The following is a 57,671-nucleotide window of genomic DNA, read 5'->3' on the forward strand; positions in this document are numbered from 1 at the left end:
TAATATCTTTCGGTTCACCAACAGATAAACCACCTACAGCGTAACCAGGGAAGTCCATTGAAACAAGATCTTTCGCACTTTGACGACGAAGCTCTTCGTACTCCCCGCCCTGTACAATACCGAATAAACCTTGATCTTGCGGACGTTCATGCGCTTTTAAGCAACGTTCTGCCCAGCGGCTCGTACGCTCTACAGATTTCTTCATATATTCAAAAGTAGCTGGGAATGGTGGACACTCATCAAATGCCATCATAATATCTGAACCTAATGCATTTTGGATTTCCATCGCTTTTTCTGGTGATAAGAATAATTTATCTCCATTTAAGTGATTACGGAAGTGAACGCCTTCCTCTTCAATACGACGGAAGTCACTTAAACTGAATACTTGGAAACCACCAGAGTCTGTTAAGATTGCACGATCCCAGTTCATAAATTTATGCAAGCCGCCTGCTTCACGAATAATTTCATGACCTGGACGTAGCCATAAATGATACGTATTACTTAAAATAATGCCAGAATCCATTGCTTTTAATTCTTCTGGTGACATTGTCTTAACTGTTGCAAGTGTACCAACTGGCATAAATGTTGGTGTATCAAATGAACCGTGCGGCGTATGCACACGACCTAAACGGGCACCCGTTTGTTTACATGTCTTAATAAATTCATAACGAATTGCTGTCATAACTTACTCCTTTTATTTGTTTCTCATTTTAGCGTGAGATGCAACGAACATTGCATCACCGAAGCTAAAGAAACGATATTTTTCTTTTACTGCTTCATTATAAGCATGAAGTACATTATCTCTATTTGCAAATGCACTTACAAGCATAATTAATGTTGATTTCGGTAAATGGAAGTTTGTAATTAAACCATCAATTGCTTTAAATTCATATCCCGGATACATGAAAATATCTGTCCATCCAGAAGCGGCGCAGAGCTTACCGTCATGATCTGTTGCAATTGTTTCTAACGTACGAGTTGATGTCGTACCTACAGTAATAATACGTCCACCATTCTCTTTCACACGATTTAATAATGCCGCTGTCTCTTCAGACATATGATAATATTCTGCGTGCATATGGTGTTCTTCAATCGTGTCTGCAGAAACTGGTCTAAATGTTCCAAGTCCTACGTGAAGTGTAATGAATGCTAACTGAACGCCTTTTTGCTTTAACTTCTCAAGTAACTCTTCTGTAAAGTGAAGTCCCGCAGTCGGCGCTGCTGCTGAACCGATTTCTTTCGCATATACTGTTTGATAGCGATCGCGATCTTCCAGCGTCTCTTTAATATATGGAGGAAGCGGCATTTCCCCAAGTTCATCTAAAATTTCATAGAAGATGCCATCATATGAAAATTCAAGCTGGCGTCCACCTTGATCTGCAGTTCCTGTGCAAGTTGCTTTTAATTTCCCTTCGCCAAAAGAAATAACAGTTCCTTCTTTTACACGTTTCGCTGGCTTTACAAGCGTTTCCCACTTATCACCTTCTTCTTGTTTTAAAAGAAGTACTTCAATGTGCGCGCCTGTATCTTCTTTCACACCGTGCAAACGAGCAGGCATAACTTTCGTTTCATTTAAAACTAAGCAATCCCCCTCATGTAAGTAAGAAAGAATATCCGTAAAATGTTTATGCTCAATATCACCTGTTTCACGGTCTAACACCATTAATCTTGATGTTTCACGATCTTCTAACGGGACTTGTGCAATAAGTTCTTCTGGTAAATGAAAATCAAACAGATTTATATCCATAGCTATATCCACCTATTTCTTATTTAAATCGATTTATTATATACATAATAAAAGATAATACAATACTTAACACAATACATGTAATGATAGGAAAATAAAAGGTAACGTTTCCTTTTTTCACAAAAATATCGCCTGGAAGCCTTCCAATGAACTTCCAAGCTAATCCAACAACGATGAGTAAGATCCCGGCTGTAATAAGCAGCTTTGGCATCTCCGTCATACTTTTGGTATCTCCATTCCGAAATGTTCATACGCAAGCGGCGTTACAATTCGGCCCCTTGGCGTTCGTTGTAAAAAGCCAATTTGTAATAAATACGGCTCATACACATCTTCAATCGTATGAGATTCTTCTCCAATTGTTGCTGAAACCGTTTCTAATCCAACTGGACCGCCACGGAATTTCTCAATAATACCAAGCAGTAATTTATGATCAATATGATCTAGACCTAATTTATCTACTTGCAGTAGCTCTAATGCCATTTGTGTAATTTCCATCGTAACCGTTCCGTTACCACGAACTTGCGCGAAATCACGTACACGTCTTAAAAGACGATTCGCAATACGAGGTGTACCACGAGCACGTCTTGCAATTTCTAATGCAGCTAACGAATCGATTTCAACTTCAAATACTTCTGCTGTACGTTCAACAATCGCAGAAAGCTGATCTACTGTGTAGTACTCTAACCTTGAAAGTACACCGAAGCGGTCACGAAGCGGTGCCGATAATGCTCCAGCACGTGTTGTTGCTCCAACTAATGTAAATGGCGGTAAATCTAGGCGTACAGAACGTGCTGAAGGCCCTTTTCCAATTACAATATCAAGGCAAAAGTCTTCCATCGCAGGATACAATACTTCTTCAATTGATCTATGCAAACGATGAATTTCATCAATAAATAATACATCCCCTGGCTGAAGCGCTGTTAATACAGCAGCTAAATCTCCTGGTCTTTCAATTGCGGGACCTGAAGTTGTTCTAACATTAACGCCCATCTCATTGGCAATAATATTCGCAAGCGTCGTTTTACCAAGACCTGGTGGTCCATATAAAAGCACGTGATCTAACGTTTCTTCACGCATTTTCGCCGCTTCAATAAATACTTCTAAATTATGTTTTGCTTTATCTTGGCCAATATACTGACGGAGCGTCTGTGGCCGTAATGAATATTCTAAATCCGCATCTTCATATGCAGATTCCCCTGAAAGGAGACGTTCGTCCATTATACTCACCTCTTACCATTTAGTAAAAGACTAAGTGCCTTTTTAATATACTGATCCGTCGTTAATGATTCTTTTAATAACTCTGGTACAACACGAGAAACTTCGCGTTCTGCGTATCCAAGTGCGCGGAGAGCTTCCAGTGCCTCATCAAGCTCAGCTGATGAACCTTTCTTCTCATCAAAACGTTCTGTGTCTGAGAATAAATCAACAAATGCATCTGGTACGACATCTGCTAGTTTTCCTTTTAAATCTAAAATCATTTGGCGTGCTGTTTTCTTTCCGACGCCTGGGAATTTCACTAAAAACTTCTCATCTTCATGCTCAATCGCTTGAACGACCTGTCCTGTTTGACCAGAAGCTAAAATTGCAAGAGCTCCTTTTGGCCCAATGCCAGACACGCCTAACAACTTTGTAAATAATAAACGCTCTTCACGTGTTTTAAACCCGTAAAGTGCCATAATATCTTCTCTCACATAATGATATGTATAGACACGGATTTCTTGCTTACTTCTTTGAAATACATACGGATTTGGTGTGAAAATTTGATAACCAATTCCATTATGATCAATTACGACATATTCCGGCCCTACATACTCCACGTAACCTGTAACATATTCAAACAAAATACGATCTCTCCCTCTTAAATCATGTATTCCATTTTAACATATTTAATGATAGAAAAGCGAGACTGCCCCAACAAATGTTCTCCACTTGAAACTTCTGTTATTTTCCATTGACAGAAAGGTTAAAGCACCTTAATATACAGAAGTCGATAATGATTATCAATACTAATTAAAGGGGTTACATCAGGATGAAACGTAAGCTATTTATTTTATTTACTATTATGCTCGTTGTTCTTTCTATCGTTGGCTGTTCTTCTCAAAAAGAAGAATCGAAGGCAAAAGAACAACCGAAAACAAAAGTTGTAAAACATGCTAAAGGTGAAGCTACAATTCCAGTAAATCCAAAGAGAATTGTTGACTTATCTGGATCAACAGAAGAACTATTACTTCTTGGACACAAACCTGTTGGTACAGCAAATACATATAAAGATAAAATCCAAAATCACTTAACAGACAAGTTAGATGGAGTAAAAGCAGTAGGTTGGTACTGGGCACCTAAAGTTGATTTAGAAGCTGTTACTGCTTTAAAACCAGACTTAATTATTTTAAACAACCGTCAATTAAAAATTTATGATCAACTAGAAAAGGTTGCACCTACAGTTGTTCTAGAAACAAACTTAGAAGACTGGCGTGGTAAGTTTAAAGAAGTAGGTAAGCTATTTGACGAAGAGAAGAAAGCAGACAAATGGATTGCAGACTACGATAAGAAAGCAGACTCTTTATCTAAAAAAATTAAAGAGAAAACAAAAGATGAGAACTTTATGTTCGTTGCAGTTACACCACAAAACTTCCGTGTATACGGTAGCTTCGGATACGGTGACATCATCTTTAATGACTTAAAACTTCCAGCAACAAAAGGTACGGATTTAAAACAAACGATGGCGCAAGTATCACTAGAAGGTCTAGTTGCATTCCAGCCTGACCAAATGTTTATTGTAAACTTCGGCGGCGAAGCTGATAAAGTTTACGAAGACTACAAAAACAGTGCCGTTTGGAAAGACAATAAAGCAGTTAAAAATAATCACGTATATGAAGTATCAAATGAAGTCTTCAATACGAAAGCATTCAATCCAATCGGAAAAGATATGCTAATTGATGAAATCGCAAAAGAAATTTTAGCTAAAAACAAATAAGAAAAAAAGCAGCTCACCATGAGCTGCTTTTTTCTTACTTTGAACTGCGTATTGCTTCATTTTTTCAATCGTCTTCACAAAACCTTCTTTTGATTTAATACGAATGCCACGTTTCAATTTCGCACGTTCATAGCTCTCAAGCTTTTTCATATCAATTTGAAAGAAAGAATGGATCGCATTATCACTTTTCGGTACACCTTTGAAAATTTGTAATATCCCTTCCTCTGAAACACCAAAATACCCGCTCGTTTTCAATAACGGAGAAATATCATCAACTTTCTTTTGCAATACAATTTGTACATCATCACGATCAACGAGCTGCCATTCTTTATACTGCTGTAAAAACTTTTCTAAATCCGTCACTTTTTCTGTAAGTATTTCTTCGCTTACTTCGCCATCAACATACATACGCTCTAATAAAATTGTAACCTCAGGTTCTTTTTTCGTTACTTCTGGTACTGGCCCTTCCGCCTTCACATTCGTTCCATAAACGAAACAAAACATCATAACGAAAGCTTGCATCGCAATCAGTATCCATTTCATTTCCGTTCACCTCTTTTAGGCAAGATCATACTTTCATTAGTAGTTTTTCCGGAAATGGGGGTTTTATCCATATTACATTTCTTTCGAAAAATAAAAAATGCAGATAAGGGTTTACCTCATCTGCATGTATCATTTACTTTTATATAAAATGAAAGACGCCTGCAAAGCAGGCGTCTTGATGCGTTTACGGCGAGAGACCAGGCGACCACATTCGCGTGTTTAGCACTTAAGCATATCTCTCGTCTTACGTAAATTAGCTCATCGCTTTGCTAATATAACATTAATAAAGTATAAGTGCAACATGTTTATAAAAATATTTTATTTCCTCTTTCATCCAAATTATTTTATGTAAATTATAAATTGATAATTGCAATATATATGTTACAATTAATGTGACAGCGAAATCATAATAAGCAGGGGATGAATATTATGAAAAAAATAAAGGATGAACGCCTCATTCTTCAAATGTTAAAAAACATACGTATTGTCTTTCTTTTTCAATACATTGGCGTAGTTGGAATTTTAGGCTATATCGGTTTCACTGAAGGCATTGATCAAATTACGAAATCTCCATTGTGGCTATTATTTATGTTTACAAGTATTTTACTTGCTTATTTACAGTTAAGTGTTTCAATCGATGTAGAAGAAGGCGAAAAGGAAATACAGTTAACTCCTTATTACAAACTTGTCTTCCACTCCCTTATTGTAGGAATCGTTACGGCTATTATTTATATTATTTTCAGTCCAGAAAGACCTCTATTTGAAGCTATTTCAACAGGTAGTATTCTTTTCATATGCTTTTTAGTTTCTTATTCCGTTAGTTATTTTATTAAAAAACGTCGCTTACAAGACAACGATGAATAAAGAGGAAGGGCTATCCCTTCCTCTTTTGTTTTGTTATCGCACTGTACCAGTTAAACCGTAACGAATGTCTCGGAACATATTCACTATGTCACGATTAAAATCGTTTGTAACTGTACCGTTACGTAGACGCGTACTCATTGCATCGACACGAGTAAACATATCATTTCTTACAGAAACATATACGTTTCTGTTTCCAACTTCATTTGCAACAGCTTGACGAATTTCGTTAGCCATCGCCGTTTCATTTGTCACTGTGTTACGTGGTTTTACCGCAATCGCTACATCGTTTCCATATACAACTGTAGACACACGGTCTACGTTATTCATACGTTTCACACGATTTGTTATTCTTTCAGCTGTTTTACCATCATTGTTAATGTATGAATTGTTCATTGTAATATTACGAGTTGGATGCGGATTAGCAATTTGTCCATTGTAATTTACATCTCGATAATAATTGTATCCTGTATCGTTACGACCATTTCTATATGTTACATAATCTGTATAACGATCATTACGTGTCACATTATCACGATACTGGTGTGTATCATTATAAGATGTACGCTCGTAATTGTAGTTACGTCCATCCATTGCATTGTTATCTTTCGGTGTACCACATGCAGCTAATGCACTGGTAACTAACAAAGAAGCAGCAATCACTTTTACTTTCGTATTCAATACAAAAACCCCCTCTGTTAGAATGAGCTTCTCTACTGAAAAGCTCCCTCTTATGATGAGTAACCGAGAAGGTTTTTACACTGTTAATATTTCACTGGGAATTTTCTAGCACTTCATAAAAAAACTTCATTTTCTTAATTAACAGGAATGTAAAAAAGGCGGGAATACTCCCGCCTTTTTAAACTTCTTCTTCGTCCTCTTCTTCTGAAACGGGCTCTCCAAATACATTCGGTGGATCTGGTTGATAATACATCGTTCCTGGCTGTGGTGCATATGCAGACTGAGTTGGTTGGTAATATAAAGGATTCGCATATTGCGGACCGCCTGGTTGTGGACTATATAGTCTACTTTCTCCTCCGCATCCACAATCTTCCTCACCCTGCACAAGCGGCGGCATATTATTATCCATTGGCATCATATTCTGGTTGGGCATAGACGTATATTGCGGTCCAAACGGCGCTCCTTGCTGATATGGCATTTGATATGGATTTGGTTGTTGATAATACGGATTCGGCGGCATCATGGGCTGTTGATACGGCATTTGATAGGGCATCATATTGGGTGGTTGATTGTTATCCATAATCGGCATCATATTCGGCATTTGATTGTTATCCATAATCGGCATCATATTCGGCATTTGATTGTTATCCATAATCGGCATCATATTCGGCATTTGATTGTTATCCATAATCGGCATCATATTCGGCATTTGATTGTTATCCATGATCGGCATCATATTCGGCATTTGATTGTTATCCATAATCGGCATTATATTCAGCGGCTGGTTGTTATCCATAATTGGCATTATATTCGGTGGCTGGTTGTTATCCATGATTGGCATTATATTCGGTGGCTGGCTGTTATCCATGATTGGCATTATATTCGGTGGCTGGTTGTTATCCATGATTGGCATTTGAATATTTGGCATTTGAATATTTGGCGGTATGACTTGTGGAATCACTACATTTTCTTTCGATACATTTGGCGATACTATATTCCCTACGTTTTCTTTTTTCACTTGCGGTGACACTATATTCCCTACATTTTCTTTTTTCACTTGCGGTGACACTATATTCCCTACATTTTCTTTTTTCACTTGCGGTGACACTATATTCCCTACATTTTCTTTTTTCACTTGCGGTGACACTATATTCCCTACATTTTCTTTTTTCACTTGCGGCGATACTATATTTCCTACATTTTCTTTTTTCACTTGCGGCGATACTATATTTCCTACATTTTCTTTCTTCACTTGCGGCGATACTATATTTCCTACATTTTCTTTCTTCACTTGCGGCGATACTATATTGTTTTTTTTCGTTTGCGGAGAAATGATATTGTTAGGTTTCATTTTACTAATTTGAGGAGCAATTAACTCGCTTCCTTTTTTTATTACATCTGAAATTTTATATTCTTTTTTCGGTTTTATTGGTGGTTGTGGCGGCTGCGGTAATACATTTACCGAAAACTTCGTGTTTTCTTTTTCCGCCGGTTTTTGTTTTTCTATCACAGGTGGTTTTTGAATAACAGACGGTTTTTCAACTGGTTTTTCTTTTTGAATTGGCTGTTCTTTTTGCACCTCTTTTTGCGGTTTCACCTGTACTTCTTTTTGTGGCTTTACCTGCATCTCCTTCTGTGGTTTCACCTGTACTTCTTTTTGCGGCTTTACCTGCATCTCCTTTTGCGGTTTTACTTGCACTTCTTTTTGTGTTTGTTGCATAGCTGGCTGCTGTGTAATTGGTGCTGATTGATACGTAACTTCTTCTTCATCTTCTATTCCAAGCGGAGTTGGTGTTGCTGCAAATTCTTTTTGCTGCACTTCTTTTACGTATTGCTTTGGAGGCGCTGAACCTGCTCCAGCCTGTTGTTTCATGTGAACACTCTTGGATGGCACTTTAATTTTCATACCTGGCATAATTAAATCTGGATTACTAAGTTGTGTATTTGTTTTTTTCAACGTGTCAAAATCCACTCCGTACTTTTTCGCAATTTTCCAAAGGGTATCCCCTTTTTGCACGATATGAATTTTCAAATTTTCCCCCTCCTGTATAACTTATCTATAAGTAACAAATCTCATGAAGTAACTCTTTCTAAATAACATTAACTTCTTTTCACTTTTATCACTTCTTCGATTTTCAATATCATTCGAAGCGGAATAAGCATAAAGAACCACAATGATTTCTTCAAAACAATGTATGCCCATTTCGTTCTCGTTATGATTATATGTATGAAAAAAAGCAACAGGAATACCGTTGCTTTACACACGCTCTAACATACGATTTAATGCAAGAACCGCTTCTGCCGTTACTTGTTTGTCTACGCTAATAACGTTAATTTCTTCTCCTCTTTCTATCGTTTCAAGTGTCCATAATAAGTGAGGCAGATCAATTCGGTTCATCGTTAAGCACGGACACATAAATGGATTAAGTGAAACAATTTCTTTATCTGGATGTTGCTGAATAATTCGGTTCACTAAATTCATTTCTGTACCAATCGCCCATTTGCTACCAGATGGCGCTGATTCAATCATATCAATAATATATTTCGTTGAGCCTGCATAATCTGAAGCAGCTACAACTTCATAGCAACATTCTGGATGTACAATAATATTCATATCAGAATGATTTTTTCGTACGCTCTCAATGTTCTTCACTGTAAAATTTTGATGAACAGAACAATGCCCTTTCCATAAAATTACTTGAATTTCTTCTATATCCCCATCGTACTCTAATGAATCTGTGTATGGGTCCCATACTGCCATTTTATCTAACGGGATACCTAAATCGTACGCTGTATTTCTCCCTAAATGTTGGTCTGGTAAAAAGACGAGACGTTCTTTTTGAGTAAACGCCCAAGATACCATTTGCTTTGCATTAGAAGATGTTACTGTTGCTCCTCCGTTACGACCACAAAACGCTTTAATTGCAGCTGTAGAGTTCACATATGTTAACGGAATCATCGTATCTCCAAATAATTTCGTGAGCTCTTTCCATGCTCTTTCTGTTTGTTCAATATCTGCCATATCCGCCATCGAACAACCTGCACGCATATCTGGTAAGATGACAACTTGATCATCTGTCGTTAACATATCTGCTGTTTCCGCCATAAAGTGCACCCCGCAAAACACAATATATTTTGCGTCTTTATTGCTCGCTGCAACTTGTGCAAGCTGAAGTGAATCCCCTGCTGCATCTGAAAATTGTACCACTTCATCTTTTTGATAATGATGCCCTGGAATGAATAACATTTTCCCCATTTTCTCTTTAATTTCACGAACACGCTTTTCCATATCTTCCGTTGACATCGTGTAATAACGCTCTGGTAACATCGTTTCAATTGGCTGTACTTGTTCTAAAATACTCATATACGTTTCTCCCCTCTAAGCCACTTTCCTTATCCTTCAATATTGAAACTAATATCAAGTGCTTTCACTGAATGTGTTAACGCTCCAAGTGAAATATAATCTACCCCTGTTTTTCCGTATTTCGGTAAATCTTCAATTGTGATGCCCCCTGAAGCTTCTGTAACGATAGCACTTGGTACAATTTTTGAAAACTCCCGGATTTCATCTGGCGTACGATTATCGAACATAATAATATCAGCACCAGCAGCAACAGCCTCTCTCACCTGTTCCTCAGTTTCTGTTTCTACTTCTACTTTCACCATATGTCCTAACTTCTCTTTCACTGATGTAACAGCTTTTGTAATAGAACCAGCAAACACAATATGATTGTCTTTAATCATGACACCATCATATAAACCGAAGCGATGATTAAATCCACCGCCGCACACGACTGCATGCTTATCAAACATACGTAGTCCTGGCATCGTTTTTCGCGTATCACAAATGCGAGTATGACTGCTATCTAAAGCAAGAACCGCTTTACGCGTCATCGTCGCTATTCCGCTCATACGCTGAATAACATTTAATATAACGCGCTCTGCTGTTAATAACGATGCAATTGGACCTTGCACAGTTGCAATGATTTCGCCTTTTTCTACAAGGTCCCCATCTTTTTTATGAAGCTCTACTTCAATTCTCTCATCAATTAATTTAAATCCTGATTCAATTACTAAACGTCCTGCAAAGACCCCTGTATCCTTCGCAAGAAACGTTCCTTTCGAAAGCAAGTTATCTGGAAAAATAAGCTGAGATGTTACATCTCTTTCCCCTATATCTTCTAAAAAAAATCGATTTAATGCTTCTTTAACTTTTATCGTGTTCATAAAGCCCCTCTTCCCCTCATTACACAAGTTGTCGTTTTCTCTTTACTCGAACAATCTCTTTCTTTCCTATATTTCTATCTGGATAATCACTCCGGTAATGCCCGCCAATACTTTCTTCTCTTTGCAAGGCTGACACAACTATAAGCTCACAAACCGTTAACATATTAATAAGCGTTATCTCTTCATTCGTAAGAACATCATGTTGTAATATCATATTTCGAACACCATACTTACTAAGCCATCTCTTCGCATAAGATAAACTTTGCTCTGTTCGCACAATCCCAACATATTTCATCATGCATTTTTGTATTTCTTCTTTCGTCGGTAAATGATTCAGAACGATAAACTTTGCTTCCTTTTCGGCTAGCATGTTCACCTTTTCTTTTGTCTCTCTAGATAAAATGTGTCGTCCGATTCTTTTTCCAAACACAAGACCTTCTAATAATGAATTACTCGCTAATCTATTTGCACCATGAACCCCGTTACAAGCTACTTCACCGACTGCGTATAAGTTCGGAATAGACGTCTCTCCATCACAGTTCGTTTTCACGCCGCCCATGTGAAAATGAGTACCAGGCACGACTGGAATAAGTTTTTTATTTATATCGACTCCATTTGTTTTACATATCGATGACACGGTCGGAAAGCGTTGTTCAAAGTTTTGAATCATTTCGATGTTTAAGTACACTTTTTCACCCGCAAGTAGCTGTTCATGAATAGCCCTTGCGACTACATCACGAGGCGCTAAATCCTGTTCGGAATGTATATCCATCATAAAACGCTGCCCTTTTCCATTTACAAGGACAGCTCCTTCTCCGCGAACAGCTTCGGACACAAGACCAGAACAACGCCCACCCGCGTATAACATCGTCGGATGAAATTGTATAAACTCTAAATCTACAAGCTCTCCGCCTGCACGGTACACCATTGCAAGTCCATCGCCTGTAATCGTCTCATCATTAGAAGTAAAGGCGTATAAACCGCCAATACCGCCTGAAGCTAACACCGTATAATCTGCATTATAACGTTTCAATTCTCCTTTATTGTTGCGAGTTAAAGCCCCAACACATTTATCTTTTTCTATAATAAAATCGAGCACCATTTCCTGTTCCACTACCGTAACGTATGGAGCTACTTCTTGAATAAGATGCTCTAATAAATTCTTTCCTGTTGCATCGCCACCTGCATGTAAAATACGACGTTTTCGATGCGCTCCTTCTTTTCCAAGATGAGGACCTGTTTCATCTCCATCAAATTTCATTCCATTTTCAATAAGGTTATTAATTTCTTTCGGTCCTTCCTCGACTAAATAACGGACCACTTCTTCATTGTTATAATGACACCCTGCTACTAGCGTATCTTCAAAATGATCATTAGGATTGTCGTATGTAGCTACCGCTGCGGCAATTCCACCTTGAGCTAAATGTGTATTATTATTACGTTTCGTCTCCTTTGTGATAATAATCACATTCTTTTCGTGACAAATCTCTTTTGCAACACGAAGTGCCGCAACGCCACTTCCAATAATTAAGACATCTGCGCTTGGCATAATTGTTGCCTCCTACTTTACACTTTTCAACTGTCTTGACACCTATATTTACATAGTTTTAAAATAATGACAAGAGTTTTTTTAAAATTCTTATTTTCACTACCATTTAAAAAGTAAAAGAAATGTAACTCTTACTAGAGAGAGGAACTTACATGATGATATATCTTGACTATGCAGCTACTACACCTATGAGCGAGGAAGCGTTACAAACATATATGAAAGCAGCATCGCAATACTTCGGAAATGAACAAAGTTTACATGATATTGGAGGAACGGCTTCTTCTTTATTACAAGTTTGCCGAAAAACATTTGCGGAAATGATTGGAGGAAAAGAACAAGGAGTATTTTTCACAAGTGGTGGATCGGAATCGAACTATCTTGCGATCCAATCACTTCTAAATGCCCGAAATAAGAAGCATATTATTACGACACCTATGGAACATGCATCCATTCGAAGTTATTTTCAATCTCTAAAATCAAAAGGCTATACGATCACTGAAATTCCTGTTGATAAAAATGGACTCATTTGTTTAGTAGATTTAGAGGCAGCTATTACGGAAGATACTGTGCTAGCAAGTATACAGCATGGAAACTCTGAAATCGGAACCGTTCAAAACATTACAGAAATCGGGGCACTTTTAAAAAAATATAATGTTTTATTTCATACGGATTGTGTGCAAACGTTTGGTAAACTGCCTATCCATGTTTTTGAGATGGGGGTTGATAGTCTTTCTGTTTCAGCACATAAAATATACGGACCAAAAGGTGTCGGCGCTTGCTACATAAATCCGCAAACTCGCTGGGAACAAGTATTTCCAGGAACTTCTCACGAAAAAGGATTTCGCCCAGGTACAGTGAACGTTCCCGGCATCGCATCTTTTTTAACAGCTGCTGAAAATATATTAAAAACTCAATGGGAAGAAAGTTTACGTTTTAAAGAGTTACGATCCTACTTTTTAGAGCAAATACAAACACTTCCACTAGAAATTACAGTAGAAGGTCATTCTACTTCTTGTTTACCACATATTGTTGGGGTTACAATAAAAGGAATAGAAGGTCAATATACTATGCTAGAATGTAATCGCCATGGTATCGCCATTTCCACCGGAAGTGCTTGCCAAGTCGGCAAACAAGAACCTTCGAAAACTATGCTTGCAATTGGAAAAACGTATGAAGAGGCAAAACAATATGTCCGCTTCTCTTTCGGACAACAAACAACGAAAGATCAAATTGATACTACTATTCATGCACTACACACAATTGGAAATCAATTTTATAGAGGTGTTAAATCATAATGAAACAAAATGAACAAAAAAAGATTTTAGGTGAAGAAAGACGACAACTTATCCTCCAGTGGCTTCTTGCTGCAAATGAACCGTTATCGGGGAATGAACTATCGAAAAAGACGAACGTAAGTAGACAAGTTATCGTGCAAGATATTTCCTTGCTTAAAGCACGAAACGAACCAATTATTGCAACTGCTCAAGGCTATTTATATTTAAAGCCACAAGAGAAACAACAAACTTTTGAACGCGTAATCGTATGCCAACATAAACCAGCAGAAGTACGTCAGGAACTTACAATGCTTGTTGACCATGGCGTTACGATTAAAGACGTAAAAGTTGAGCATCCTGTATACGGTGACTTAACAGCCTCCATTATGGTAAGCAATCGCTTTGATGTAGAGCAATATTTACAAAAAATCGAAAACACAAATGCTTCCTATCTTTCACAACTAACAGATGGTATTCACTTACATACAATCGAGGCAGATTCTAAAGAAAAATTAGATGCTGCTTGTGAGGCGTTAGATAAAGCAGGATTTCTCGTTTATTAATGTAAAGCACAGAGTTTTTATCATTCTCTGTGCTTTTTTAATGCTATAATATTGTAATCAATCGTAAAGGAGATCAAATATGGGAATTGAACTCGTTCACTTTAGCATTGGCAAACCGAAACAAATGAAATATGGCGAAGATAAAGAAATGATTACCGGTATATGTAAAGAACTTACCGAAGAAGCTTTCCTATCAAAAGATGGCTTCCTTGGTGATGATGTAGCAGATTTAAAACACCACGGTGGACCTGATCGCGCAGTTTGTGTGTACTCACACGAGCATTACGCACTATGGGAAAAAGAATTTCAAACAACACTTCCAGCTTCCGCATTTGGCGAAAACATTACCGTAACAAATATGTTAGAGCATGACGTATGCATCGGAGATACATATCAACTAGGCGAAGCAATCATTCAAGTAACGCAAGCTCGCGTACCTTGTAGCACAATTTCAAAACGTCTTGGCATCCCTGGCATACTGCCGCGTATTGTAGCAACTGGATTTACTGGCTACCTATGCCGCGTTCTTCAAGAAGGTACTGTACGTAAAGATTCAAAAATTACATTACTAGAACGTCCATCAAGCAATGTTTCTGTTTTATTCTCTAACGAAATTTATTTTCATAATAGAAAAGATAAAGATGGCATCGAGAAGATTCTTGCTGTTCCAGAACTAGCTGATATTTGGCGTGGTCAATTAGAAGATCGTCTTGCGAAGTTAAAATAAAGAACCCACCTTCTGCAGGTGGGATTTTATTAATCTATTAAAAAATATATTAGGCAATGAAATGATATTGACGATTAGACAAACACCAACATTCCATCTACATCTTACAACCAATAAGAAGAATAACTCCCCAGCACAGTAACAGAAAAACCGAGTGCTTCAAGTTCCATCGTTACGCCTGGCAATAATACGTCATCGTATGCTTTATCGACATCGATTAAGAAAAAGTAATTTCCAAGACCTGTTTTCATCGGACGCGATTCGATTTTTGATAAGTTTAATTTTCTCCATGCGAAAGCTGATAACACTTGATATAGGGCACCTGCATAATCTGCAGGTAACGTTATCATAAGCGTCGTTTTCTCTCCGCGGTTCTCTCCGTTATTCGGGAGTACTGCTTTCTTTTTCTTATGGAGTACTAAGAAACGTGTATGATTATTTTTATGCGTATGAATACTACGTCTCACAATTGTTAATCCGTATTTTTCTGCAGCCGCTTCATTTGCAATAGCGGCAATTTTCTCTTCAGGATGTTCTTTCACATATTGTGCAGCCGCACTTGTAGATGTCATATCTCGAACAGTTACTCCTTTTAATTCTTCATTTAAAAATTTATGGCACTGTGCAATGGCATGCGGATGAGAATGCACTGCATATACTTCTTCCCACACTTCTGCATACTGCGGATGTACAAGTAAATGCTGCTGAATTGGTACTGTAATTTCTCCTACAATGGAAAGCGGCTGCTCATGTACAAGGTAATCAACCGTTATATTCACTGAACCTTCTATTGCATTTTCTAACGGTACAACTGCGAAGTCTACATTTTCATTTGCAGCTGCATCTATACAATCTGGAATCGTTCGATACGGTACATGCTCTGCTTCCGGAAAAAAACGACTCACCGCCATATTTGTAAATGTTGCTTCTGGTCCTAAATATCCTACTCGAATCATCGTCTTTTCCCCTCTTTTTCGTTTTCTTACTGTTATACCATACTTTTTTATATTCTTCTATGTAAATTTCGAATATTTAAAAAAGACTAGCATTCGCTAGTCTAAATGTTTCTTATACTCTCTTTGAGCGAAGAAGAAATAAATGATACATGCTGCGATATAAAACAGAATGAACACACCTACTTTTCTTAATGATCCATCCATAAAAAGCGTATTATGAAACGTATATAATGCAACTGCACTATGCATACTCCCTACTATAATTGGCGCAAAAAATAGCATACATAATTGCCAACGAGAAATTTTCCATACTTCTTCCTTCGTCATTCCAAGTTTAGAGAGTGCACCATACTGCTTTCGGTCCGATGCAATATTATGGAACCATTTAAAATACACGATACTACATGAAGTGAGAAAGAATAATATACTAATAAATGAGCCTACAAATAGAGTAATATCGCCGACTTCTTTCATATTTACATACAACTCCATATTGCTTCGAAATGCATTATTATTATCTTGTTTTATATGTCTCCGTAAATCTTCATTTAATTTCTTCGTCTTTTCGATATTTGATAATGTGTAGCCTCTATATATCATTTTTTCAGAATCAGGAACCTGATTTGCTATACTGTCAAAATCTTCATCATTCATAACGAAGAACAGACCATTAATGTACGAAGGGTGATGGTTAAATTGAACCCCTTCTTTCTGACCGTTAAATACGAATTGATATGGTTGATTCATTACTTGCAATTGAATCTCTTTTTGATTATATACATTCGAATTATTGTATTTATTATAATAAACGAGTGTCACTGTACCTTTTTTAGGACGATACGTTTTCTGTCTTTGTTTCCTTGCTTCTTGGTTATATTCACTTTCTTTTATAAGCGGTACTATTGTTGTTTCTCCCTTATTAGACTGAAAGGATGCATAAACTCCAACAAAACTCATATATTGAAAATCATCATACTCATAGTGATGCAGTAATTTTTCAACCGCACCTTCCTCAAAGACTTCATGAGTAGAAATACCTTTTTCTATGTACGAAAACGAGTGTACCCCTCCAGTTCGCCACATATCTTGCATGCTAGAAAAATATAAGAACACCGTACCTGTTGCTGTAACTACAAACGTCGTTGCCATAGACATCAGAAAGAAAAAGCGACTATTTTCCTTCATTCGATGTGACAATTGATTCACTATAAATAAATACGGATATGTATACATAATCTTTTTATTTCGCTTTATCATTTCTAACACTTGGGTAGCTCCATGTGTAAAAGAAAAGTACGTTCCAAAAAAGACAAGTATAGACACAGGGAAAAAGTATATTGCTATCGTAGTCATCGTCACTTGTAGCGCCAACGCATACCCGCCCACTAAACAAGCAAAACCGAATAAACAAAGCCACTTTGATGTTTTCTTCTCTTTTTTATCTGTTCGAAATTCTTTCAATAACCGAATGATTTTTATATTCCATATACGTAAAGCACTTATAAAAGATAACAAAATAAAAACGACCATATATGTAATAAATGTTACACCAATCGCCCTTACGTCAAATATCACAGGGAGTTCTTTCGGAAGCCCCAGTAACATACTAAATACCATAAAAAAGAGTTTTAAAAATATCATACCGAGCACAATACCGAAAATATTCGCGAAGACCCCGATTAAAATTTGTTCGGTCATAATCATTCCTATTACGTTAGATTTCGTTGCTCCCATTAACATATATAACCCTAATTCTTTCTTACGTGCTTCTATGAAAATAGAAGTAGAGTACAAAATAAATATGACGAAAAAAGAAATGATTATAACATTACATATGATAAGTCCCCAACGTACGTTTTGATACCACATCGTCTCTTGCATATACGGATGCACAATGACAGACATATATGCGTAAGAAGCAAATACTGCAAAACAACTACTTAAGAAAAACACTTTATAATTACGCCAATTTCCTTTTATATTTTGCAGCGCTAGTTGCCAAATGTTCATCTATCGTCCTCCTGTAACTTACTACATAGGCAAAAAGCTAGAGGTTCCCCTAGCTTTTTACGTGTTTTAAATATCCTCTTTGCGCGATCATAAAGTAAATGGCAGAAGCTAAAATGTATGCTCCAATTACAAGCGCACCTGATTTCCATAAATCAATATAAAGCATTTTCCCTAACGTATGAAGAGCAACTCCACTATGAATGGAACCGATTAAAATTGGGATAAAGAAGATAACTCCCATTTGTCGAATCGCAATTTTGCGAATTTCTTTATCTGTCATACCGATTCTCTTTAACGATTTAAATTGAATACGATCTTGTTCTTTATCGTTAAACCATTTAAAGTATGTCATACTACAAGCGAAGAAGAAGAACAGTACCGCTACGAAGAAACCGATGAACATTGTAATTGCTCCACCTTCTCTTATATCCTTATACGCAAACACTGAATTTCTCAATTCTCCTTGCTTTTCTGGTGCAATTTCATTTTTCAAATCTAATACAAGATTTTCTGTATTTTTCCAATCCTCGATATAATAACCGTAATATTTCGTCTTTTCTTCATCTGGTACGAGTTTTGCATATTTCTCAAAATCTTGATCATTTACAATAAGATATTCACTATCATTAAAAACAGAATACTGCGTTGGATTATTTAATTGAACAGACTGCTTTTGCCCGTTAATTGTAAATTCATACGGTTTCGTACGATCTATCTTCATCAGTTCATTTGACATATCAACCATAACCATCGTTGCACTACCTGGTGCATTATGAATTTCTGTAGGTTGCTCTCTCTTTTGTTTGCGCACTTCTGCATTATATTCTTTTTCTGAAATAATCGTCATCGGTACTTCATGTTCACTATTAAACAACGTTATTTTCTGTGTTGCCGGTAGTTTAACGTAGGTTACTTTTCGCGCATCTTCAAACCCGTGTCTCTTCACAAGCTCCTGTACCTTTTCTTCATTAATAAGATTATGCGTATTTAACCCCTTTTCCTCATATGAAATAGCATGTGGTGTAAGTTCTACCGTTTTCGCACTCATATTTTCAAAATATACGTACAGTGTACCTACTGCTGAAGATACTACCGCCGTAATAATAGAAATTACAAATAGAAAACGAGCATTATCTTTCATTTTATAAATAAGATTGCTAAGAACAAACATATTTGGATACGTATAGAAAGATTGCTTTCTTTTTTGTAATGCTTTTAATACAACTGTACTACCTTGTGTAAATAATAAATACGTTCCGCCAATTGTCAGTCCTACCACTGGTAAAAAGAGGATGAGGAAATTCAGAAACGTTACTTGGAAGCTAAGTACATATGCAGCAATAATACATCCTATACCAACTACACATAACCATGTAAATGCAAACGGCTCTACTTTTTGCTTTCTAGCTTCTCTTAATAAATCAATAATTTGCAAGCGTCCTACTGTCCAAACGCTAAACAATGATAGGATTAAAAATAGGATAAAGTATACGCCAGCTGTAATAAGAACTGCTTTACTATTCCAAACAAGTGGAAGTGTCTTATCTATTTTCAATAATACGCTTAACGCTTGGAAAAATAATTTTGAACAAAGCATTCCAACCCCAATACCAATTACAATTGCAATACTACCTAACATCAGTTGCTCTAATATAATCATTCGGCCGATCTGCGATTTCGTTCCGCCTATTAATGTTAGTAGACCAAACTCTTTTTTTCTTGCTCGTAAAAACGTTGAATTTGCATATAAAATAAAGAGTGCCGAGAAGATGACCACAATATAATTCATCGATTCTAATCCTTTTGTGATCATCTTTCTCATACTAATATTACCGCTTACGACATCTGGATGATAAATAAAAGAAGCATACATGAAAAATACGACAATCGATAAACAACTACTTATAAGAAACGCTTTATAGTTACGCCAATTTCCTTTTACGTTATTAAGCGCGAGCTGGCGAAAGTTCATGATATTCTCCTCCTAGCATCGCAAGTACGTCCAGAATTTCTTGGAAAAAGGCTTGTTTCGTTCTTCCTTTATGTATTTCCGAGAAAATTTCCCCATCGCGTATGAAAAGGATACGTTCACAATAACTAGCCGCTACTGGATCGTGCGTAACCATTGCAATCGTTACTTTCTTTTGCTCGTGTAAATCTTGCAGAGCGCCCATTAGCGATTTCGCTGACTTCGAGTCTAAGTTTCCAGTTGGCTCATCTGCTAAAATTAACGTCGGTTCATGAATGATTGCTCTCGCTGCTGCTGCACGTTGTTGTTGTCCCCCAGATACTTCGTATACTTTTTTATTTAATATTTCTTCAATATTTAAGAACTTTGCAATCTCAAGCACTTTTGCATCTATTTCATTTACAGATTTCTTCGCCATTACAAGAGGTAAAATAATATTTTCTTTAATCGATAGCGTATCAAGTAAATTAAAATCTTGAAAGATGAACCCTAAATGTGTACGGCGAAACTCCGCTAATTTTGCAGCACGCATTTGATTAATTTCTTCACCATTTACAAGCACATGACCTGAAGTTTGCTTATCAATTGTTGCTAATAAATTTAAAAGCGTCGTTTTCCCGCTTCCTGAAGGACCCATAATCCCTACAAATTCGCCTTCTTCTATTTTAAAATTTATATCGTTTAAAGCAGTCGTCGCTACTGAACCTTTTGATTGGTACACCTTCGTTAATCCTTTTACTTCAAGAACACTCATTTCTAATCCCCCTACGTGTTTTCTTCTTACATTTACTATAAGAAAAATAAGAAAAAGAAACGAGTGATTTCCCTTACAAAACGTTTTGTTATCTTACAGTTTTGTCATTTTTCTCATCAATGTATGATATTCTTCATCTTTTGCAAATTGGAACGTGAATGTTGTCCCTTCTCCTTCAGCCGATTGGACATACATTCCATGATGTAAATTATCGCAAATTTCCTTCGTAATATATAACCCCATTCCAGTCGCTTCTCTCGTTTTACGGCCATTTACCCCCGTAAAGAATGGATCAAATATGCGCTTTACATCTTGCTCTGGAATACCGATTCCATTGTCCTTAATATGTAATAACACCTTTTGGTCTTTCTCTTCAATTTGAAATTGAATTTCCTTTTTCTCTGCCGCTGAAATTTTCGTATACTTAATTGCATTTACAACGATTTGACCTATAGCAATACTTAGCCATTTTCTATCAGAGGCAACCATACAAGTATCTTCTTCAAACATCACTTTCGGAAATACAGACGATTGAATGAAGGATTTCCGATTTTCATTAATAATACCTCGCACGACATCTATAACATTTACTACTTCTACCTTATAATCTTTCGCAAACTGCTCTAGTCTTGCCATATGTAACGCTAAATCTAAACCATTTAGTATACGGTTATTTTCTTCACGAATACTTTCAACTGTTGCTCTTGCCTCACGATGCTCTTTGCCAAACTTTTGCAGCAATAATTCAATAACAGATACTGGTGTTTTCATTTGGTGAATCCATTGGTTCATAAATATCATTTGCTGTTGCTCTTTCGCATGCTGTTTATGAACTTCATTCATATATTGCTGTCTTAATAACGTAAAAGATTCAACGACCATTTCTTGCTCTGATGTATAAGATTCATCAATAAGTAAAGAGTCATGTAATGTATTTCCACCAGTAACATACTTTTCGATCCTCTTTAAAAACACACTCCGTTTTCGGTAATCGTAAATGAGGTATACAGTAAACACAACTGTTCCTAATAAAAGTCCATATAACCACGTACTCCAATCAATGGATCGCTTTTCTAAAAGACTTTGCAACTGTAAAACGAGCCCAAATAAACAAAGGCTAACAATATAAGAAAGAATTAAAGAAAAGCGGTCCATGAGGTAATTTTTAACCTTCATGCCCTTCGCCCCACTCCGTAAGAAGCGCATAACCATATCCACGTTTCGTTACAATTGCATTTTTAATGCCTAACTCCTCTAGTTTCTTCCTTACACGTTTTACATTTACGGTTAATGTATTATCATCCACAAATGCTACTTCATCCCATAGAGCTTCTAACAGTTCTTCGCGCGTTACATATTGATTCACCTGTTTCATTAAACACTCTAATAAGTAAAACTCATTTTTTGTCAGTTCAGTTTGTTGTCCTTGCCACTCAACAATATGCTGAGACGGGAATAACAACAGTCCATTTACACCTAAACAATCACTCTCAGCAGCAGAAGCATACTCTCCGTAACCACGGCGAAGCGCACTCTTCACCTTTGCCATTACGATATCTAAATGGAATGGCTTCGTAATATAATCATCGCCGCCATTTTCAATCGCCATTACTTGGTCCATTTCTCCTGTTCTTGCAGAAACAAAAATAATTGGCGCATTCGATACAGTACGAATTTGACGACACCAATAAAAACCGTCAAAGTACGGTAAATTAATATCAAGTAACACGAGATGAGGATTCACTTTTACAAACTCATCTTTTATTTGACGTAAATCACTTGCTCTAAATGATTGATAGCCATATCTTTCTAAATGCTCTTCTAATATTCCCGCGATTTTCTCATCATCTTCTACAATTAATATTTTATACATGTTCGTTTTCTCCCCATAAAAAATTCTTCTAAAAACCACTCCCTTTTTATTATAAATTGAAAATTTAATTAGTGGGGATTTTTTCCTATATAAATCCGATTTTTACGATATAAAAAAAGACTGCCGTATTTCGGCAGTCTTAATCGATAAATTCAAATTCATATTCAAGAATTTTTACAATATCTCCGTCTTTTGCACCACGTGCACGAAGCGCTTCATCAATACCCATTCCGCGCATTTGACGAGCGAAACGACGTACAGATTCATCACGTGAGAAGTCTGTCATCTTGAATGTTTTCTCGATATCGTAACCAGAGATAACAAACGTGCCATCACTTTCACGTGTAATTTCAAATTTAACACCTTCAGTATCAAATTTGTACATTACACTTGTATCAGACTCATCCGCAACTTCATGTATTGGGAATTCTGGTGTTGTTTCTATTAAGTTCGCTACTTCAAACAGTAAGTCACGAACACCTTGTCTTGTTACAGCTGAGATTGGGAAGATTTTTACTTCGTCTCCCACTTTCTCTTTAAATGCTTGTAAGTTTTCTTCTGCATCTGGCATATCCATTTTGTTTGCAACAACAACTTGCGGACGCTCAGTTAAGCGAAGATTGTATTCTTTCAATTCATTATTAATCGTTACGTAATCTTCATATGGATCACGGCCTTCTAAACCAGACATATCAATAACATGCACGATTACACGTGTACGCTCAATATGACGTAAGAATTGGTGTCCCAGTCCGACGCCAGCATGTGCGCCTTCAATTAGTCCTGGAAGGTCAGCCATAACGAAGCTGCGGTTATCACCAGTTTCAACAACACCAAGATTCGGAACGATTGTTGTGAAGTGATACTCTGCAATTTTCGGACGCGCTGATGATACAACAGATAATAATGTAGATTTACCTACACTTGGGAATCCAACAAGTCCAACGTCTGCTAGTACTTTAAGTTCTAGAATAACATCACGCTCTTGACCTGGTTCCCCGTTCTCAGCGATTTCTGGCGCTGGGTTCGTAGCTGTTGCGAAACGTGAGTTACCACGGCCACCACGGCCACCTTTTGCAATTACAGCAGTTTGTCCATGCGTTACTAAATCGGCAAGAATTTGACCAGTTTTTTCATCTTTTACTACTGTTCCTGGCGGAACCTTTACAAGTAAATCTTCAGATTTACGTCCGTGCTGACCTTTACTCATTCCGTGCTGACCGCGATCAGCTTTGAAATGACGTTGGTAGCGGAAGTCCATTAATGTACGTAAGCCTTCCTCAACTACGAAAACAACATCTGCACCTTTACCTCCGTCGCCACCTGCTGGGCCACCTTTTGGTACATACTTCTCACGACGATACGCAACCATACCATTACCACCGTCGCCGCCTTTTACATATATCTTGACCTGATCTACAAACATTATTTCACCACACTTTTTTCAATTGGTTGTAATATAACTGAGACTTCTTCGTCTCGCACTGTATAAGAAATGGAATACCATTTATTGTTTTGGGTCGCAAGCCAATTCTGTAGTTCTTCTACACTCGTTAGCTTACCACGAAAATCAAAAAAGAAACGAGCATTATCCGCGTCACATTCAATTGTGATACAAACATAATTTTCAACATATACGTCTAAACTATGCTGAAGCATCGAGAAAAATTGATTCGTCCATGTACATACAGTCTCATCTAAGTGAGATAAGTTATGTAATTTCCCTAATACTTCGTACTCCAATAAGCACGGCTGCTGTTTCCAATTATATGTTAAAATCCACTCTGAAAATAAAGGCATTGATAGCCCCATCAGATTGGATTCTTGTCTCGCTTCTTGGACAAAACGATCGATGAGACTATGAATTTCTTCCACTTTTCCAAGGGAAAGGTTTCCTTTCACCATCTGCATACGATTGAGCCAATCATGTCTTGAATGGCGCAATGCATCTATAATTGTCCATTTTTCATTCATTTAGATACCCCTTAATATAGAAAAACTCTAACCTGCACTCAGGTTAGAGTTTTCCGTGAGTTCTTATGCTTCTTGAGCAACAGGATATACGCTCACTTGTTTGCGGTCACGACCAAGACGCTCAAAGCGTACTACGCCGTCAACTTTCGCGTATAAAGTGTCATCGCCACCACGACCAACGTTAACACCTGGATAAATTTTTGTACCGCGTTGACGGTAAAGAATTGAACCACCTGTAACCGTTTGACCATCTGCGCGTTTAGCACCAAGACGTTTTGACTGAGAGTCACGACCGTTCTTTGTACTACCTACACCTTTCTTAGATGCGAAAAACTGAAGATCTAATCTTAACATACGTTACACCTCCTGCACTTTTTCTATTAAACGGATATACTTTCCGTAATCAAGTTCGATCGTCTTAAGCGAAACAACTAATCCTTCTAAAAGCGTTTGTGCTTTTTCTGCTGCATGAACGTCTAAATCATTAGGCAATTCATACGTTAAGAATCCGCCATCACTTCCGAGTTCAATAGTTGCTTGCACATTACAAAGTTCTTCCACTGCATTTATAGAACCAAACACAACCGCTGTAGTTCCGGCACAGACAAGGTCTTGTCCATGTGGCGCATAATCGGCATGTCCAGTCATTTTAAATGATTGGATACTTCCTAATTTCGTGCGACTTATCGTAATTTTAATCATGTTAACCAGAATTAAGCGTTGATAGCTTCAACAACTAGCTTAGTGTAAGGTTGACGATGACCTTGTTTCTTACGATTGTTCTTTTTCGCTTTGTATTTGAAAACGATGATTTTCTTAGCGCGACCTTGTTTTTCAACTTTCGCAGTAACTGTTGCACCTTCTACAACTGGGCTACCAACTTTAACGTTTTCGCCACCAACGAAAAGAACTTTGTCAAAAGTAACAGTTTCACCAGCTTCAACATCTAATTTTTCAATGTAGATTGCTTGACCAGCTTCAACTTTAATTTGTTTTCCACCTGTTTCGATAATTGCGTACATACTTGCACCTCCTCTTAATTACTAAGACTCGCCAAAAACGAGGTAGACATAAATGCCTTTAGGGAACCTGTCTTGTGCGGTTGTAGCATATAGCCGTTTAGGTGCTATAAACTATAACATAAAGATGTTATCATGAATCATAGACGGTTGTCAATAAATGTTCTGCTAACTATTTTTTCCGTTCTACAATTTCTTTTTTACTTCCAAAACGAACGATAGCATACTTTTCGATAATATCATCTTTGAAATAAATTTCAAATGGAATATTTTTTTGTAATCCTTTTTGCAAAAACTGTTTTTGCAGTTCTTTAGGCGCAGCGATTAATACTGCTTCATCTTCTATATTGCCATATGTGATTAGTTCTCTCTCTAACTCATACGCAATTGTTTCATGCGACATCACATAACCCGTCGCTTTGCAAGGTACACACTCTTTTAATAATACGTCCCGTAAAGAATGCTTTTTACGTTTACGTGTCATTTCCAAAATCCCTAGCTCCGTAAAGCCGAGCACCCTTGTATATGTTCGGTCACCTTGCATAGCAGCTATGAGACATTCTCTTACCTTTTCTTTATCTTCTCTTTTTTTCATATTAATAAAATCAATTAATATCATACCACCAATATCACGAAGTCTTAATTGGCGTGCAATTTCTTCAGCGGCTAGCTCATTTGTGCGAAGTACTGTATCTTGTAAATTTTGTTTTCCCGTAAACTTGCCCGTATTCACATCAATTACAGTCATCGTCTCCATTTGTTCTACAATTAAATAAGCACCATTTGGAAGCCAAACAATTTTTTGGAGTGCTTTCTCAATCTCACGCTCTATTCCAAAATGGTTAAACATCGAAGACTTTTCATTATAAAAAGATACTTTTTCTTTTCCAACTTTGTCTTCTAATTCCTTTACTATACTTCTTGTATCTACAACTACTTTTTCAATTGTTTCAATTGGATTCTCTTGAAATACACGATCTAAAAAGGTCGCCGGTCGATGAAGTAATAACGGCACCTTTCCTTGACCCTCTTTTCTTTTTAACTCTTCATACAACTGTTGTAACCCTTGCATTTCAGCTTGTATTTCTTCAATTGCTCCTTTTTCAGAAGCAGAACGGAAAATGTACCCCCCCGTTCCCTCTATTTCAATTTGGAGTAACTGTTGTCTTCTTTTATTATTTTTTATTTTTCGAGAAACAGCGCGCATCTCATCAAACGGCATATAAACGACATATTTCCCGGTAAATTCTATATTCGCTGTCAATTTAGGCCCTTTCGTATCAATTGCCTCTTTCACAACTTGTACGAGTATCGCTTGCCCTTCATGTATACGATAAGAAGATGGTACATCATCGTATGAAAGGTAAGCATGTTTTTCTAAACCGATGTTTACAAAAGCTGCATTCATTCCAGCAATTGTTCTTACGACACGTCCAACATAAATATGCCCAACAATCTCTTGCTCTTCATTACGTTTCCATAAAAACTCAACAATCTTTTTCTTCTCTTCAATTGCAACGCGCTTTTCCGAACCAGCGTAATTCACATATAACGTTTTCAAAATTATTTCCTCACTTTATAATCTTCTTTGCTTTTACAATAATAAAAGGTTAGTGCTATCGTCAACACTAACCGATTAATTCTTCAACTGATGAAGTTGTTCGTTTTTCAGTAAAATATGCATAGAGCAATTCATTTTCATCCAATGTGTAATGCTCTTTATATTTTCCACGGACGATAATAGAATGCTTATATCCTCTACGAAATTTTGTGAAGATCGTATATAAACGATCTTCCGTTCGCACTTCAATAGGTGCAATCTTTTCGATTCCTCTTTTGTTTCCATAATAACGTTCTAATAAAAAACGCATAAATGCATACCGTCTTTGTTTCCACTCTTGATATAATGACACTGCTAAAAATATGAGTAGTACCCACATCATAATATTGTTACTATTCCAGAGTAACTGCCATCCTAATATTACACTAAAAAAAACACATGACAATTGCATCATCTTTTCATGTGCTTGTAAATAAGGGAAACGATATGATAATACATTAAACAATACTTTCCCGCCATCTAACGGCCAAATAGGAAGTAAATTAAATGCTAAAATAATTATATTATTCCACATGAAGAAATAATATAAATCTGCATTCAACCAACCAGCTTTGAACAACATATAACCTACCAGCATCATCCAAACATGTTGAATCGGTCCAGCAATTACGACAACAAGTTCCTCTTTCAATGACTTATTACCATGTTCCTCAAGCTCGGCAACGCCACCAAACGGCAAAAGCTGAATTCTTTTTATACGCCAATTATAGTGTGCTGCTGCAAAAGCATGCCCAAGTTCATGAATAAGAACAATACAAAATAACAGTAGTAACTCTTTAAAACGCGCAGTAAAAATACCAATGACAATAATAACCCAAAATAATGGATGCACGGAAATTTTCGTTAAAACGTCCCTATATTTAATCAAATGATATCACCTGGATCGGATCAATAAATTTCTCATTCTTTTTTATCGCGAAATAAAACTTTCCATTTTTATCATTTGTATCATTACTCACCGTTCCAATTTTTTGTTTCTTTGAAACGTAATCATATAATTTCACTGACATATCGTTTAAGTTTGCATACCATGACTCCGTACCATCTGCATGTTGAATTTGAACTGTATTTCCAAGTTCCTCTTTCTTGCCTGCAAAAACAACTAACCCTTCATTTACTGACTCCACTTTTGCATTTGTAGCTGTTTGGACAAATACACCTTGGCCATTTTTTTGAAACCCTTGCATTACCTTTCCAGAAGCAGGAATCGCATAATCTTTTTGCTGAATACTTCCTTCTTTTTTCTCGTTCGGCGAATAGAATACAAGCGGTTTTCCAAATTGCTTTTCGTACCATTTCGCTACAGTAGCAAACTGAAATTCCTCTTTCATCACTTTTTCTGTAACAGCTTTAGCTCCATTGAATGAAGAAGGAGCATTCTTATATAAAATAGCAACCGAAAGAACTAATATTGCTGATAATAAAACTTTGAAGAAAAAGACTTCCTTTCGAAATAAAGGATGCATTTCCTTTTCTCCATCTTCAATAAATACTGCTTCACTATCAAAATTCCCTCCGTTAAAATACTGCTCTTCCTCCATCCTTTCTTGCTCGGCCTTCCTTTTTGCAATCCGCTTTTTAATTTCTTCTACGCGTCTATTCTTCATACTGTCTCCTTTCTTTCGTTAAGCTAATTTCATTAGAAACAGTTGTATACAGTTTGTACATATGTATGAGCTAAGAAAGAAAGATATTCGTGTGAAGAAAAAAGAAAGCACCTCGCATATGTGCGAAGTGCTCTTAACGGATTCCAAAGAAGTTTTTCACCTTTGCAAATACCGATACCTTTTCTTGTTCAAATGCTTGTAATGGTACATTCTCACCTAACAAGCGTCTTGCAATATTACGATAAGCCAACGCTGCTTTTCCGCTTGGTTGCAACGCCACAGGTTCACCTGTATTTGTAGCTCGAATAACTTCATCGTCATCTTCGACAACACCAAGAAGCTCGATTGATAATGTACGTACAATTTCATCAACATCTAACATATCCTGTTCATGAAGCATATGACTACGTACACGGTTAATAACAAGTTTGGGTGGTTCAATATCCTCTTTTTCTAAAAGCCCAATAATACGATCCGCATCGCGCATTGAGGATACTTCTGGAGTCGTAACAACGATTGCTTTATCCGCACCAGCTACCGCATTTTTAAATCCCTGCTCAATCCCCGCAGGACAATCGATTAATATGTAATCATAATCTTGACGTAATACTTGTATTAATTCATCCATTTGTTCAGGTGTTACCGCTGATTTATCACTCGTTTGTGCTGCAGGTAATAAATAAAGATCATCAAAACGTTTGTCTTTAATAAGAGCCTGAGGTAAACGGCAACGCCCTTCAACGACATCAACAAGATCAAATACAATACGATTTTCCAGCCCCATTACTACGTCTAAATTTCGAAGACCGATATCTGTGTCAATTAAGCACACTTTCTTTCCAGATAACGCTAGGGCCGTACCAATGTTCGCAGATGTAGTAGTTTTACCTACTCCGCCTTTTCCAGATGTAATTACTATTGCCTCTCCCACAGCTATACAATTCCCCTTTCTAACTTTGTTAAATTAGGTCTAAGATGAGTGAGAAGTTGCAGGCGATCGACAACAATGTGATTGTTCTCATTAATATACGCACATTCTGCCGCCTCCGCTCCGTCTTCTTTCTCTTCCGGAGCCCGCATTGCCACATCACTAATTCGAAGTTGCATCGGGTTCATAACAGATGCAGCGATTACAGCATCCGAATCCCCATAATACCCAGCATGTGCAATTCCTCTTAATGATCCTACGACAAAAATATTCCCCCCAGCGATAACCGTTCCGCCTGGATTAACATCTCCAATTAACAACAAATTTCCTTTTACATGTAAAACTTGTCCAGAGCGAACAATTTTGGAAATAGGGACAATTTCTGTTTCTTCTTTCCAAGCTATTGCTTCTGCTTTAGTGATAACATCACTTTCAATTGAATCCACAACAAGATTCTTTTTATTACGAATTAACGTACGAATCTCTTCTTGTTGGACTTCTGTTAAATAACGATTTCCTACTTTCACATGCACTTCAATTAAAGAGCGCCCATCACCATCGTAGTAATGTGTAGAAAGTTTTTCGTCTAATTCCATCAATAATTCTGAGAATGAACAACAATCATCTAAATGAAGCGTTATCCCATCTTTTGTCCCTTTTATCGTTACATTTTGTTGCTTTTTTTCTTCCACTAAAGTTCACCCCACCGATTCAATTCGACATAAAATTAGAAAATCCTTTTTTCTTTTTCTTCCATCGCTTTTGAAAGACGCACTATATATCGTCTCAGTGGGAAACAAACTATCAATAAGAAAATAGCATTTAACAATAAAGTAGAAAGGAGACGATCTGTGAAAAAGACATACGCTGGCATATGAGTACGTCCTAATAAAGTTAAGAATCCATACACATAATACTCTAGTGCTACAACGCTAGCTAATATGATAGAAACAACAATAAATAAATTCAATTGTAGTACTTTCATCACACTATATACTAAATAAGCTAAAATCGGATAAGCAAAAATATATATCCCGACAAGTTCTGTGTATACGGTATCAAATAAGAAGCCAAATAATAGTCCGTAATAAATCCCTTGGACCGGACTATAATACACTGTAATAAAACATAAGACGATTATAAAGAAATGCGGTGCTGCTATGCTGTCTTTCCAAAATACATCCGTTGGAACAACAGTAGCAAACATATTTTCAAATAGAAACACAAAAAGGAGCAAAAGAGGAAGAGCTGCTCTTTTTAATATCTTCATCATCTCTTCTTCTCCTCCTATTCTAATGGCGCTGAAGGTGTTGCACGTTTAGCAACCGTAATATGCTCTACGTCATTTAAATCAGCGGCAGGTTTTACATAAGCTGTTTTTGTTAAGCCATATGCATCCGGCTGAACTTCAACGATTTTTCCAATTACAAGACCTTTCGGGAAAATATCACCCAGTCCAGATGTTACAACTAGTTGATCTTTCTCTACCGGTGCATCAGAGCCAATCTTTGTGAAAAGAAGTAATTGCTTTTCTTTGTCATAACCTTCAATCAATCCAAAGATTTTCTCTTGCCCTTGTACAATAGCAGAAACGCGATTTGTTCGGCTCATAGAACTTAGTAATTCTACTGATGATGTAAACTGAGATACACTTTTCACTCTTCCAACTAACCCTTGTGAAGTTACTACAGCCATATCTTTTTTAATTCCTTGCTGTGCCCCTTTATCAATTCCAATTAAATCGTACCATTTATCTGGATTACGAGAAACAACAGTAGCTGGAATTTCAGTATACCCGCTATTTAACTCTTTTTTACCAGTTAGCTCTTGTAACTTTTTGTTATCATCTTCTAATTGTTTTACTTTCCCTGATAGACCTGCATAATTATCTAATTTTGCTTTTAATTCTTTATTCTCTTCATACGTGCGCTTTACATCCTCTACATTTTCGAAGAATCCAGCTACGTATTTCGCTGGCTTTTGGAATACACGTTCTACAACACCGACAGTATCTTTAACAAACTGCTCTGGCCATGTTAAACTGTTCCGTTCTTTCAATGAGATTCCAATCAATGCCACGAGAAGAATAATACTAACCAACAAAACAATTAATCTTTTGTTTAAGAAAAACTGTGGCACGTTCACACCCTCTTAATTTCACTGATTTTTATTTTGCAATATTATCGAGCAGCAGTTTTGAAAAGATCGATATTGTCTAATGCTTTACCTGTTCCAATTGCTACGCAATCTAATGGATCTTCTGCAACAAGAACTGGCATTTTCGTTTCTTCACTAATTACTTTATCTAAATTACGTAGTAATGCCCCGCCACCTGTTAATACGATACCGCGGTCCATAATATCAGCCGCTAATTCAGGTGGAGTTTTTTCTAACGTATTTTTAACTGATTCTACAATCGCATCTACTGTATCTTTTAATGCATCTGCAATTTCTTCTGGCTGAATTAGTACTGTTTTTGGTAAACCACTTACTAAATCACGACCGCGAATTTCCATAGGCTCGATACCTTCTGGCTCGCCTGCAGAACCAATTTCTAATTTTAATGCTTCAGCTGTTCTTTCACCGATCATTAAGTTATAGCTTTTCTTAATGTACTGAATGATTGAATCGTCCATATCATCACCAGCAACACGGACTGACTGGCTTGTTACAATACCACCTAGAGAAATAATTGCAACTTCTGTTGTACCGCCACCGATATCAACAACCATACTACCAGTTGGTTCCCAAACAGGTAAGTTTGCACCAATTGCTGCTGCAAATGGCTCTTCGATAGGATAAGCATCACGAGCACCCGCTTGACGAGTCGCATCGATTACTGCACGTCTTTCTACAGCTGTAATACCAGATGGTACACATACCATTACATACGGCTTACGTGAGAAGAAACCGTTTGATTTTTGAGCTTGTTGAATGTAATATTTCATCATTGTTGCAGTTGTTTCATAATCAGCAATTACACCGTCTTTCATCGGGCGAAGTGCCACAACGTTCCCTGGTGTACGACCAATCATTTGTTTTGCATCGCTACCTACAGCAACGATTTGTTTCGTATCAGTTTGTAACGCAACTACTGAAGGTTCACGTAAAACTACACCTTTTCCTTTTACATATACAAGCGTGTTCGCAGTTCCTAAGTCTATTCCAAGATCGCGAGTAAATCCACCAAATCCAAACATATTATTTATCTTCCTTTCTTGTTTTCACGGACTCATTTTTTCTTACTTTATATTATAAAAACAGTACGTTTTTTATATCTTTATCCTTTTTGTAGATAAATTTCTACAAAAAACTCATAAATCACATTATAAAACAAAATAAGTAAAAAGCATAGTCTTAAATATGACCTTTTTCCTTTAAACTCACGAATTTATGGTCACCTATTATAATATGATCAAGCACTTCAATTCCGATAATCTGGCCGCATTCTACTAAGCGTTTTGTTACTGCAATATCTTCACGGCTCGGCGTGGGATCTCCTGAGGGATGGTTATGAAGACATATGATAGAGGCTGCTGCACGACGGAAGGCTTCTTTAAAAACTTCCCTCGGGTGTACAATTGACGTGTTTAAACTTCCAATAAAGATCGTTTGCCTATGTATAACTTGATTTTTTGTATTTAAATATAAACAAACAAAATGCTCTTGTTGTAAAAAACGCATTTCTTCCATCATGTATTTCGCACAATCTTCTGGACTTCGAATACTATATCTATTTTGATATTCTAAACGTACCATTCTTCTGCCTAGTTCAAAGGCTGCCATAAGTTGCGATGCCTTTGAAATCCCAATACCATGTATACTAATTAGCTCTTCTAATGTTGCATCTTTCAACATACGTAAGCCATCAAATTGATGTAAAATTTTATCTGACAACTTTAAAACTGTTTCTTCTTTAGAACCTGTTCTGAGTAACACTGCGAGAAGCTCTCGATTTGATAAACTTCCAGCACCTTCTAACAATAAACGCTCCCGTGGCTGTTCTTCTCTTACAACATCACGAATACCGTTCATCTCTCCACCCCTTTATTTGTTCTCTCAAAGAAAACCCCATGCAATTTTACGCATGGGTTACATCAATATCAAATTGTTTTAATTCCCGAACGAGACGTGCAATTGGTAAGCCAACTACACTATAGTAGTCCCCTTGAATATTTTGAACGAAAATAGATCCTTTACCTTGAATCCCATAACTACCGGCTTTATCAAGAGGTTCTTTCGACGCGACGTATGTATCAATTTCCTCTTCTGTTAACTCCCAAAATGTAACTTCTGTACGCTCATAAAAAGTAACCGTTTTTTCTTTTGCTATAATTGCAACACCTGTATACACTTCATGTGTTTTCCCTGATAGTAATTGCAACATCTCTTTCGCCTCATCCTCATTAGAAGGCTTACCAAGAATACGCGACTCATATGTAACAATTGTATCTGCACCTAACACAATGTGATCACTATTATTTTCTGCCACCGCTGATGCTTTTTGCAAGGCAAGCGACATTACAATATCAGAAGGCGATGAATATGCACCAATTGTTTCCTCTACTTCACTTACAACGATTTCAAATGGCACACTAGCTAACTCAAGCAATTCCTTCCTCCGAGGTGACCCTGAAGCTAAAATTATTTTTCTCATATTTTCTCCTTCCTTTCTCACATGAAGCAGAACAATTTATATTAATCGTATCAAAGGAATAGTTTGTCCACAAATGAAAGAAATATTAATTTCTCTAACTAAAATAACACTTCTTTATTGCATACGATTATATTCCTGTCATAGAGAAAGCACTTTGCTCTAAATTCAAAAGAAAAGAAAGAAGTACATGTACTTCTTTCTTACTCATTTTATTATCCTATCATTTCACTTTCTACGAAACAATTTTTTCATACGAGAGTAAACCATCAATAATAACTTGATTTAATTTCGCCAAAGATTCCTTATCCATCTTCCCATCTTTTACTGTTTGTACAGCTACCGACGTATACATATACAGTTTCTTTGCTTCTTCTTGTTTCATACTTTTCCCTTCTTTTTCAACCTTTTTCCATTCTTTTTCAATTACTTCTATATCTTTTGCGCTGCTTTTTCCACCAACTTGTACGCTAGAAGCATATTTTGCTAAATGAGTGTATAATGGCTGCACTTTTGTTAAAAATGTTCCTACTTCTTTATCATCTTTCAGCAATGCTTTATCTGTTATATCCCAGTTCTTTTTTAAAACGGAGACACCATCATTTTTATACTTAGTCATTAATTGATTTATAGACTGTTCATCGCTAGCAATACCAACAACTATTGCATACTTATCACCGCTCGGTCTCAAAGCACCAATGCCCCCATTGCCTTTCCATTCTTCAAGAGCTGCCTGTCCCTTTTCTTCAGAAGAATAAAGCCCCCCTTGAACAAAAAATAATTTCATTGGATCCAATGACGTTCCTGCTTGTGCTTTTTGTTTTTCTTCTTTCGGTGCTGGTGTTTGTTCTGCCGTTCCACCCACCTTTGATTCTCCATTTCCAGTCGGCCTTGAAGCTGTCACTTCACTTCCTCCTGTCGTTCCTTGTCCAGTAAGTAAATGAAGCATCCCCATTCCAAACGCCGTACCGATAATGATTGCAGTTGCAACGATTACAATTAATGTATTACTCCACTTCTTTCGGTATTTTTCCACAGACATTGATTTCGCTTTTTGAAACGGAACAACATTTTTCGGTCGTTCACTTTCTACTACCATCCATTCAAATTCATCTTTCTTTTTTTCCTCATACTTCGCTTCTGTTCCATTCACTTTCACTGAGATCGTTCGTGATTGCTTGTCCATACACTCACACCTCACCTCTTATCGTTGTCCGCATCATATCATATTCATTTCATAAAAAAACGAGATATTTGTCAGAGGAATTCGCCAAATAACCCTATATATTTATCTTATATGTATGCATTTGACTTCATTTGTAGAACAAAAAAACTAGATAGCAAAGACTATCTAGTTTTTCTCACAAATATATTTTCGTACTTCAGAAATGAAATAAAGAGAACCTGTTATGATAAAAACATCATTTTCTGCTATCATTTCAACTTTTGTATCAATTGCCTCTTTCCAATTTTCAAAAACTAATTTTGATTCTTTCTGTGAATATGATGCAAGCTTATCAGCAGAAATAGCACGATCAAAGGCGAATGTTGTAAAAATAATTTCATCTGCAATGGTTTCTAATTGGCCTACCATGTTATGTAATTGTTTATCACCAAGGGCAGTAAATAACACTATTACATTTTTATCTTTGTAATGCGCTTCTACTGTTTGCACAAGGCTTTCGATACCTTCTGGATTATGAGCACCATCTATAATAATATCTGGATTACTTTGCAGTTTTTCAAAGCGCCCCACCCAATACGCTTCCTGTAATCCAGTTCTTATTTCTTCTTCCTCAATTAAAAATGATAAGTATGTTTTTACATACATGACTGCCATAAGCGCAAGTGCTGCGTTTCCTACTTGGTGGCTGCCTTTCATTGTGATTCGCACATCTTCAAAAGAGGCGAAAGGACAAGTGAAATCGAACTGTTCTCCATCTTCACTAGACTGTTTATGTAATGCTGTAAAATGGTTGCCCATCTCGTATAAGTTTGCATGATTTTCCTTTGCAACATTTTGAATGACTTGCAAAGCTTCTTCATCTTGTACACCAGTAATTACCGGCACGCCAGACTTAATAATCCCCGCCTTTTCATATGCAATTTCTCCTAGTGTATTTCCTAAAATATGCATATGATCGTGACCGATATTCGTAATAATCGTGAGAACAGGGTGTATAACATTGGTAGAATCAAAACGTCCACCAAGCCCTGTTTCAAATAAAACAACATCACAGAAATTGAATTTGCCGAAATAGCAAATCGCCATAACAGTAATAATTTCAAACTCTGTCGCTTCCCCTAAATCCGTTTCATCTAGTTTTTCCACGACTGGTTTTACCAGCTTTACAAGTTCAGTAATCTCTTCGTCTGCAATTGGTGTTCCATTCACACTAATGCGTTCATTAAATGATTCGATGTAAGGAGAGGTAAACGTTCCTACCTTATATTTCGCGCCTTCTAACATGTAACGCATATATGTTAACGTTGAACCTTTTCCATTTGTACCAGCAAGATGAACACATTTGATATGACGCTCTGGATTTCCAAGTTCTTCTAACATCCATCTCATTCTTTCTAATCCTGGCTTAATTCCAAATTTCAATCGGCTATGGATCCACCCTATCGCTTCTTCGTATGTATGTATCACGTATATTTTTCCCCTTTCAAAAGACAACTTTCATAGTTCTATTATACGCAAAGAAAAGAGACTCACCAATATAGTGAGTCTCTAAAAACATTTTTACTTTTCAAGATCTGCTAGACGTTGACGAACTGCTTCGCGTTTTTCTAGGTAATCTTGCTCTTTCGCACGCTCTCCTTCAATAACCGCTGCAGGAGCTTTCGCTACGAAACCTTGGTTAGAAAGTTTCTTCTGTACACGTTCTACTTCTTTATCGAACTTCTCAAGTTCTTTCTCAAGACGAGCTCTCTCTTCATCAAGATTGATAAGATCAGCTAACGGTAAGAATAACTCTGCACCTGATACGATTGCAGTCATTGCCTTTTCTGGCGCTTGTAAGTCTGTTTGAATTGTTAATTCGCTTGGGTTACAGAAACGCTCAATGTAAGAGCTGTTTTTCGTAAGTTGAGCAAGTACAGCCTCATCTTTTGCTTTAATTTGCATTTGAACTTTTTTGCTCATTGGCGTATTTACTTCTGCACGGATGTTACGAACAGAGCGAATGATATCAACTAGAAGGTGCATTTCTGCCGCAGCCTCCGTATCTTGTAAATCTTCGCGAACTGTTGGCCACGCAGCTACTGTAATAGACTCGCCTTCATGCGGTAAATGTTGCCAAATTTTCTCTGTTACGAATGGCATGAATGGGTGTAATAGACGCATTGTTTGATCTAATACGTAAGCTAAAATAGAACGAGTTGTTTTCTTAGCTGCTTCATCTTCACCGTATAGTGGAAGTTTCGCCATTTCAATATACCAATCACAGAAATCGTCCCAAATGAAGTTGTATAATGAACGACCAGCTTCACCGAACTCATATTTATCCATGTTACGTGTTACGCTTTCGATTGTTTCGTTTAAGCGAGTTAAGATCCACTTATCCGCAACTGATTTTTCACCAGTTAAATCGATTTCTTCATACTTCATATCATCCATGTTCATTAATACGAAACGTGATGCGTTCCAAATTTTATTAATGAAGTTCCAAGTAGATTCTACTTTTTCCATGCTGAAACGTAAATCTTGACCTGGTGCACTTCCTGTTGATAAGAAGAAACGCATTGCATCTGCACCGTACTTCTCGATAACATCCATTGGATCAATACCGTTACCAAGAGATTTACTCATTTTACGACCTTGCTCGTCACGAACTAAACCGTGAATTAATACATCTTTAAATGGACGCTCGCCTGTAAACTCTAAACCTTGGAAAATCATACGAGATACCCAGAAGAAGATGATATCATAACCCGTTACTAGTGCATCTGTTGAATAGTAACGTTTGAAGTCTGCTGAATCTTCATTTGGCCAACCAAGTGTGGAGAATGGCCATAATGCTGAACTGAACCATGTATCAAGTACATCGTTATCTTGATTCCAGTTTTCAATATCTGCTGGTGCTTCTGTACCTACGTATACTTCACCAGTTTCTTTATGGTACCAAGCTGGAATACGGTGTCCCCACCATAATTGACGAGAAATACACCAGTCATGAATATTTTCCATCCAACGTAAATATGTGTTTTCAAAACGCTCTGGTACGAACGTTACTTTTTCTTCTTCTTTTTGTTGAAGCGCTACTGCTTTTTCAGCAAGTGGAGCCATTTTTACGAACCACTGTGTTGATAAATAAGGCTCAACAACCGCACCGCTACGCTCACTATGACCTACTGAATGCATATGTGGCTCGATTTCTACTAATACGCCAGCTTCTTGTAAGTCTTTTACTAATTCTTTACGGCATTCGAAACGATCCATACCGTTATACTTACCAGCTTTTTCGTTCATCGATCCATCTTCGTTCATTACTAAGATGCGTGGTAAGTCATGACGGTTACCTACTTCAAAGTCATTCGGGTCATGAGCTGGTGTAATTTTTACAACGCCCGTTCCGAAATCTTTTTCTACGTACTCATCAGCAATAATCGGAATCTCACGGCCTACGATTGGAAGTGTAACTGTTTTTCCGATTAAATGTTTGTAACGATCGTCTTCTGGATGAACTGCTACTGCTGTATCACCAAGCATCGTTTCTGGACGAGTAGTAGCAAGACGAATGTGACCAGAACCATCTGTTAACGGATAGTTCATATGGTAGAATGCACCTTGAACTTCTTTATGAATTACTTCAATATCAGAAAGAGCTGTACGTGTTGCTGGATCCCAGTTGATGATATATTCACCACGATAAATTAAGCCTTTTTCGTATAATTGAACGAATACTTTATTAACCGCATCTGATAAACCTTTGTCTAATGTGAAGCGTTCACGAGAATAGTCTAGTCCTAAACCAACTTTCCCCCATTGTTGACGAATGTGAGAAGCGTACTCTTCTTTCCACTCCCAAGCTTTTTCAAGGAATTTTTCACGGCCAAGATCGTAACGTGAAATACCTTCTTCACGAAGTTTTCCTTCTACTTTCGCTTGTGTTGCGATACCAGCATGGTCCATTCCTGGAAGCCATAGTACATCGTATCCTTGCATACGCTTCGTACGAGTTAAAATATCTTGAAGAGTTGTATCCCAAGCATGACCTAAGTGTAACTTACCAGTTACGTTCGGAGGTGGAATTACAATTGTATACGGTTGTTTCTTCTCGTCTCCTGTTGCTTCAAAATATTTGCCTTCAAGCCACCATTGATAAAGGCCTTCTTCAACGGACATATGATCATATTTAGTTGGTAAATTCTTTTCCGTGTTTGACATTATTTTCCCTCCTTAAAATAAAAAATGTCCCTCATCCAAAAAGGACGAGGGACATCGCGGTACCACCTTTATTTACAAACAAATTCATAATTTGCTTATACTCTTAATTTGATAACGGACAAATCCGTCTTTTCCTAATAAGAACTATTCCGTTCAGAAAAGATGCTCCAGGGCTACCTTCTAACATAACTATCTAGAGAATCTCCCAGCTAATGATTCTCCTCTCTGAAGACGTTTCATGTTATACTCTTCCCCTTCAAGGCATTTATATGATTGTTAATTATTATATACAATAGTGTAAAAAACGAAACCTTATTCGTCAAGATAAATTTAAAACTACAGCTTTTGGTGCCAAAAAGAAGATAAGTAGAATCCTCTACTTATCTTCTTTACCCCGCTATTTGTGGGCAGTAAGACCTCCACCTCAAAACTCAGCTGAAGCAAAGAAGTTAGATGGGAGCCCTGGTGCCCGTAAACGCCCAATTAGTGAAGGCTAATCATCAGCGGGGAATGTTTACTTTATCCGTTCCCTTGCTGGGCAGCTTGTAATTGTGACAGGAAATATTCTATATTGCTAACGAGCCAATGCGATTGTTGCAAACTCTTTACTCCGCGCAGTTCATTTTCCTCGTTACGATTATCTCTTCTTTTCTTATAAGACTGGATTTGCCGAATAAATTGCGATGGATACGTCATATACGCAAACATAAGTAGTTGCTCTTCTTTCGTAAAAGGGAAATTTTTTTGATACATTTGAAACCATTCAAACCGATCACTTCTTGCGATTGGATATGTGTTTAAAGACCGTGAATAAAAACCTACTATATCTTGCACAGGCGTTGCAAACTTCGATTTTTCTAAACTAATAAAATAGCCATTCCGTTCATAGTCAAATAAAAAATGATTCAGTGACACATTACCATGCACAAAAGTAATACGCGTTTTCTCCTTTTCTTTCATCGCATCGTTCCACTCATTTAATTGCTTCGTTGCAAATTCACGCGCTCTCATTACATGATGATAGTACGTACAATATTGCAATTCAAACGGGGACATATACCATTTTGATTCAGATTCTACGAGAAACTCTTCTAACATCTCACCATCATTTTCCCAACGATCGGATATACTTGTATAATGTTTTTCTAAATCTTCTTCCGTATACGTTTCTTCCTTCACAGTTTTTTGATGCAACGTTCCAAGTGTCTGAAACATTTTATGGTATTGATCATTGTCCTCAACGTTTCCTTCTGCACGTTCTAACCAAGGCATTAAATAATAATTATACGTCCCGTCACTTAAAATATAACTTCCATCCGTCGCATGATATATAGGTACATAATTTGAAAAACCTTTCTCCTTCAAATATTGAATATGATGCAGAAAGTTATTCCGCTCTAACTTTCTGCCTTCTATTTTCTTGAGTGCATATGGACCTTGATTCGTATAAATTTTCATTACATTTCCGTGCTCTTCCATATGCTGCGTATCCAATCTATATTGCCTCACGATAGGTTCATAGTGATTTCGCAACTCAATATCCATACGAATAACCCTTTCTATTCAAAACATAGCCTCTAAGAAAGGAAGTGAGTGAAAACACTCACTTCCTTATTTCGCCTTTACCCTTGAAACGGGAATATAAATAATTTGCCCCGTATTTAAAAATATATCTTCTGTTTGATTGACACGGTATAAATTTTGTACAGACGTTTCATAACGGTCTGCAATAGATTCAATTGTATCCCCTTCTTGCACGAAATACATTCTTAACTTTGTAAATTCTTCTTCCGGTTCTTTCGTAAATAGTTTTGTTAAATAAAGCGCATTTTCATCTCGCTGTGAGTACTCTTCTTCTTGTTCTTCCTGCTTTTTCGCTTTTTCTTTCTTGAAATCTTTTCGTCCGAACAGTTCAAATTGCGGCGTTGTTTCTTGCTCCTCTTCACGCTCCACAAATTCATGTTCCTCTATCTTCTCTTCTTCTAATTCCTGCTCTTTTCTTTCCTCTAATTGGAACGGTTCAAATGCGTAATCTTCCCACTCATCTGATTCCTTATATGCTGGTTCTTCTACATGCGGCGCCGGTCTATTTTCGTCCTCTTGCGCTGAATCTTCTTCTAACTCGGCATACACCGTTTCTTCCTCTTCAGCTTCATCCTCGTTTCTCTCTTCATCACACAAACCGCTAATAGATATATCCGCTAATAATTGTAAGCAACCATTTTCCTTTAATTCATAATCAAATTCCTCAATTGATACATATAGCTCTTCAATTACTTTCACTCGATTTCTCGGAATTGATATTTCAAGCGGAAAGGAATGAACAAGTTCATTAACCCCATCTTCCCTTGTTTCTACATAATCAATTGACTTTGCTGGCGATAGTTCTCTTAATGAATACGCCGAATCATCTTTTCGTGCAACATACTCTCCCGTTAAATCTAATTGCCCTCTCACGATTACTTCATGATCAAGCTCTTCTATCTCAACGTCTGGATCTAACGAAATTGACAAAAGTTCTTCGACTTCCTGTCCCTTTTGGAACCAAACAGATTCTTTTAATGAAAATCGTAACGAATGATCTGTAGCCACTTCTTTTCCCCCTCCCAAACTATATGTCATTACAGATTTATGTGTGGGAAGCTTACTTTATGAATAAAAAAAATCGCCCCCCTTATGGAGAGCGATTTTTCTCTAATACATTATTTTAATTTTGACATTGCAATTTCAGCTGCTGCAATCGTCGCTTCAATATCTGCATCACTATGTGCTGTCGATAAGAATAAACCTTCGAATTGAGATGGTGGTAAGAATACACCTTGTTCTACCATTTCACGATAGTAAGCCGCAAAGAATTCTAAGTTTGAAGATTTTGCTGCATCGTAATTAATAACGGGTTCATCTGTAAAGAAAATACCAATCATAGAGCCTGCACGGTTAATATGATGCGGAATGCCATGTTTTTCAGCTGCTTTACGTAATCCAGCTTCTAACATTTCAGCTTTACGCTCAAATTCTACATATGATTCTGGCGTTAACTGTACTAACGTTTCATAACCTGCCGCCATTGCAAGTGGATTACCTGATAAAGTACCAGCTTGGTAAATCGGTCCGCTTGGCGCAACTTGGCGCATAATTTCCGCTTTACCACCGTATGCTCCTACCGGTAAACCACCACCGATTACTTTACCTAGGCATGTTAAATCAGGCGTTACGCCATAATAACCTTGGCCACAATTATAAGCTACTCGGAACCCTGTCATTACTTCATCAAAAATAAGCAATGCACCGTTTTGTTCTGTTACTTCACGAAGACCTTCTAAAAATCCAGGCTGCGGAGGAACAACCCCCATATTTCCTGCTACTGGTTCTACAATTACACAAGCAATATCATCACCGAATTGTTCAAACGCGTATTTTACGCTTTCTAAATCGTTATAAGCTACTGTAATCGTATTTTTCGCTACACCTTCTGGTACACCAGGACTATCTGGTAAACCTAAAGTCGCCACACCAGAACCAGCTTTAATTAATAACGAATCACCATGACCGTGGTAACAACCAATAAATTTCAAGATTTTATTACGACCTGTATAACCACGAGCTAAACGTAGTGCACTCATTGTTGCTTCCGTTCCAGAGTTAACCATACGCACAATCTCAATTGATGGCACGCGCTCAATAACAAGTTTTGCTAATTTATTTTCAATTTCTGTTGGTGCACCGAAGCTTGTACCTCTTTCAGCAACAGATTTTAACGCTTCTACAACACGATCATTTGCATGACCATGAATTAAAGGACCCCATGATAATACGTAGTCGATGTATTCATTCCCATCGATATCATATACTTTAGAGCCTTTTCCACGCTCCATAAACAACGGATTCATCCCAACAGACTTAAAGGCACGAACCGGGCTATTTACGCCACCAGGCATTAAGTCTTGCGCCTCTTCAAACGCTGCAATTGACTTATCAAACTTTTTCATTATTTAGCGCCTCCTTCTTGTAACCACCTTGCTGCATCTTTTGCATGATACGTAATAATTAAATCTGCCCCTGCACGTTTCATACTAATTAATTTTTCAAGAACAACTTCTTTTTCATTAATCCAACCATTTTGCGCTGCCGCTTTAATCATCGAATATTCACCACTTACATTATAAGCGACAACTGGTAAATTAAAGTTATTTTTCACATCACGAACGATATCTAAGTAAGAAAGAGCTGGTTTTACGATTAAGAAATCTGCACCTTCCATTACATCTGATTCTGCTTCACGGAATGCTTCCATACGGTTTGCCGGATCCATTTGATATGTTTTACGGTCACCAAATTGCGGTGCACCGTGCGCAGCATCACGGAATGGTCCATAAAATGCTGATGAATATTTCACAGCGTACGACATAACTGGCACGTGTCCAAAACCATTTTCGTCTAATGCATGACGAATTGCTGTTACGAAGCCGTCCATCATGTTTGATGGCGCAATAATATCCGCTCCTGCTTTCGCTTGACTTACAGCTGTTTTCGCAAGAACTGCAAGAGACTCGTCATTTAAAATAATCCCATCTTCAATTACACCGCAATGACCATGGCTTGTAAATTGACATAAACATGTATCTGCAACTACTACTAGCTCAGGGAAATCACCTTTAATTTGCTGAATAGCACGTTGTACAATTCCATGATCACAATATGCTGATGATCCAACTTCATCCTTTTCAGCAGGTAAACCAAATACAATAACAGAACGAATACCTAAATCAACAACTTCTTGCATTTCAGCTTGCAATAAATCTAAAGACATTTGATATACGCCCGGCATAGAAGGAACTTCATTACGAACATTTTCACCTTCTAATACAAAAATAGGGTAAATAAAATCTTCCGTATGTAAAAACGTTTCACGCACAAGTGCACGCATGCCCCCGCTTTGTCTTAAACGACGATGACGATTAAATTGTAAAGAGTTCATAGATTTCTATCCCCATTCTTTCATTTTATAGATTCACAAACATATTGTAGTAATGCTTCTACAGTGTACTCTTTCGGCACAATAACAGACGGAAAATAAAGACTTGCCTCTTTTTCCGTAATAGGTCCTATACAAGCAATTGTACATTTTTTTGTCCATTCTCTCCAGTTTGTACCCTCAAGTAAACGAACAAAACTAGTAACAGTTGAAGGGCTCGTAAATGTAATAATGTCTACTTTCCCTAACTTCAATGCTGCTATAAGTTCTTGCTTTTTTTCTATATTCACTTTCGTACCGTATACGATTAGCTCATCTAGAGAAACACCAATTTCCCGAAGTGCAACCGGAATTACCTCTCTTGCTAAATTCCCTTTCGGAAATAAAATACGTTCGTTTCCACTTAATTCTTTTAGAAACTCTTCTGCAAATGCTTCTGCAACAAATGAAGTCGGAACAAAATGAACTTGATAGCCCCTTTTTTCTAACTCTAATTTTGTTTTCACACCTACCGCAGCGATTCTAATGGTTAACGGTAGTTTCTTTTTTAGACTATCTAGAAAAAAAGCTACACCATTTCTGCTCGTAAAAATAACCCAGTCGTATGAATGTAGCTGCTCTTCAATATGTTGAATTTGCCTATGAGACATACCTTCCATACGCAAAAGCGGAATTTCCAATGGAATTCCGCTCTTTTCTTTCACTGCTACACTCATTTGTTTCGCTTGATGCTGGGCACGTGTAATCAATACCGTTTTTCCAGCGAGAGCGTTCATATTTATTGTTGCTCCTTATTTGCAGCAAGAATGAGTTCTTTGGCGCCTTGTTTAATTAAACGGTCCGCGGCCTCTAACCCTACTTCCTCAGGGTTAGTACCCACTACTGTCTCTTTTAATAAAACAGAGCCATCCATAGAGCCGACAAGAGCTGTTAATTCGATTGCATCGTTTTCTGTAAGGGTTGCATATCCAGCAATTGGAACTTGGCATCCACCTTCAAGTTTATGAAGAAATACTCGCTCCGCTGCCACTGTTCTTTCTGTTATCGTATCATTAATATGCGCTAACAACTGCAATAAATCCTTATCATCCTCACGACACTCAATCGCTAATGCACCTTGTCCTACAGCAGGTACACATAACGTATCATCTAAATGTTCTGTAATAACATCATTATCCCAGCCCATTCTTTGTAATCCAGCTGTCGCTAAAATAATCGCATCGTAATCTTCTTCTTTTAATTTACGTAAACGTGTATCGATATTCCCGCGAATCCACTTCACTTGTAAATCTGGTCTCGCAGCGAGTAGCTGTGCACTACGTCTTAAACTACTCGTACCTAAAATAGCACCTTCCGCTAACTCTTTAAACGATGCTCCATTTTTTGAGATAAAAGCATCACGAGGGTCAACACGCTTTGGTGTACAGCCAATCATTAAACCTTCTGGAAGTACGGCTGGCATATCTTTCATACTATGTACAGCCATATCGATTTCTTTCGTAAGTAGCGCATGTTCAATCTCTTTCACAAACAAGCCTTTTCCGCCTACTTTTGAAAGAGTAACATCTAAAATAACATCACCTTTTGTGACAATTTCTTTCACTTCAAATTCATATGGTAGACCTAGGGCTTTTAACTGATCAATAAACCAGTTTGTTTGCGTTAATGCTAGTTTACTCTTTCGTGATCCTACAATAATTTTGCGCATAATTCTCTCTCCTCATTATAAATACCAAAAGTGGAAATTGGACAAACTGCTTAATAGAAAAATGTTTACTAGCATTACGAGAAACGATCCGATATTCCACTGTACAATTTTCTTACCTTGCAACACATCTGCCGCTCGTAAATATAAACCTGTGCAATACACAAATAGAACGACAAAAGATCCGATTACTTTCGTATCATACCAATGGAAATTATCCAATTTTGTATATCCCCATATACATCCTAATAAAATTGCTAGTAAGAAAAATGGAACAGAAAATAAATTTAATCCGTAAGACATAGATTCTAGCTTCGGTAAATTCCCTAACCTTCTTAATCTCGCATTCCATTTTTTCTTTTTTAATAGGCGATATTGCAATAAATACATAATAGAAAAAATGAACGATACAGTAAACGTTGCGTAAGAAATAATTGCCATACCAACATGCACGTATACAAGTTCTGAAACTAATTGTTCCGCAAGTACTGGCGACATCTTTCCGAGCGGTGTAAAAATAGAAAAAGCGCTTACGCCAAATGCTACAACATTTGTAAAAAAGACTAAAAAGTCAATTCTCATAAATCGATTAATAACTAACGACATCGTAATCAATAACCAAACATAAAAATAAATCCCTGATAATAAAGTTAAAATAGGATTCGTTTCTGAATCTGTAGCTCTAAGCAACATAAAAATAGACTGCAGGACCCATACAATCGCAAGTAACCAAAAAGCAAATCGGTTCGCCTTTCGGTTACTTTGGAAATAATCTATAAAATATAAACTAATGCTACAAGCATATAAAATAATTGCAATATGATAAATAATACTGTTATTTAAAAAACTCATCCGATCATCCTTCCAAATTATAAAGATGGAACGGATGGTGTCCACACTCTTTTATGTTCTACTTCTTCCGCACGACTCTCTACTTCTTCCGTTTCTAAATCAAAAATCTTTGCAAATAACGCTAATTTTTCGCTCGCTCCCTCTTCAGCAGCTATTTCTTTCGCTACTAAAATTGGGTCTTTTAATAATTGATTAATAATACTTTTCGTATGCTTACTAATAACTTTTTTCTCACGATCACTAAGGTTTGGTATTTTTCGCTCTAGGCTTACCATCGTTTCACTTTGGATTGCAAGTGCCTTATCACGAAGAGCTGATATTAATGGAACAACACCAAGTGTACTTAACCACGTTTTAAACAGAACAATTTCCTCTTCAATCATAAATTGAATTTTCTCTGCCTCTTTCAAACGCTCAGCACGGTTTGCCTCCACTACTCCTTGTAAATCATCAATATCATACAAGAAAGAACCTTCTAGCTCATCAATCGCTGGATCAATATCACGCGGCACTGCAATGTCAACCATAAATAATGGACGACCAGAGCGCATTTTCTCCACCTTTGTCATCATCTCTTTCGTAATGACATACTCAGATGCACCAGTTGAACTAATTAAAATATCTGCTTCTAATAATGCACATTGTAATTCGCTTAACGATTTTGCATGTCCCATATATTTCTCAGCCATTACTTCTGCTTTCGAAAGCGTCCTATTCATAACTGTTACTTTACGAGCACCACTTCCATATAAGTTTTGTAGTGCAAGTTCGCCCATTTTACCAGCACCAAGAATAAGCACATGACAATCTGTTAACTCGCCAAATATTTTCTTTCCAAGCTCAACAGCAGCATAACTAACAGACATTGCACTTTCCCCGATTGTTGTTTCTGAGTGGGCACGTTTTGCTAATGTAATGACTTGCTTAAACAATTCATTAAAAATTGTGCCTGTTGCTTTAACTTGTTGCGCTTCTAAAAAGCTATCTTTTATTTGACCTAAAATCTGCGTTTCTCCGACTACCATTGAATCTAAACCGCACGTTACGCGGAATAAATGATCTATTGCGCCATCTTGTTCAAAAATAGTTAAATATGGCGCGACTTCTTCTATTTCAAGCTGAAACCAATCAGCTAAAAACTTCTTAATATAATACCGTCCCGTGTGTAATTGATCGACAACAGCATAAATCTCAGTGCGATTACAAGTTGACACAATGACATTCTCTAACACGCTCTTTTGATTTTGTAATGTAGTCATCGCTCGCTCTAGTTCTGCTGCCTGAAATGTGAGTTTCTCACGAAATTCTACAGGGGCTGTTCGATAATTTACACTAACAACAAGAATATGCACGCAGCATGTCCCCCTTCACCCGTTTTATCACTTTATCTACTATCATAATACAACTTTCCTCTTATGAATCTGACAATCGTGTGAACAACCGATTATTTTTTAATTATTCTCCGTATGTAATAAAGGAGATTCAGTAACACTAATAAAAAAATTCTACTTTATAATGATTATAAATTAATAACTCTATTTGTACGTTACCAAAAAAAGCCCTCATAATCAAGTGATGGAAACTATTCCATATAAATTATAACATCATCTTCCCTATCTTCTTTCATCATGAAGGAAAATATGTATGATTGTTCCAAAATGTAACAAAGACTTTCTCAATACAATGTATTTGACATTGCATTTCTTTTTCGTTATATTAGTTTTACAAAATTAAATTGTGCACAACTTAATTAGAAGGGAGTTATTTATGACAGAAGACTCTTTGCATCTAGATAACCAACTTTGTTTTTCTATTTACGCCTGCTCTAGAGAGGTTACTCGTTTTTATCGACCTTATTTAGAAGAAATGGGTATTACGTATCCCCAGTACATTACTTTACTCGTACTATGGGAGCAAGATGGACTAACAGTAAAAGAAATTGGAGAACGTCTATTTTTAGATTCTGGTACGTTAACACCTATGTTAAAACGTATGGAATCATTAAAACTTGTAAAACGTGTTCGTTCCAAAGAAGACGAGCGAAAAGTTTGTATTGAATTAACAGAACAGGGCAAAGATTTAAAGGAAAAGGCTTGTTCATTACCGACAACGATGGCTACAAACTTAGGAATTGCAGAGCAAGAATATCGCTCTTTATTAATTCAACTAAATAAACTGATTGACACAATGAAAACAATTAATGATGGAAAAGGGGAATAAATATGGATAAATTATATACTGCTTCAGTAACAGCAACAGGTGGAAGAAATGGGAAAGTAGTTTCAGATGATGGCATATTAAATCTTGATGTAAAAATGCCGAAAGCACTAGGTGGTGCAGGCGGAGAAGCAACAAATCCAGAACAACTATTTGCAGCTGGTTATGCAGCTTGTTTCGATAGTGCATTACAACTTGTCATTCGTACAAAACGTGTGAAAGTAGAAAGTACAGAAGTAACTGCTCACGTTTCTATCGGAAAAGATACAGATGGTGGTTTCGGCCTATCTGCTGTACTTGATGTACATGTGGCTGGCGTTTCACATAGCGAAGCACAAGAACTTGTAGAAGCGGCTCACGGTGTATGTCCTTACTCGAAAGCAACAAGAGGAAATATTGAAGTTACATTAAACGTACGCTAAAAAATTTAGCAAAACAAAAACGCGCGACATTCGTCACGCGTTTTTTGTTTTTGTAAATTTATGAATTGCTTTCCACGCTTCTTCTTTTCCAAGTCCTGTTTCAGAAGAGAATAGAACAATTTCATCGCCAATTTCAACAGCAAGCGTTTCTTTTACAACTTTTAAATGCTTTTGCCATTTCCCTTTCGGAATTTTATCGGCTTTCGTCGCAATAATAATTGTTGGGATTTCATAATGCTTTAAGAAATCATACATCATCACGTCATCACTTGTTGGTTGGTGACGTAAATCAACTACTAATACAGCTGCGTCTAATTGTTCACGCGTTGTAAAGTACGTTTCAATCATTTTCCCCCATGCAGCGCGCTCCGATTTAGATACTTTCGCATATCCATAACCTGGAACGTCAACAAAGTGCATCATCTCATTGATTAAGAAAAAGTTCAGCGTTTGCGTTTTTCCTGGTTTAGAAGAAATACGTACTAACTTTTTACGATTTAAAATTTTATTAATAAAGGAAGACTTCCCCACATTTGAACGACCTGCTAATGCAATTTCTGGTAAATCACTGTCTGGATATTGTTCTGGTTTAACAGCACTAATTACAATATCTGCTTTTGTTACTTTCATTGTTTCACTCCTACTAATGCGTGCTCCAATACTTCATCTAAATGAGATGCAAGCACAAACGTAAGGTTTTCTTTTACGCTCTCTGGAATATCATCTAAATCTTTCTCGTTTTCTGCTGGCAAAATAATTTTTGTTAAGCCTGCGCGGTGAGCACTTAATGTTTTTTCTTTTAAACCACCAATTGGTAATACACGACCACGAAGTGTAATTTCACCTGTCATACCGACTTCTTTACTTACAGGAATACCTGTTAGCGCAGAAATAAGTGCCGTTGCCATCGTAATACCTGCTGACGGTCCGTCTTTTGGAACTGCTCCTTCTGGAACGTGAATATGAATATCATTTTTCTCATGGAAATTCGGATCGATCTGAAGCTCTTCTGCACGAGAACGTATATAACTAAACGCAGCTTGTGCTGATTCTTTCATAACATCCCCAAGTTTCCCTGTTAAAATTAGTTTCCCTTTTCCTGGCGCTACAGAAACTTCAATGGCAAGTGTATCGCCGCCTGCTGCTGTGTAAGCTAGACCTGTTGCCATACCAACTTGGTCTGTTTTTTCAGCTTGCCCATAACGGAATATGTGTTTACCAAGTAAATCAACAATCTTTTTCTCTGTCACAACGATACGTTTGCGTTCTGCTGTAACGATAATCTTCGCTACTTTACGGCAAACTTTTGCAATTTGGCGCTCTAGCGTACGAACACCAGCCTCACGTGTATAATAACGAATAATCTCAAGCAGCGCTTCATCACGCACTTGTAAATTACCTTTTCGTAAGCCATGTTCTTTTAATTGTTTCGGCAATAAATGCTCACGAGCAATGTGTACTTTTTCAAGTTCTGTATAGCCAGCAATCGAAATGATTTCCATACGGTCAAGTAATGGACCTGGAATACTTGAAAGTGTATTAGCAGTTGCTACAAACATAACTTTTGATAGATCATATGGTTCTTCAATGTAATGATCACTGAAGTTATGGTTTTGTTCTGGATCTAATACTTCAAGTAATGCCGCTGATGGATCTCCACGGAAATCGTTAGACATTTTATCAATCTCATCTAATAAGAAGACTGGATTAACTGTTTTCGCCTTTTTCATACCTTGAATAATGCGTCCTGGCATTGCTCCAACATATGTACGGCGGTGACCACGAATTTCAGATTCATCACGCACACCACCAAGAGATACACGGACGAAGTTACGATTCAATGATGTTGCAATTGAACGCGCTAACGAAGTTTTGCCGACCCCAGGAGGGCCTACTAAACAAAGGATAGGTCCTTTTAATGAATTCGTTAACTTCTGTACAGCTAAATATTCAAGTACACGCTCTTTCACTTTTTCAAGACCGTAATGATCGTTATTTAAAATCTCTTCCGAATGAGCAAGATCAATTATATCTTCTGTTGCCTCTGTCCACGGAAGCGCTAATAACCAATCAATATAATTGCGAATAACACCACTCTCCGCAGAACTTGCTGGTAACTTTTCATAACGATCTAATTCTTTCAGCGCAGCCTTCATTGTTTCTTCCGGCATTCCTGACTGTTCAATTTTCTCACGAAGTTCTTCTACTTCTCCGCCCTTGCCTTCTTTGTCGCCAAGTTCAGTTTGAATCGCCTTCATTTGCTCACGTAAGAAATATTCTTTTTGCGTGCGCTCCATGGAACGTTTCACTTTTTGCCCAATTTTCTTTTCTAGGCTAAGTAACTCTTGTTCATCTTGAATAATTGAAATAAGTGTTTGTAATCGTTCTTTTACAGATACAATCTCTAGAATCTCTTGTTTCTGCTTCGTTTTAATCGGCAAGTGAGAAGCAATTAGATCAGCTAATCTCCCTGGTTCTTCCACATCAGCTACCGTTGCAAATGTTTCATTTGAAACTTTTTTCGAAACTTTAATATATTGTTCGAAATGCTCCAGTAACGTACGCATAAGAGCTTTCTCTTCTAAATCATCTTCTACTTCTTCAGTTACCGTTTTAATCGACACTTGTACTACATTTTCTTCTTCGATAAACTCTATTACTTCTGCTCTATGTAAACCTTCCACAAGGACACGAAGCGTACCGTTCGGCAATTTTAACATTTGCTTCACTTTCGCCACCGTACCTACACTATATATGTCATCTTCTTTCGGATCATCGATATTCATTTCTTTTTGCATTGCTAAAAAGATGATATTTTCATCCATTGCCGCCTGCTCTAGTGCTTGTATCGATTTATCACGTCCTACATCAAGATGCAAAACCATCGTTGGATATACGAGAACGCCTCTTAATGGTAGGAGGGGCACGATTCTTTCGTTCGTATTCATACTAGACATAGCACCTCCATAATAAATTAAACTCCTGTTCAACTATTTTATATTACAATACACCTAGATGCAATTGCTGAGATTCCGCGCAATTGTAAATAGCTTGTTTTTCTACCTCACGAAAAGAAAAAAGACTCCGATTAAGCATACAAACTTAAACGAAGTCTGGCAAATTTTATTATTGTTTATTTTTACATAGATTGTGCATCAGTTTCGTCTACCTTAGTATGTACATCTAGCTCTCTATGCATATTTTCTTGCATAAACGTTAACTCAAATACTTCTTTTAACTTACGGACAGGAATAATTTCAATTCCCTTGATCGTATACAAAAATGGTTGCATATTTTCAGCAGGAATAATGACTTTCTTAGCTCCCGCTTTTTTCGCAGCTTTTATTTTTGCGTATACGCCACCAATAGGCTTTACTTCTCCGTGTATACTTATTTCCCCTGTCATCGCTACTTCATTATTTACATATGTGCGGTGCACCGCAGAATATACACCTGTTGCCATAGCGATTCCTGCAGAAGGTCCATCAATCGGGATACCACCTGGAAAATTAATATGTATATCATATCCTTCTGGCAACACATCTAAAGAACGAAGTACTGTTAATACATTATCAACAGAGCCTTTCGCCATACTTTTACGACGAATCGATTTCGTTTGACTACCAATACTTTCTTCCTCCACAATTCCGGTAACATTTACCGATCCTTTATCTTTCGCCTTGATTGCTGTTACTTCAATTTCTAATAACGCACCTGTATTTGGTCCGTATACAGCAAGACCATTTACAAGACCAATCCTTGGAATCGGATAAATGCGCTTTTCATATTTCGGTGTAAGCTGACTTGAGTGAACAACCCACTCTATATCTTCATCCTTAATGAAAGAACGTTCTTCATTTATCGCCATACCAGCAGAGATTTGCACGAGATTAATCGCTTCTCGTCCATTCCTTGCATACATCCCGATCATTTCAATACCATTTTCACCTATTTGCATTTCCACTTTTTCCGCGGCATTTTTCGCTACTTTTTGAATTTCTTCCGTATCTAATTCACGGAAAAATACTTCTAAGCAACGTGACCGAATAGCAGGAGGAATTTCCTCTGGCGAACGTGTCGTTGCTCCAACTAAGCGAAAATCTGCCGGTAAGCCTTTTTGGAAAATATCATGTATATATGTTGGGATCATCGTATTTTCTTCACTATAGTACGCACTTTCTAAAAATACTTTTCGATCTTCTAACACCTTTAACATTTTGTTCATTTGAATCGGATGGAGCTCGCCAATCTCATCAATAAACAAAATACCACCATGTGCATCTGTTACAGCACCTTTTTTCGGTTGCGGAATACCTGCTTGCCCCATCGCCCCAGCACCTTGATAAATCGGATCATGCACCGAACCTATTAAAGGGTCTGCGATACCACGTTCATCAAACCGAGCTGTTGTCGCATCAAGTTCAATAAATGTTGCATTCGTACGAAATGGAGATTTAGGATTTCGTTTCGCTTCTTCTAATACAAGACGTGCTGCCGCTGTTTTCCCAACACCTGGCGGGCCATATATGATTACATGTTGCGGATTCGGACCACAAAGAGCCGCTTTTAACGACTTAATTCCGTCCTCTTGCCCTACAATATCTAAAAAGGTTGTAGGACGCACCTTTTCTGCTAGCGGCTCTGTTAAAGAAATCTCACGCATTTTACGAAGCTGTTCTAATTCTTTTTTCGATTCTCGATCAATTGAAACTTTTTGTGTTCGTTGATTTCGAAGTAAATGCCAGAAATACAATCCGACAATTACACCAAAAACAAGTTGAACAACTAAAAATATATTTGTCCAGCTCATTATTTATTTCCTCCCGCAATATTTTATCTCTTAGTATTTCCGCGGAGGAACGTAGCTAAACATAAAGAAAAACAGCAATTATAAAAATTGCTGTTTCCCTTTCGCATTATGCAGATGTTTTTGTATCAAGTACAGTACCGTCTTGTAACACCAATTTTGGCGGCTCATTATCAGCTACTGTTTCTTTTGTAAGAATACACTTCTCGATATCTTTACGAGATGGAAGTTCGAACATTACATCAAGCATTAAGCCTTCAATAATAGAACGAAGTCCACGAGCACCCGTTTTACGTTCAATTGCTTTTTTCGCAATTTCGATTAGTGCACCTTCTTCAAACTCTAACTCAACATCGTCAAGCTCCAATAATTTTTGGAATTGCTTAACAAGTGCATTTTTCGGTTTCGTTAAAATATCAACAAGAGCATCTTCATCAAGTGGCTCTAGGTTCGCAATAACTGGAAGACGACCGATAAACTCTGGAATTAAACCAAATCTTAAAAGATCCTCTGGTAATACGTGAGATAAAACATGCTTCTCATTCACATCAGCATTTTTCTTCTCAGAACCAAATCCAATTACTTTTTCACCAAGGCGACGTTTAATAATCGGCTCAATGCCATCAAACGCTCCACCACAAATGAATAAGATGTTCGTTGTATCAATTTGAATAAACTCTTGGTGCGGATGCTTACGACCACCTTGAGGTGGAACGCTTGCTACAGTACCTTCTAAAATTTTCAGAAGTGCCTGCTGCACACCTTCACCAGATACATCACGTGTAATTGATGGATTTTCGGACTTACGTGCCACTTTATCAATCTCATCAATATAAATAATTCCTTTTTCCGCTTTCTCTACATCATAATCAGCTGCTTGAATTAATTTTAGTAAGATATTTTCTACATCTTCCCCAACATATCCAGCTTCTGTTAAAGATGTTGCGTCCGCGATTGCAAATGGAACATTTAAAATACGCGCTAAAGTTTGTGCCAGTAATGTTTTACCACTACCTGTTGGCCCGATAAGTGCGATATTACTCTTCGCTAATTCTACATCATCAATTTTGCTGTTAGAATTAATGCGTTTGTAATGGTTATATACCGCTACCGCTAGTGCTTTTTTCGCGCTATCTTGCCCGATGACATACTCATCTAAGATTTCACGAATTTCTACCGGTTTCGGTACATCTTTGAATTCTACTTCTTCGTCCTTCGCAAGCTCCTCTTGTACAATTTCAGTACAAAGTTCGATACACTCGTCACAAATGTAAACACCTGGACCTGCCACTAACTTTCGAACTTGCGTTTGTGTTTTACCACAGAAAGAACATTTTAATTGCCCTTTTTCATCATTAAATTTAAACATATTTTCACACCCCTTACAAAGTGCTAACCTCTTGCCTTCGTATGTACACGATAAATGTATCGTATGTAAATACATATTATGTCACTACGTGGCGAGAAATACAAATAATATGACTAGTTATGTACAAATAAAAAATTTTTAAAACTTTTGAAATATGTATATTCGACTTGTAAAGGAACTTTTCCTTCTCCATCGAAAAGTTTTATAAATATATTTCTATATTTATAAAACAAGGCACGATTTTAATCGTGCCTTGTTATTTTATTATGCAGCGTTTTCTACTAAGAAGTCTACAGCTTTACGCACTTTAAGATCTTCAGCTAAAGCGTCTACGCTTCCAAGAGCTTGCTTGATAGCGTCTACTGGCATACCGTACATTTCAGCCATTTTTTCAACTTCTGCAGTTACTTCTTCTTCAGTAACTTCGATGTTTTCAGCTTCAATGATAGCTTCAAGAACAAGATTGATTCTTACACGTTTTTGTGCATCTTCTTTCATTTGCTCTTTTAATTTGTCAGCATCAGTACCTGTGAATTGGTAGTAAAGCTCAAGGTTCATACCTTGTTGGCTTAAACGTTGCTCGAATTCACGAACCATACGATCTAACTCAGTGTTGATCATAGCTTCTGGAATTTCGATTTCAGCGTTAGCAGCAGCTAATTCTACTACTTCGTCACGTACTTTGTGCTCAGCTTCGTGCTTTTTGCCTTCTTCTAAGTTTGTGCGAAGTTTTGCTTTTAATTCATCAAGAGTTGCAACCGCTTCGTCTGCTTCTTTAGCGAACTCGTCGTTTAACTCAGGAAGTTCTTTTGTTTTGATTTCGTGAATTGTTACTTTGAATGTTGCTGGTTTGCCAGCTAATTCAGCAGCATGGTACTCTTCTGGGAATGATACTTCAACGTCTTTAGACTCACCAGATTTAAGACCGATTACTTGCTCTTCGAAACCTGGGATGAATGTACCAGAACCGATTGCTAGAGAGTAGTTTTCGCCTTTTCCGCCTTCAAATGCTTCGCCATCAACGAAACCTTCGAAGTCGATTACAGCTGTATCACCGTTTTCAACAGTTCCTTCTTCTTTAACAACTAGTTCAGCTTGACGTTCTTGTAAAGATTTTAATTCGTTCTCTACATCTTCGTCAGTTACAGTTGTTTCAACTTTTTCTACTGCTAAACCTTTGTACTCACCTAATTTAACTTCAGGTTTCACTGTAACTTTTGCAGTGAAGATAAGGTTAGCATTTTTTTCGAACTTCTCGATGTCGATTTCAGGATGATCAACTGGGAAGATACCAGCTTCTTCAATCGCTTCACCGTATGCTTTTGGTAAAATGATATCTAAAGCATCTTGGTATAAAGATTCAATACCAAAGCGTTGTTCGAATAATGGACGAGGCATTTTTCCTTTACGGAAACCTGGTA

Annotated in this window: 54 protein-coding genes, 1 pseudogene and 2 other annotated features (2 of these 57 only partly in view); of the genes and pseudogenes, 7 read left to right on the forward strand and 48 right to left on the reverse strand. The window is 37.2% G+C overall.

The annotated features are described in order from the left end of the window. The 5 genes in view from tgt to ruvA are tightly spaced (at most 19 nt apart) and all read right to left on the reverse strand, a layout consistent with a single transcriptional unit that may run on beyond the window. A protein-coding gene (tgt, locus tag ACUL40_RS14410) for a tRNA guanosine(34) transglycosylase Tgt (protein ID WP_000125365.1) crosses the window boundary here: on the reverse strand, positions 1–682 show its 5' portion. It extends 458 nt beyond the left edge of the window; 682 of the gene's 1,140 nt are visible here — the first part of the coding sequence; it begins with the start codon at positions 680–682; its stop codon lies off the left edge, out of view. A 12-nt stretch (positions 683–694) separates the two neighbouring features. Next, entirely contained in the window at positions 695–1,747 is a 1,053-nt protein-coding gene (gene queA / locus ACUL40_RS14415) for a tRNA preQ1(34) S-adenosylmethionine ribosyltransferase-isomerase QueA (RefSeq protein WP_000354014.1), read from the reverse strand. A 19-nt stretch (positions 1,748–1,766) separates the two neighbouring features. Beyond that, entirely contained in the window at positions 1,767–1,967 is a 201-nt protein-coding gene (locus tag ACUL40_RS14420; protein WP_000138162.1) for a DUF2905 domain-containing protein, read from the reverse strand. Then, complete coding sequence (ruvB, locus tag ACUL40_RS14425) at positions 1,964–2,965, reverse strand: Holliday junction branch migration DNA helicase RuvB (protein WP_000344449.1); 1,002 nt, start codon at positions 2,963–2,965, stop codon at positions 1,964–1,966. Before ruvB ends, ACUL40_RS14420 begins: the two co-directional genes overlap by 4 nt. A 5-nt stretch (positions 2,966–2,970) precedes the next feature. Next, entirely contained in the window at positions 2,971–3,588 is a 618-nt protein-coding gene (gene ruvA, locus ACUL40_RS14430) for a Holliday junction DNA helicase RuvA (protein ID WP_000464511.1), read from the reverse strand. Between the two features lie 188 nt (positions 3,589–3,776). Between ruvA and ACUL40_RS14435 the strand changes: the two genes are divergently transcribed. Then, on the forward strand, positions 3,777–4,721 hold the full coding sequence (locus ACUL40_RS14435; RefSeq protein WP_000823606.1) for an iron-hydroxamate ABC transporter substrate-binding protein: 945 nt from the start codon (positions 3,777–3,779) through the stop codon (positions 4,719–4,721). On the opposite strand, the gene ACUL40_RS14440 is transcribed toward ACUL40_RS14435, so the two are convergent. Continuing rightward, complete coding sequence (locus ACUL40_RS14440) at positions 4,704–5,264, reverse strand: BofC C-terminal domain-containing protein (RefSeq protein WP_445423149.1); 561 nt, start codon at positions 5,262–5,264, stop codon at positions 4,704–4,706. The two genes, ACUL40_RS14435 and ACUL40_RS14440, sit on opposite strands and share 18 nt — an antisense overlap. Before the next feature lie 429 nt (positions 5,265–5,693). Here ACUL40_RS14440 and ACUL40_RS14445 point away from each other — a divergent pair, with 429 nt between their 5' ends. After that, the gene (locus ACUL40_RS14445) at positions 5,694–6,128 is read left to right on the forward strand and encodes a hypothetical protein (RefSeq protein WP_000721223.1); all 435 of its coding nucleotides are present in this window, start codon (positions 5,694–5,696) and stop codon (positions 6,126–6,128) included. Positions 6,129–6,161: 33 nt separating this feature from the next. On the opposite strand, the gene ACUL40_RS14450 is transcribed toward ACUL40_RS14445, so the two are convergent. The 5 genes and pseudogenes from ACUL40_RS14450 to nadB form a co-directional block, all read right to left on the reverse strand. Continuing rightward, complete coding sequence (locus tag ACUL40_RS14450) at positions 6,162–6,806, reverse strand: YhcN/YlaJ family sporulation lipoprotein (RefSeq protein WP_001093536.1); 645 nt, start codon at positions 6,804–6,806, stop codon at positions 6,162–6,164. Positions 6,807–8,681: 1,875 nt separating this feature from the next. After that, positions 8,682–8,838 (reverse strand): annotated as a pseudogene (safA, locus tag ACUL40_RS14455) (SafA/ExsA family spore coat assembly protein); the annotation flags it as partial. Between the two features lie 225 nt (positions 8,839–9,063). Further along, on the reverse strand, positions 9,064–10,170 hold the full coding sequence (gene nadA / locus ACUL40_RS14460) for a quinolinate synthase NadA (RefSeq protein ID WP_063220490.1): 1,107 nt from the start codon (positions 10,168–10,170) through the stop codon (positions 9,064–9,066). Between the two features lie 29 nt (positions 10,171–10,199). Next, a complete protein-coding gene (nadC, locus tag ACUL40_RS14465) occupies positions 10,200–11,033 on the reverse strand; it encodes a carboxylating nicotinate-nucleotide diphosphorylase (RefSeq protein WP_017673424.1) in 834 nt (277 codons plus the stop codon). A 19-nt stretch (positions 11,034–11,052) separates the two neighbouring features. Then, entirely contained in the window at positions 11,053–12,582 is a 1,530-nt protein-coding gene (gene nadB / locus ACUL40_RS14470) for an L-aspartate oxidase (RefSeq protein WP_001138533.1), read from the reverse strand. A 152-nt stretch (positions 12,583–12,734) separates the two neighbouring features. Between nadB and ACUL40_RS14475 the strand changes: the two genes are divergently transcribed. The 3 genes from ACUL40_RS14475 (at position 12,735) to ACUL40_RS14485 (ending at position 15,146) form a co-directional block, all read left to right on the forward strand. After that, positions 12,735–13,877 (forward strand): IscS subfamily cysteine desulfurase, encoded by a 1,143-nt coding sequence (locus tag ACUL40_RS14475; RefSeq protein ID WP_000973778.1) that lies wholly within the window; start codon positions 12,735–12,737, stop codon positions 13,875–13,877. Beyond that, the gene (locus tag ACUL40_RS14480) at positions 13,877–14,419 is read left to right on the forward strand and encodes a transcription repressor NadR (RefSeq protein WP_000812275.1); all 543 of its coding nucleotides are present in this window, start codon (positions 13,877–13,879) and stop codon (positions 14,417–14,419) included. The genes ACUL40_RS14475 and ACUL40_RS14480 overlap by 1 nt, the downstream gene beginning before the upstream one ends. Positions 14,420–14,498: 79 nt before the next feature. Next, positions 14,499–15,146: an MOSC domain-containing protein gene (locus tag ACUL40_RS14485; protein WP_000510677.1), complete on the forward strand. Its 648-nt coding sequence runs from the start codon at positions 14,499–14,501 to the stop codon at positions 15,144–15,146. 104 nt (positions 15,147–15,250) lie between these two features. Here the strand turns inward: ACUL40_RS14485 and pheA are convergent, their stop codons facing one another. The 32 genes from pheA to hemA form a co-directional block, all read right to left on the reverse strand. Further along, the gene (gene pheA / locus ACUL40_RS14490) at positions 15,251–16,102 is read right to left on the reverse strand and encodes a prephenate dehydratase (protein WP_000621705.1); all 852 of its coding nucleotides are present in this window, start codon (positions 16,100–16,102) and stop codon (positions 15,251–15,253) included. 96 nt (positions 16,103–16,198) lie between these two features. Continuing rightward, positions 16,199–18,112 (reverse strand): ABC transporter permease, encoded by a 1,914-nt coding sequence (locus ACUL40_RS14495; RefSeq protein WP_445422971.1) that lies wholly within the window; start codon positions 18,110–18,112, stop codon positions 16,199–16,201. A 49-nt stretch (positions 18,113–18,161) separates the two neighbouring features. Further along, positions 18,162–20,084: an ABC transporter permease gene (locus ACUL40_RS14500; protein WP_445422972.1), complete on the reverse strand. Its 1,923-nt coding sequence runs from the start codon at positions 20,082–20,084 to the stop codon at positions 18,162–18,164. Next, entirely contained in the window at positions 20,059–20,835 is a 777-nt protein-coding gene (locus ACUL40_RS14505) for an ABC transporter ATP-binding protein (RefSeq protein ID WP_000114529.1), read from the reverse strand. The genes ACUL40_RS14500 and ACUL40_RS14505 overlap by 26 nt, the downstream gene beginning before the upstream one ends. Positions 20,836–20,928: 93 nt before the next feature. Then, positions 20,929–22,011, reverse strand: a complete 1,083-nt coding sequence (locus ACUL40_RS14510) for a HAMP domain-containing histidine kinase (protein WP_000865411.1) — start codon at positions 22,009–22,011, stop codon at positions 20,929–20,931. Next, positions 22,001–22,708, reverse strand: a complete 708-nt coding sequence (locus tag ACUL40_RS14515; protein ID WP_000276723.1) for a response regulator transcription factor — start codon at positions 22,706–22,708, stop codon at positions 22,001–22,003. The genes ACUL40_RS14510 and ACUL40_RS14515 overlap by 11 nt, the downstream gene beginning before the upstream one ends. Positions 22,709–22,847: 139 nt before the next feature. Then, a complete protein-coding gene (gene obgE / locus ACUL40_RS14520; protein ID WP_000497128.1) occupies positions 22,848–24,134 on the reverse strand; it encodes a GTPase ObgE in 1,287 nt (428 codons plus the stop codon). Beyond that, positions 24,134–24,682 carry a sporulation initiation phosphotransferase B gene (locus ACUL40_RS14525; protein WP_001003584.1) on the reverse strand — a complete coding sequence of 183 codons (549 nt, stop codon included), beginning with the start codon at positions 24,680–24,682 and terminating at the stop codon, positions 24,134–24,136. Before ACUL40_RS14525 ends, obgE begins: the two co-directional genes overlap by 1 nt. A gap of 63 nt (positions 24,683–24,745) precedes the next feature. Then, positions 24,746–25,036 carry a 50S ribosomal protein L27 gene (gene rpmA / locus ACUL40_RS14530; RefSeq protein ID WP_000944958.1) on the reverse strand — a complete coding sequence of 97 codons (291 nt, stop codon included), beginning with the start codon at positions 25,034–25,036 and terminating at the stop codon, positions 24,746–24,748. Positions 25,037–25,039: 3 nt separating this feature from the next. Further along, the gene (locus ACUL40_RS14535) at positions 25,040–25,384 is read right to left on the reverse strand and encodes a ribosomal-processing cysteine protease Prp (RefSeq protein WP_001973720.1); all 345 of its coding nucleotides are present in this window, start codon (positions 25,382–25,384) and stop codon (positions 25,040–25,042) included. Between the two features lie 11 nt (positions 25,385–25,395). Then, a complete protein-coding gene (gene rplU, locus ACUL40_RS14540) occupies positions 25,396–25,704 on the reverse strand; it encodes a 50S ribosomal protein L21 (protein ID WP_000270907.1) in 309 nt (102 codons plus the stop codon). Between the two features lie 14 nt (positions 25,705–25,718). Then, positions 25,719–25,796 (reverse strand) — a sequence feature (ribosomal protein L21 leader region). 77 nt (positions 25,797–25,873) lie between these two features. Beyond that, positions 25,874–27,262, reverse strand: a complete 1,389-nt coding sequence (locus ACUL40_RS14545) for an Rne/Rng family ribonuclease (RefSeq protein WP_074553427.1) — start codon at positions 27,260–27,262, stop codon at positions 25,874–25,876. Positions 27,263–27,329: 67 nt separating this feature from the next. Beyond that, entirely contained in the window at positions 27,330–28,190 is an 861-nt protein-coding gene (gene spoIVFB / locus ACUL40_RS14550; protein ID WP_000599059.1) for a stage IV sporulation intramembrane metalloprotease SpoIVFB, read from the reverse strand. Next, positions 28,183–28,929 (reverse strand): stage IV sporulation protein SpoIVFA, encoded by a 747-nt coding sequence (gene spoIVFA, locus ACUL40_RS14555; RefSeq protein WP_000797471.1) that lies wholly within the window; start codon positions 28,927–28,929, stop codon positions 28,183–28,185. Before spoIVFA ends, spoIVFB begins: the two co-directional genes overlap by 8 nt. A 133-nt stretch (positions 28,930–29,062) precedes the next feature. After that, positions 29,063–29,860 carry a septum site-determining protein MinD gene (minD, locus tag ACUL40_RS14560; protein WP_000503309.1) on the reverse strand — a complete coding sequence of 266 codons (798 nt, stop codon included), beginning with the start codon at positions 29,858–29,860 and terminating at the stop codon, positions 29,063–29,065. A 2-nt stretch (positions 29,861–29,862) separates the two neighbouring features. Continuing rightward, entirely contained in the window at positions 29,863–30,549 is a 687-nt protein-coding gene (gene minC, locus ACUL40_RS14565; RefSeq protein ID WP_000391521.1) for a septum site-determining protein MinC, read from the reverse strand. A 35-nt stretch (positions 30,550–30,584) separates the two neighbouring features. Continuing rightward, a complete protein-coding gene (gene mreD / locus ACUL40_RS14570) occupies positions 30,585–31,130 on the reverse strand; it encodes a rod shape-determining protein MreD (RefSeq protein WP_000975766.1) in 546 nt (181 codons plus the stop codon). Positions 31,131–31,144: 14 nt separating this feature from the next. Further along, positions 31,145–31,996, reverse strand: coding sequence for a rod shape-determining protein MreC (gene mreC, locus ACUL40_RS14575; RefSeq protein WP_001135488.1), 852 nt, complete (start codon positions 31,994–31,996; stop codon positions 31,145–31,147). Positions 31,997–32,037: 41 nt separating this feature from the next. Further along, complete coding sequence (gene mreB, locus ACUL40_RS14580) at positions 32,038–33,057, reverse strand: cell shape-determining protein MreB (RefSeq protein WP_000466736.1); 1,020 nt, start codon at positions 33,055–33,057, stop codon at positions 32,038–32,040. A gap of 157 nt (positions 33,058–33,214) precedes the next feature. Continuing rightward, entirely contained in the window at positions 33,215–33,892 is a 678-nt protein-coding gene (gene radC / locus ACUL40_RS14585; protein ID WP_001013390.1) for a RadC family protein, read from the reverse strand. Between the two features lie 46 nt (positions 33,893–33,938). Continuing rightward, positions 33,939–34,514 carry a Maf family protein gene (locus tag ACUL40_RS14590; RefSeq protein ID WP_001226291.1) on the reverse strand — a complete coding sequence of 192 codons (576 nt, stop codon included), beginning with the start codon at positions 34,512–34,514 and terminating at the stop codon, positions 33,939–33,941. A gap of 232 nt (positions 34,515–34,746) precedes the next feature. Further along, entirely contained in the window at positions 34,747–35,697 is a 951-nt protein-coding gene (locus ACUL40_RS14595; RefSeq protein WP_000361009.1) for a stage II sporulation protein B, read from the reverse strand. Positions 35,698–35,862: 165 nt separating this feature from the next. Then, entirely contained in the window at positions 35,863–37,164 is a 1,302-nt protein-coding gene (locus ACUL40_RS14600; protein ID WP_445422973.1) for a bifunctional folylpolyglutamate synthase/dihydrofolate synthase, read from the reverse strand. Positions 37,165–37,257: 93 nt separating this feature from the next. After that, complete coding sequence (locus ACUL40_RS14605; RefSeq protein WP_000072244.1) at positions 37,258–39,903, reverse strand: valine--tRNA ligase; 2,646 nt, start codon at positions 39,901–39,903, stop codon at positions 37,258–37,260. A gap of 37 nt (positions 39,904–39,940) precedes the next feature. Beyond that, positions 39,941–40,172: a binding site (T-box leader), on the reverse strand. A gap of 250 nt (positions 40,173–40,422) precedes the next feature. Further along, positions 40,423–41,448, reverse strand: a complete 1,026-nt coding sequence (gene ysxE, locus ACUL40_RS14610) for a spore coat protein YsxE (protein ID WP_445422974.1) — start codon at positions 41,446–41,448, stop codon at positions 40,423–40,425. A 66-nt stretch (positions 41,449–41,514) separates the two neighbouring features. Next, on the reverse strand, positions 41,515–42,525 hold the full coding sequence (spoVID, locus tag ACUL40_RS14615; RefSeq protein ID WP_002026373.1) for a stage VI sporulation protein D: 1,011 nt from the start codon (positions 42,523–42,525) through the stop codon (positions 41,515–41,517). Between the two features lie 80 nt (positions 42,526–42,605). Continuing rightward, positions 42,606–43,892 (reverse strand): glutamate-1-semialdehyde 2,1-aminomutase, encoded by a 1,287-nt coding sequence (gene hemL, locus ACUL40_RS14620; protein ID WP_000712942.1) that lies wholly within the window; start codon positions 43,890–43,892, stop codon positions 42,606–42,608. After that, the gene (gene hemB, locus ACUL40_RS14625; protein ID WP_001087065.1) at positions 43,892–44,881 is read right to left on the reverse strand and encodes a porphobilinogen synthase; all 990 of its coding nucleotides are present in this window, start codon (positions 44,879–44,881) and stop codon (positions 43,892–43,894) included. The genes hemL and hemB overlap by 1 nt, the downstream gene beginning before the upstream one ends. 20 nt (positions 44,882–44,901) lie before the next feature. Then, positions 44,902–45,654: a uroporphyrinogen-III synthase gene (gene hemD / locus ACUL40_RS14630; RefSeq protein WP_000992353.1), complete on the reverse strand. Its 753-nt coding sequence runs from the start codon at positions 45,652–45,654 to the stop codon at positions 44,902–44,904. Positions 45,655–45,656: 2 nt separating this feature from the next. Then, positions 45,657–46,586, reverse strand: a complete 930-nt coding sequence (gene hemC / locus ACUL40_RS14635; RefSeq protein ID WP_001226407.1) for a hydroxymethylbilane synthase — start codon at positions 46,584–46,586, stop codon at positions 45,657–45,659. A gap of 15 nt (positions 46,587–46,601) precedes the next feature. Then, positions 46,602–47,435 (reverse strand): cytochrome c biogenesis protein, encoded by an 834-nt coding sequence (locus ACUL40_RS14640; RefSeq protein ID WP_000008991.1) that lies wholly within the window; start codon positions 47,433–47,435, stop codon positions 46,602–46,604. A gap of 17 nt (positions 47,436–47,452) precedes the next feature. After that, entirely contained in the window at positions 47,453–48,787 is a 1,335-nt protein-coding gene (hemA, locus tag ACUL40_RS14645) for a glutamyl-tRNA reductase (RefSeq protein WP_000547868.1), read from the reverse strand. Between the two features lie 415 nt (positions 48,788–49,202). On the opposite strand from hemA, the gene ACUL40_RS14650 reads away from it, so the two are divergent. Next, the gene (locus tag ACUL40_RS14650) at positions 49,203–49,655 is read left to right on the forward strand and encodes a MarR family winged helix-turn-helix transcriptional regulator (protein WP_063220487.1); all 453 of its coding nucleotides are present in this window, start codon (positions 49,203–49,205) and stop codon (positions 49,653–49,655) included. Between the two features lie 2 nt (positions 49,656–49,657). Beyond that, positions 49,658–50,074 (forward strand): organic hydroperoxide resistance protein, encoded by a 417-nt coding sequence (locus ACUL40_RS14655; RefSeq protein ID WP_000359781.1) that lies wholly within the window; start codon positions 49,658–49,660, stop codon positions 50,072–50,074. Between the two features lie 33 nt (positions 50,075–50,107). On the opposite strand, the gene ysxC is transcribed toward ACUL40_RS14655, so the two are convergent. The 5 genes from ysxC to tig all read right to left on the reverse strand — a co-directional run. Continuing rightward, positions 50,108–50,704, reverse strand: a complete 597-nt coding sequence (gene ysxC, locus ACUL40_RS14660; RefSeq protein ID WP_000869116.1) for a ribosome biogenesis GTP-binding protein YsxC — start codon at positions 50,702–50,704, stop codon at positions 50,108–50,110. Next, the gene (gene lon / locus ACUL40_RS14665) at positions 50,701–53,031 is read right to left on the reverse strand and encodes an endopeptidase La (protein WP_000097289.1); all 2,331 of its coding nucleotides are present in this window, start codon (positions 53,029–53,031) and stop codon (positions 50,701–50,703) included. Before lon ends, ysxC begins: the two co-directional genes overlap by 4 nt. A 182-nt stretch (positions 53,032–53,213) precedes the next feature. Beyond that, a complete protein-coding gene (gene lonB / locus ACUL40_RS14670) occupies positions 53,214–54,884 on the reverse strand; it encodes an ATP-dependent protease LonB (protein ID WP_000119176.1) in 1,671 nt (556 codons plus the stop codon). Positions 54,885–54,990: 106 nt separating this feature from the next. Next, entirely contained in the window at positions 54,991–56,250 is a 1,260-nt protein-coding gene (gene clpX, locus ACUL40_RS14675; RefSeq protein ID WP_000472289.1) for an ATP-dependent protease ATP-binding subunit ClpX, read from the reverse strand. 264 nt (positions 56,251–56,514) lie between these two features. Next, positions 56,515–57,671, reverse strand: the 3' portion of a protein-coding gene (gene tig, locus ACUL40_RS14680; protein ID WP_000105215.1) for a trigger factor. It continues 121 nt past the right edge of the window; the window shows 1,157 of its 1,278 coding nt (coding positions 122–1,278); the start codon falls outside the window, past its right edge — the gene reads right to left on this strand; the stop codon is at positions 56,515–56,517.

The sequence above is a fragment of the Bacillus sp. KNSH39 genome (assembly GCF_052656585.1).

What these genes read in the sequence shown, in the direction of transcription:
- radC (WP_001013390.1), bottom strand. Translation starts at nt 33,892, where the DNA reads ATGAACGGTATTCGTGATGTTGTAAGAGAAGAACAGCCACGGGAGCGT.
- nadC (WP_017673424.1), bottom strand. Translation starts at nt 11,033, where the DNA reads ATGAACACGATAAAAGTTAAAGAAGCATTAAATCGATTTTTTTTAGAA.
- ACUL40_RS14525 (WP_001003584.1), bottom strand. Translation starts at nt 24,682, where the DNA reads ATGAATGAAAAATGGACAATTATAGATGCATTGCGCCATTCAAGACAT.
- clpX (WP_000472289.1), bottom strand. Translation starts at nt 56,250, where the DNA reads ATGTTTAAATTTAATGATGAAAAAGGGCAATTAAAATGTTCTTTCTGT.
- ACUL40_RS14510 (WP_000865411.1), bottom strand. Translation starts at nt 22,011, where the DNA reads ATGAAGGTTAAAAATTACCTCATGGACCGCTTTTCTTTAATTCTTTCT.
- mreD (WP_000975766.1), bottom strand. Translation starts at nt 31,130, where the DNA reads ATGATGAAGATATTAAAAAGAGCAGCTCTTCCTCTTTTGCTCCTTTTT.
- hemC (WP_001226407.1), bottom strand. Translation starts at nt 46,586, where the DNA reads ATGCGCAAAATTATTGTAGGATCACGAAAGAGTAAACTAGCATTAACG.
- ACUL40_RS14440 (WP_445423149.1), bottom strand. Translation starts at nt 5,264, where the DNA reads ATGAAATGGATACTGATTGCGATGCAAGCTTTCGTTATGATGTTTTGT.
- ACUL40_RS14655 (WP_000359781.1), top strand. Translation starts at nt 49,658, where the DNA reads ATGGATAAATTATATACTGCTTCAGTAACAGCAACAGGTGGAAGAAAT.
- ACUL40_RS14435 (WP_000823606.1), top strand. Translation starts at nt 3,777, where the DNA reads ATGAAACGTAAGCTATTTATTTTATTTACTATTATGCTCGTTGTTCTT.
- mreB (WP_000466736.1), bottom strand. Translation starts at nt 33,057, where the DNA reads ATGTTTGGATTTGGTGGATTTACTCGCGATCTTGGAATAGACTTAGGA.
- ACUL40_RS14475 (WP_000973778.1), top strand. Translation starts at nt 12,735, where the DNA reads ATGATGATATATCTTGACTATGCAGCTACTACACCTATGAGCGAGGAA.
- nadB (WP_001138533.1), bottom strand. Translation starts at nt 12,582, where the DNA reads ATGCCAAGCGCAGATGTCTTAATTATTGGAAGTGGCGTTGCGGCACTT.
- rpmA (WP_000944958.1), bottom strand. Translation starts at nt 25,036, where the DNA reads ATGTTAAGATTAGATCTTCAGTTTTTCGCATCTAAGAAAGGTGTAGGT.
- lon (WP_000097289.1), bottom strand. Translation starts at nt 53,031, where the DNA reads ATGTCTAGTATGAATACGAACGAAAGAATCGTGCCCCTCCTACCATTA.
- hemD (WP_000992353.1), bottom strand. Translation starts at nt 45,654, where the DNA reads ATGAACGCTCTCGCTGGAAAAACGGTATTGATTACACGTGCCCAGCAT.
- ruvB (WP_000344449.1), bottom strand. Translation starts at nt 2,965, where the DNA reads ATGGACGAACGTCTCCTTTCAGGGGAATCTGCATATGAAGATGCGGAT.
- ysxE (WP_445422974.1), bottom strand. Translation starts at nt 41,448, where the DNA reads ATGGATATTGAGTTGCGAAATCACTATGAACCTATCGTGAGGCAATAT.
- spoVID (WP_002026373.1), bottom strand. Translation starts at nt 42,525, where the DNA reads ATGACATATAGTTTGGGAGGGGGAAAAGAAGTGGCTACAGATCATTCG.
- ACUL40_RS14640 (WP_000008991.1), bottom strand. Translation starts at nt 47,435, where the DNA reads ATGAGTTTTTTAAATAACAGTATTATTTATCATATTGCAATTATTTTA.
- ACUL40_RS14420 (WP_000138162.1), bottom strand. Translation starts at nt 1,967, where the DNA reads ATGACGGAGATGCCAAAGCTGCTTATTACAGCCGGGATCTTACTCATC.
- ACUL40_RS14500 (WP_445422972.1), bottom strand. Translation starts at nt 20,084, where the DNA reads ATGAACTTTCGCCAGCTCGCGCTTAATAACGTAAAAGGAAATTGGCGT.
- nadA (WP_063220490.1), bottom strand. Translation starts at nt 10,170, where the DNA reads ATGAGTATTTTAGAACAAGTACAGCCAATTGAAACGATGTTACCAGAG.
- ACUL40_RS14535 (WP_001973720.1), bottom strand. Translation starts at nt 25,384, where the DNA reads ATGATTAAAATTACGATAAGTCGCACGAAATTAGGAAGTATCCAATCA.
- ACUL40_RS14480 (WP_000812275.1), top strand. Translation starts at nt 13,877, where the DNA reads ATGAAACAAAATGAACAAAAAAAGATTTTAGGTGAAGAAAGACGACAA.
- ACUL40_RS14595 (WP_000361009.1), bottom strand. Translation starts at nt 35,697, where the DNA reads ATGGACAAGCAATCACGAACGATCTCAGTGAAAGTGAATGGAACAGAA.
- hemB (WP_001087065.1), bottom strand. Translation starts at nt 44,881, where the DNA reads ATGAACTCTTTACAATTTAATCGTCATCGTCGTTTAAGACAAAGCGGG.
- ACUL40_RS14605 (WP_000072244.1), bottom strand. Translation starts at nt 39,903, where the DNA reads ATGTCAAACACGGAAAAGAATTTACCAACTAAATATGATCATATGTCC.
- ACUL40_RS14505 (WP_000114529.1), bottom strand. Translation starts at nt 20,835, where the DNA reads ATGAGTGTTCTTGAAGTAAAAGGATTAACGAAGGTGTACCAATCAAAA.
- hemL (WP_000712942.1), bottom strand. Translation starts at nt 43,892, where the DNA reads ATGAAAAAGTTTGATAAGTCAATTGCAGCGTTTGAAGAGGCGCAAGAC.
- ACUL40_RS14590 (WP_001226291.1), bottom strand. Translation starts at nt 34,514, where the DNA reads ATGAGAAAAATAATTTTAGCTTCAGGGTCACCTCGGAGGAAGGAATTG.
- ACUL40_RS14485 (WP_000510677.1), top strand. Translation starts at nt 14,499, where the DNA reads ATGGGAATTGAACTCGTTCACTTTAGCATTGGCAAACCGAAACAAATG.
- ACUL40_RS14515 (WP_000276723.1), bottom strand. Translation starts at nt 22,708, where the DNA reads ATGTATAAAATATTAATTGTAGAAGATGATGAGAAAATCGCGGGAATA.
- ACUL40_RS14650 (WP_063220487.1), top strand. Translation starts at nt 49,203, where the DNA reads ATGACAGAAGACTCTTTGCATCTAGATAACCAACTTTGTTTTTCTATT.
- spoIVFA (WP_000797471.1), bottom strand. Translation starts at nt 28,929, where the DNA reads ATGAAGAATAGACGCGTAGAAGAAATTAAAAAGCGGATTGCAAAAAGG.
- rplU (WP_000270907.1), bottom strand. Translation starts at nt 25,704, where the DNA reads ATGTACGCAATTATCGAAACAGGTGGAAAACAAATTAAAGTTGAAGCT.
- ACUL40_RS14445 (WP_000721223.1), top strand. Translation starts at nt 5,694, where the DNA reads ATGAAAAAAATAAAGGATGAACGCCTCATTCTTCAAATGTTAAAAAAC.
- obgE (WP_000497128.1), bottom strand. Translation starts at nt 24,134, where the DNA reads ATGTTTGTAGATCAGGTCAAGATATATGTAAAAGGCGGCGACGGTGGT.
- queA (WP_000354014.1), bottom strand. Translation starts at nt 1,747, where the DNA reads ATGGATATAAATCTGTTTGATTTTCATTTACCAGAAGAACTTATTGCA.
- lonB (WP_000119176.1), bottom strand. Translation starts at nt 54,884, where the DNA reads ATGAGCTGGACAAATATATTTTTAGTTGTTCAACTTGTTTTTGGTGTA.
- pheA (WP_000621705.1), bottom strand. Translation starts at nt 16,102, where the DNA reads ATGATTCGAGTAGGATATTTAGGACCAGAAGCAACATTTACAAATATG.
- ysxC (WP_000869116.1), bottom strand. Translation starts at nt 50,704, where the DNA reads ATGAAAGTAACAAAAGCAGATATTGTAATTAGTGCTGTTAAACCAGAA.
- ACUL40_RS14495 (WP_445422971.1), bottom strand. Translation starts at nt 18,112, where the DNA reads ATGAACATTTGGCAACTAGCGCTGCAAAATATAAAAGGAAATTGGCGT.